A 57,343-nucleotide genomic window follows, 5' to 3' on the forward strand; every position below is an offset into this window, starting at 1 on the left:
CCACCGCCCGTACGTGGGAACTGCTGACCGTCCTGCAGAACCTCGACCTGGGAACCTGTCAGATCGACCTCGGCAAGATGGCCGCCGGGTTGGACGAGTCCAAGCGCGACGACGTCGAACAGTACCTCCGCGAGCAACTGGCCCCGGTGGTGGGCCAACAGGGGCAGAACACCCCGCAGACCCGCGACGTGGTGCTGTACGGATTCGGACGCATCGGGCGACTCCTGGCCCGGATCCTGGTCGAACGCTACGACGGGACGGGACTCAACCTGCGCGCCGTCGTCGTGCGCAAGAAGCCGGGCAACGACCTGGTCAAGCGGGCCTCCCTGCTGCGCAGGGACTCCATCCACGGCAAGTTCAACGGGTCGATCCTGGTGGACGAGGAACGCAACGTCATCTCCGCCAACGGCGTGGACATCCAGGTGATCTACGCGGATTCCCCGGAGTCCGTGGACTACCGCTCCCACGGGATCGACGACGCGATCCTGATCGACAACACCGGCGTCTGGCGCGATGTCGACGGTCTCTCCCGTCACCTGGAAGCCCCTGGCATTTCCAAGGTCCTGCTGACGGCGCCGGGCAAGGGCGAGATGAAGAACATCGTGTGCGGGGTCAACGACGCCGACATCGACCCGGCCGACCAGATCCTCTCCGCGGCCTCCTGCACCACCAATGCGATCACGCCCGTGGTCAAGGTGCTCAACGACAAGTACGGGATCCAGCAGGGTCACGTGGAGACGGTGCACGCCTTCACCAACGACCAGAACCTGACGGACAACTACCACAAGGGCTCCCGCCGTGGTCGGGCCGCGGGCCTGAACATGGTCATCACGGAGACCGGCGCGGCCAAGGCCGTGGCCAAGGCGTTGCCGGAGATGGAGGGCAAGCTGACCGGCAACGCGATCCGCGTGCCCGTGCCGGACGTCTCCATGGCGGTGCTGACGCTGCAACTGGACCAGGCCCCGGCCGACGCCGAGGAACTCAACCAATTCCTGCGCGGCATCTCCCTCGACTCGCCCTACAGCCGGCAGATCGACTTCACGGATTCACCCGAAACCGTCTCCTCCGACCTGGTGGGCTCCCGCTACGCCTGCGTGGTGGACGGCCTGGCCACCGTGGTCAACAACAACACCGTGGTGGTCTACGCCTGGTACGACAACGAGTTCGGCTATTCCAACCAGGTGGTCCGGGTGTGCGCCAAGATGGCGGACATCGCCCAGCCGAAGTTCCCGTCCAACTGGACGCACGCGGCCCAGCTGCCGTCCAACTGACCGCGTCGTCCACCCATCACGTGAAACCGGAGGCACTCATGAGCCCGAATCCCACCGGCCGCCGCCACACGCATGAAGGGGATGCCTTCCTGGTGGTGGCCAGGGCCTTCAACGCGCCGATCGAGGACGTGTGGGCCTCCGTCACGGACCCGGAGCGGACCGCCCGGTGGTTCGGCCCGTGGTCGGGGGATCCGGCGAGCGGTCGGATTGCCGTCACCATGCTGGTGGAGGAGGGCGCGCCGTCGATGGAGGCGAGGGTCCTCGAATGTGTGCCGCCGCGTCGTCTGGTCCTGGAGACCGGCGACGGGGCGGACGCGTGGCACCTGGAACTGGATCTGATCCAATGCGAACTGTCGCAGGTCACGGTCGAGCTGTCCCACCGTCTGGACGACCCAGAGTTGGCCGGTCAGGCCGGTCCGGGATGGGAGTTCTACCTGGACCGCCTGGTTGCTGCTGAGTCGGGTGGCGACCCGTCGGCGGTGGAGTTCGAGGCGTATTACCCGTCCCAGGCGGGGTACTACCGGGCGTTGTTCACCGCTTGATGCGCCGGTGGGTGCCGTCCTCACGGACGGTCCAGCCGCGTGCGTCCAGGTGTTCGAGCAGGGGGATGGCCACGCGTCGCGTGGTGCCCCAGGCCTGACGCGCCTGGCTGGTGGTGAAGGGCTGGTCGAGCCGGGCCAGTTCGCGCATGGCCAGCGCCGGGGTCCGGGGCCCCACGACGACGCCGTCGCCCAACCGCACCAGCCGCCCCACGCGTTCGGCGGCGGCAAGTTCCTTGGGTCCCAGGTGCAGATCATCAAGGTCGTAGGCCTCGGGTGCGTCGAACGGGTCGGTCACCCATCGCGCTTCGAGAGCCTGGACGCCGGCCTCCGCCGCGCCCAGCTGGGACACGTGCGTCGGGTCAGCCAGGACGCCGTCGCGGTGCACGAGCCCCGAGCCCTTGACCACCGCATCCATGAGTCCGGGATCGGCGATTCCCAAGCGTTCGGAAGCCGCGGGCACGGGGAGGCCGGGTGCCAGTGGGTTGGATCGGTGAGTCTGCCGGACCGCGTCCTGCAGCGCACTGATCCAGCCCTCCAGCGCCGGCCGGTGGACCCACCAGCCGGCCGTTTCCACCACATCCTGTTCGGCGGAAACGTGGTCCTCGGGGCTTACCAGGCCCAGCCCGGTCAAGTGCGCCCGGGGGACTGCCGAGAGGCGCCGGGTCAGGGCGATCGGATCGCCCCCGTCCGGCAGCGCGCTGAGCCACCGGGTGTGTTCGGCGCTGTCACCCCGTCGGTTCAAGGGCTGCGGGTCGACGTCCAGGACACGCGCCCCGCCCAGCACCACCTCACCCGTCGGGTACCGCACGATCAGAGGGTCGCCCGGCACCACGGGGACCGGACGGTCGATGCGCAGGCGGGCGTGGTCGCCGTCGAAGGGTCGCAGACGTGCGGGTATCGCTGCTGTCCCCACGTGCAGGACGATCTGGCTGGGAACCGCCGTGAACTCGGGCCCGGTGCTGCGGCGAACGTCGAACTCCGCGATGGTGGGCCAAGCCCCCGGCGTCACCAGCACCTGGCCGCGATGAATCTGGTCCGCGGGCACACCCCGCAGATTCAGTGCCACGCGTGCGGTGGGGACGATCGAATCGACGGCTGCGCCGTGGGCCTGCAGACCACGTACGGTGACCGTGGATTCCTGCTCGCCACACAGGGTGAGGGTGTCGCCGTGCCGGACGGTGCCGCCGCCCAGGGTGCCCGTGACCACGGTGCCGGCGCCCTTGATGGAGAAGGCCCTGTCCACCCACAGCCGGACCCGCGCGGTGGGATCGGGCGGCGGTGTGGCGGTGAGCGCAGTGTCCAGGGCGCCCCGAATGTCTTCCAGCCCCTTACCGGTGGTGGAGGACACCGGAATGATCGGGGCATCGGCCAGCCCCGTGGAGGCGAGTTCCGCCCGAACCTGCCCGGTCACCTCCGTGATGCGGCCAGGAGCCAGATCGGTCCTGGTCAGCGCCACGATGCCGTGTCGGATCCCCAGCGCGTTCACCGCGTCCCGGTGGTCGGAGGACTGTGCCTGCCAGCCTTCGTCCGCGGCCACCACGAAGCACACCACGGGTGCCGGTCCCAGTCCCGCGAGCATGTTGCCCAGGAACCGTTCGTGGCCCGGAACGTCCACGAAGGAGACGTCCTTGCCCGACGGCAAGGTGGTCCAGGCGAAGCCCAGGTCGATGGTCAGCCCCCGCCGCTTTTCCTCGGCCCAGCGGTCCGGTTCGATCCCCGTGAGAGCGCGGACCAGCGTGGACTTGCCGTGATCCACGTGCCCCGCGGTCGCGATCACGTAGCTCATGTGAGCCCTTCCTCCGCCGAGACCTGGATCCGGTCGTCCGCCAGGCCCGATGGGCGACCGGATCCACGCCTCTGGACGGATTGTGAGATCGCGGCGGCCAGTGGCTCGTCGTCGGCCTCCGGGATGCAGCGCAGGTCGATCAGGCAGGCGCCGTCGTGCACGCGGGCGACGACGGCGGGACTCCCCAAGCGCAGATCCCTCGCCACGGTTTCGGGCAGGCGCACGGCCCAACCGGGCAGCGGCACTTCCGGGGCACCGCCGCCTCCGACGCGGCCGTCGTGGGCAACCACGGGCGCGCCGACGGCGGCGGCCAACCGCTCGGTGCGTTCCTTGAGACGCGCCGGGTCCGCGTGCAGGTACGCCTTGACCGGCGGCTCCGGCCCCGTGAGGGTTGCCTCCAGTGCGGCCAGGGTGAGCTTGTCGCAGCGGACGGCGCGGGCCAACGGGTGGCGGGCCAGGCGCTGGACGTACTCCGATCGCCCCAGGATGAGCCCGGCCTGCGGGCCGCCCAGCAGTTTGTCGCCGCTGGCGATCACCAGGTCGGCGCCGGCCTCCAGCGCCTGGGTGATGCTCGGCTCGTCAGGAATGGCGGGGTCCGCGTGGAGCAGCCCACTGCCCACGTCCACGATCAACGGCACATCGTGTTCATCGGCCAGTGGGCGCAGCTCGGCCAGGGGGACGGCCGAGGTGAACCCGGAGACGTTGAAGTTGCTGGGATGAACCTTGAGGATGCAGCCCGTCCGATCGCAGACGGCCTCCGAGTAGTCGCGTAGGTGCGTCCGATTGGTGGTGCCGACCTCCCGCAGATGCGCTCCCGTGGAGGTCATGAGGTCCGAGAGGCGGAAACCCGCACCGATTTCCACGAACTCCCCCCGGCTGATCACCACCTCGCGCCTGAAGGCGAAAGCCGTGGTGGCCAGCACCAATGCACCTGCCCCGTTGTTGACCACCAGCGCGTCCTCCGCTGCCGGGCAGGCATCGAGCAGCGCTTGGCGTGCCCCGACCCCGCGCTTGGAACGGCGCCCGGTGCCCAGGTCCATCTCCACGTCCACGTACCCCGCCGCATCCGCAATGGCCTGGGCCGCGGACGTGGACAGCGGGGCCCTGCCGAGGTTGGTGTGCACCACGATGCCGGTGGCGTTCAGCACCGGGGTCAGGGACGAACCCGACGTGGCCGCCAACCGATCGAGCACCAGCGATTCGACCTCATCGGGTGCCACCGATCCGACCCGTGCGGCGTCCTGGGCCTCCCGGATGACCGCACGGATCGCCGATTCGGAGAGGCGCTGACCGGCTTCGATCACCCCCAGGTGGGCCAGCAAATGGTCGGTGCGGGGAATGCGTCGTCGTGGGTCCTCGCTGGTCACCGCGCACCTTCCGGGGGTAGAAGACTGGCGGAGGTGGACGGGAATCGAACCCGCCAAACCGAGCTACTCGGTTTCACCGGTTTTGAAGACCGGGGTGCCCACCAGGAACACAGACACCTCCGTCGGTCAACGTATCACCGGCCTTGCGCCGGGTCGTAGGCTGAAATCATGGACACGGACTCGACGCAGAGACTGACCGGTTACGCACACGGGGGCGGTTGCGCCTGCAAGATCCCGCCCGGTGAGCTCGAGGACGCCGTCCGTGCCTTGGAGGGCCAGAACCATCCCGACGTCCTGGTCGGCCTGGACGACGGCGACGACGCCGCGGCCGTCCGCATCCAGGACGACCTCGCCGTGCTCTCCACCGCAGACTTCTTCACCCCGGTGGTGGACAGCGCCTACGACTGGGGCCGGATCGCCGCCGCCAACGCCCTGTCCGACATCTATGCGATGGGCGGCACCCCGGTGGTGGCCATCAACCTGGTCGGCTGGCCGCGCGGGGTCCTGCCCATGGAACTCATGACCGAGGTCCTCCGCGGTGGCCTGGACGTGGGCCAGCAGGCCGGTTGCCCCGTGATCGGCGGGCATTCCATCGACGACCCCGAACCCAAGTACGGCATGGCCGTCACCGGCACGGCCCGGCCCGACCGGTTGCTGCGGAACGACGCCGCGGAGCCCGGGCTGCCGATCACCCTCACCAAACCCATCGGTGTGGGACTGCTCAACAACCGGCACAAGCAGACCGGCGAAGTCTTCGAATCCGCCATTGACGTCATGACCCAGCTCAACCGCGATGCCGCGCGGGCCGCCGTCGACGCCGGTCTCAAGGCCGCCACGGATGTCACGGGATTCGGGCTCCTGGGCCATCTGTTCAAGATGGTTCGCGCGTCCGGGATCAACGCCGTGCTCGATTCCTCCGCCGTGCCGTTGGTCGACGGCGCAGCGGAGGCACTGCGGGACGGCTTCGTCTCCGGCGGCACTCGGCGCAACCTGGACTGGGTCCGCCCGAACCTGGATGCCGACTCCGGAGTGACCGAGGACCACCTGCTGACCCTGGCTGACGCGCAGACCTCCGGCGGGCTGTTGGTGATTGGTGAACTCCCGGGCCACCCGGTGATCGGGGAAACCGTGGCGGCGCGCTCCCCGGAAGAGGCCGGGCGGATCCGCATCCGCTGAGTCTCTCCGCCCTTCGGCGGGTGGATCAGACCGCGGTGGTGATGGAATCGCCGGTCTGGCCCGCAGCGCGCCGGGCCTCGAGACGCCGCCGCTGCGGCTCGATCGTGTAGCGCGGATCCTTGGCGGAGTTGATCCCCGCCTGGAACACTCCGAATCGGGTCAGTGCAGAGGACGTGAGCAGGGCGGCACCGGAGGCGGCGGCCACCCACCGATTGCGCCCGCCCAGCAGAGTTCCCACGCCACCGGCGATTGCCAGCCGCTTGCTCCAGGTGAGCAGCTGACCGGGTGTTCCCCGGTGCAGAGGTTCCGCTGCCACGGGGTCCATCCGGCTGACCATGACGGGTTCGGCGACCAGGTCACCGGCGACGCCCAGGACGGCGAGAGCCTGAGCGGGACCGGTTTCTTCAACCGGCGTGGTGATCATGGCCAAGCCACTGGCAGCCAACGCGGCCGAACTCACGAACAGGAACGGCAGGTCCCCACGGGCGGCGTTCCACGTGGGCATGGCCGTGTCCGAGAGCAGGACGGCCGTGTACCCGGCAAGTGGGGAACCCAGCAGCCCCATCATGGCTCCTGCCGCGGGCTCGGCCCCGTGCAGGACGGCCCGGATCGGACCCAACGGGAGGCGTTCGCCCAACAGGCGGTCCACCTCCCCGGCGGCCGCAATCCCCGAGCTGGTGCCGAAGCCCGCCAGAACCCACGACCCCAGACTCATGGGAGAGGTCGGCTTGATCGTTCGGAGCATGTTCAGGAACCGCTCCGGGCGGCCGAGATCTGCCACCAGGGCCAAGCTGCCCACGCCCACCGTGGTCAGGGCGGAGAGACGGGCGTTGCGCCGCAGTACAGGTCGATCCGTCAGCTGGGCGCCGAAGGCCAGGAGCCCGGAACCACCGGCCACACCACCCAGGAACAGGTAGGTGGCGACCTCCTTCTTCCACGGTGGGGCCTTGACCACCGGGCGGCCGTAGTACGACGAATACGGCTCCACCTCGGCATCCGGCACCACGGGCATCTCGCGTGCACCCTCGGCACCGCGCCGCAGCCAACCCGAACCCGCGGCGCGTCGTCGTCCCTTGCCGGAGCCCCGACGACGACGGGGCGGCTCCGGAGGGCGGTAGCTGTCGAACTCGGAGGCCGTCATCGACGCCCACCCACCATGAAGGCCGTGGCGGTGGCCAACGCCATCCCCGCCATGGCCACACCGGCGCGCTTGAACGTGTGCGCCAGGTCGGCGGTCGGAACCCGCGGGTCAGGTGGCAGGCCGTAGACCTCGGGTTCGTCCAGCAGCAGGAAGATCGATCCCGTGCCGCCCACGCCGTCGTCCGGGTTCGCGCCGTAGAGCCGCGCTTCGGTCATGCCCTGCTCGTGCAACTGGGCCACGCGTTCGTGCGCGGCGGCCAGCATGTCCTCGCGCTCGCCGTACTTGATGGACGTGGTGGGGCAGGTCTTGGCGCAGGCCGGGGTTTCGTCGTCCTTCATGCGGTCGTAGCAGAGGGTGCATTTCTGGGCGACGCCGTTCTGCGGCTTCTTGACCGTGTCCGGCATCTCGCGGCCGGCGGGAGTGCTGACCAGGCCGTCCTCACGGCGTTCGATCACACCGAACGGGCACCCTGCCACACACGTGCCGCAGCCGTTGCAGATGTCCTCCTGGACCACCACCGTGCCGTATTCGGTGCGGAACAGCGCACCCGTGGGGCACACGTCCAGGCATCCCGCGTTGGTGCAGTGTTTGCACACGTCAGAGGACATGAGCCAGCGGAACTCCGGTGTGTCCGGCGTGTGCGTGGCGGACGACGACGCTGCGCCGTCCGCCACACCCCGTTCCTGCGGTGGGCCCACCTGCGGCATCCCCAAGTCCACGAGCTTCCGGCCCGACTCCCTGGCTTCTTCGATGCGCTCGCGGTCCTGCTCGATGAACGCGACGTGTCGCCAGGTGTCGGCGCCCAGAGCGCCCGTGTTGTCGTAGGACGAGCCCAGAATTTCGTAGTCACCGTCGGCGGGATTACGGTTCCACTCCTTGCACGCGACCTCACAGGCCTTGCAGCCGATGCAGATCGAGGTGTCAGTGAAGAACCCGCGCCGGGAGTGCGGGTGGTCGTAGTGCGCGTCCCCCGTGGGGTTCGGCCGCTGCTGAACCGGCTCGGAGGTCATGAGGGGTCTTCCTTCCGCAACTCGAGGTCGGGGTCCGTGACCCGCTCATTACCAGTCTCCACGGTGAGCCCGGCCCGCTGCTGGTACTCGGACACGAGCCGGGTGGCGGCTTCCCCGCGGGGCCTGCGGCCCGGCCGGATGTCACACATTCCCACCTTGGATTCCTGGATGTGGACGTTCGGATCCAGCGTGATGCCCATGAGGTCGTTGGCCGAGTCACCGGTCACGACGGCGTCCGAACCCACACCCCAGTGATAGGGCAGCCCGATCTGGTGGATCCGGCGCCCTGCGACGTCCAGGGAGACCACGCGGTCGGTGACCAAAACCTTGGCCTCGATCACGGCGCGTGGGGAGACCAGGGTGGCCCATCCGTAGGGTTCCAGGCCACGCTCCTCCGCGAGTTCTGCTGAGATCTCACAGAACATCTCCGGCTGCAGTTCGGCCAGGTAGGGGAGCCAACGGCTCATGCCACCGGCGGTGTGCTGCTCGGTCAACCGGTACGTGGTGAACATGTACGGGTAGACCTCGTTGCCGGCCTGCCCGTACCTGGGGGCGGTGAGGTTGTCCCCGCGTGGAAACAGCTCGCGGGTGGGGCTGGGCTGTTGCGGGTACAACGGGTTGACCACGGGCGACTCCTGCGCCTCGTAGTGCGCGGGCAGCGGCCCGTCGACCATCCCCTTGGGCGCGAACAACCAGCCCTTGCCGTCGGACTGCATGATGAACGGATCGTCACCGGCCAGGGCAGCGGGGCCCCCGGCGTCGGGGTCGGGGACGGTGCCGGGCGCACGATCCACGGGGAAGTCCGGAACGTCAGGACCGGTCCACCGGCCCGCGTCCTGGTCCCACCAGATGAGCTTCTTGCGCTCACTCCACGGCTTGCCCTCCGGGTCCGCCGACGCGCGGTTGTACAGGATCCGTCGATTGGCCGGCCAGGCCCAGCCCCACTTGGAGGCGATCTGGTCCTGTTCCTGGCCCGGCATGCGGTCCGCGGCGTGGTTGATCCCGTCCGCGTACACGCCGGTGTAGATCCAGCAGCCACCGGAGGTGGAGCCGTCCGGCTTCATCTGGTTGAACGTGGACAGCGGCTTACCGGCGTCCTCTCCCGTCAGGAAGCGACCGTTGATCTCGGCGAGCACCGCCTCGGAGCTGGGGTCGCCGTCGTCGTGCAGCGGGTAGTCCCAGGTGAGGTCGAGCAGCGGTCGATCCCTGGGATCCTCCGAATCTGCCAGCTTGGCGCGGATGCGTTGACCGAGGTCGTGGAAGAACTTGAGCTCGCTCTGGCAGTCGCCCGGCGGTGTGACGGCCTGGTGGCGCCACTGCAACAGGCGTTGGGTCTGGGTGAACGTGCCCGACTTCTCCACGTGCGTGGCGGCGGGGAAGAAGAAGACTTCCGTCTCGATGTCCTCCGTGCGCATCTCCCCGGATGCGATCTCCGGGCCGTCCTTCCACCAGGTGGCGGATTCGATCATGTTGAGGTCGCGCACCACCAGCCACTTGAGGTGGGACATGCCCATGCGCTGCATGCGGCCGTTCGCGGAGCCCACGGCGGGGTTCTGGCCCAGGATGAAGTACCCCTCGACCTCGTCGCGCATCATGGCTTCGAGCGTCTGGTAGGTGCCGTGCGGGCCGGTCAGGCGTGGGATGTAGTCGTAGGCCCAGTTGTTCTCGGGCTGCGATGCCTCTCCCCACCAGGCCTTGAGCAGGCTCACCGAATAGGCGTCGGCGTTGGCCCAGAAACCCTTCTGCTGCTTGGAGGCGATCGAGTCCAGGTAGTCCTGGAAGGTCTCCATGTCCACCGTGGGCATCGGGAGGTAGCCCGGGAGGATGTTGAACAGTGTGGGGATGTCCGTGGACCCCTGGATGCTGGCGTGGCCGCGCAACGCCATGATGCCGCCACCCGGACGACCCATGTTGCCCAGCAGCAGTTGCAGGATCGATGCCGTGCGAATGAACTGGGCACCCAGCGTGTGCTGCGTCCAACCCACCGCGTAGGCGAAGCACGTGGTGCGGTCACGTCCGGAGTTCTCGGTGATCGAACGCGCCAGGTACTCGAAGTCCTCCACGGAGACTCCACAGGTCTCCTGCACCATCTCCGGTGTGTAGCGGCTGTAGTGGCGCTTGAGGATCTGGAAGACCGTACGCGGGTCCTGCAGGGTGTCGTCCCGCATGGGACGTTTGGCCACGGGCGGGCCACCGCTGCCGTGCGATTCACCTTCGGCGCGGCCACTGGCGGAAGCGCCGTGCTCGGGCTCCGCACCGGCGTCGTCGTCGGTCTTGTACGCCCAGGACGAGCGGTCGTAGTGCCCGGTTTCGGGGTCGTACCCGGAGAACAGGCCGTCCAGGTCCTCGGTGTCCTTGAAGTCGTCGGAGATCAGGAAGGGCGCGTTGGTGTACGAGGTGACGTACTCCTTGAACCAGAGGTCGTTCTGGAGGACATGGTTGATCAGCGCACCCAGGAGCACGACGTCGGAACCTGCGCGGATGGGGACGTGCCGATCCGCGGAGGCTGAGGTACGCGTGAACCGGGGGTCCACGTGGATGACGCGGGCACCGCGAGCCTTGGCTTCAGCAACCCACTGGAATCCGACCGGATGGCACTCCGCCATGTTGGAACCCTGGATGACGATGCAGTCCGCATTCGCCATGTCTTGCAGCGATTGTGTGGCTCCGCCGCGGCCAAAAGAAGTTCCCAAACTGGGAACGGTGGCGGAGTGTCAAATACGCGCCTGGTTCTCGATCTGTATGGCTCCCGCGGCGGTGAAGAGTTTCTTGATCAGGTAGTTCTCTTCGTTGTCCAACGTGGCACCGCCCAGGGCGGCGATGCCCATGGTGCGGTTGAGTCTGCGGCCCTTGTCGTCCGCGTCCTGCCACTTGTTGCGGCGTGCCTCCAGGAAGCGGTCGGCCACCATCTCCACGGCCTGTTCCAGGTCCAGCTTCTGCCAGTCCTTGGCCCGCGGAGCCCGGTAGAGAACCTCGTACTGGCGGCCGGGGGCGTTGACCAGTTGCTCGCTGGCCGCGCCCTTGGGGCACAGACGGCCGCGGGAGATCGGAGAGTCCGGGTCACCTTCGATCTGGATGACCTTCTCGTCCTTGACGTACACCTTCTGCCCGCAGCCCACCGCGCAGTAGGGGCAGACGCTTTGCACCACGCGGTCGGCGGTGGCGTTGCGGGAGGTCAGTTCACGGGTGTGCTCGGACACCGTGGCGGAACTGCGCGCCGTGGAATCGGCGGTGCGCAGTTGCCGCACCACCGGCCACTCCAGGAAGCTGAACCGAGCCATGGACTCAATCTAAACCACGTGAAGCAGGTCGCACAGGCGACTTGGTATTTGTGGCCATTGGTGGCTGAGATGGTCTGGGCGGGCGGCCTAACGACTGCGTGGCGGCGGCGCCGGAGCTCCCGCGGGCGGCGGGATCTTGGCGTAGCTCCGAACCGGGGTCGGCCCGGACGGGGCGTCGTCGTCGCTCTGTGCACTTGCTGTCCGCGGTCGCCCGGGTGCCGGATCCCAACCACGGTTGACCACCTTGAGCTGGACCAGGATTGCTGCACCCAGGACCAGCAGTCCGATGGCAAGCACCAAGACCAAGCCGCCGACCGCGCCCAGCTTGGCGGCCGATCCGACCGCCAGGCCGAACCAGCCGAAGTCGGCGTCGCCGAAGGTCGTGTTCTCGCCCCCGAAAGCACCCAGGACGGAGAGCAGGAACGCGGGCAGGAAGGTGATGATCAGACCGTTGACGAACCCTCCCGCCACGGCACCTCGCCGACCACCCGTGGCGTTGCCGTAGACGCCGGCCGCGCCACCCGTGAAGAAGTGGGGGACCAGGCCGGGCAGGATCAACGCGATCCCGAAGGCCGGGTTCAACCACGCCGACAGGACGGCCAGCCCCACCAGGCCTCCGGCGAAGCTCGAGGTGAAGCCCAGCAGCACGGCGTTCTGGGCGTAGGGGAACACGATCGGGGCGTCCAGTGCGGGGATGGCGCCGGGGACGACCTTGGCGGCGATGCCCTGGAAGGCCGGGACCAGCTCACCCAGGATGGTCCGCACGCCGAACAGGATCACGGCGACCGCCACACCGAACTGCAGGCCGTAGGTCACCGAGGTCATGAGGTAGTTGCCCACGCCCGTGGCCCCGCCCTCGAATGCCTGGAAGGCGGCTTCCGTGCCTGCGCGAGCCATGAACAGCACGGCCAGGACCACGTACATCAGGGCCATGGACAGCGCGGTGGCCACCATGGAGTCGCGGAGGAACCGCAGCCCTTCGGGCAGTTTCAGGTCCTCCGAGGACGGGCTGTTGCGCCCCACCAACCGACCCGTGGCGCCCGCGGCGATGTACCCGGCGGTGCCGAAGTGGCCGATCGCGATGCTGTCGTCCCCCGTGATCCTGCGGGTCCAGGGATGTGCCAACGCGGGCAGGGAGACCATCAGGATTCCCAACAGGAGCGCTCCCACGATCACGACGACGGCGCCCCCGTATCCGGCGGTGGCCAGGATGATCGTGAGCATGGTGGCCATGAACAACACGTGGTGACCCGTGAGGAACACGTAACGCAACGGGGTGAACCTCGCCAGCAGCAGCGAGATCACGAAGCCCAGGATCATGAGCCACGCGACCTGTCCGCCGTACTCGGCCTGGGCGATTCCGGCGATGGCCTCATTGGTCGGGACCACGCCTTGCGCGCCGGTGGCTCCCTGGATCATCACCCCGAGGGGGTCCAGCGAAGCGACCACCAGCGTGGCGCCGGCGCCGATGAGCAGGAATCCCAACGTGGCCTTGATGGCCCCGCCGATGACCTGACCCGCGCTCTTGCGCAGGGCGATCAGGCCCACCGCGGTGATGATGCCGATCAGGAACGCGGGAACCGAAAGGATCTCGTTGACCAGGAACTGTGCAGCTGCGACCAGCCAGTTCATCGTTCTCCCCTGTCAAGTGGTGTTGAAGAAGGTGGTGGAGTCCTGTGGTGGGACTCAGACGTCGTAGGAATCCCGCAGCGCCGCGTCGATCTCCTCGGTGCTGGTGAAGTTCGAGATGACTTTCACGGGGATGCCCGGGTCCCCCAGGGTTCGCGCAATCTCCCCGGAGGTCATGATCAGGTCCGCGTCCTTGGCCTTGCCCTTGGCGGAGATGGTGTCCGTGGCCTCGACCGTCAGGTATGGCCCCCAGCCCCACTGGTCCAGGACCTTCTCCAGCGTGTTCTTGAGGAAGAGGCTGGTGCCCAGGCCGTTGCCGCACACCGTGAGGATGTGGTCCTTGGTCGCGTGGGTGGGGGCGGAGACGTCTTCGCCCGCCGCCCCTTGTGTGCTGGCGGCGGTAGCGCCGGTGGCTGCTGCCGCCGTCGTCGATCCCTGGGCTTTGGGGGTCACGGCAGCGAGGGCGTCGTGGAACTGGCCGGGGGTGGTCGCGGACTCGAGGGCCTCCCGTGTGTCAGCGTCCCCCAGAGCCTGGGCCAGTTGCTGCATGGCGGTCAGGTGAGCCGAGCTGTCGACGGCGGCCAGGGCGGCCACCAGGGTGACGGGATCGTTGGACTCGTGGCCGAACGCCACGGGCTCGTCGAGGCGGATCCAGGCCATGCCGGTTCGATGGACGTCGTCGTTCGCGCGGGCATGGGCGAAAGCGAACCCGGGGGAGACCACGATGTACGGGCCGTTGTCCTCGACATTGCGGACCATGGCGTCCGTGTAATGCCCAGAACTGACGCCGTCGGTCTCCAGGAGCCGGCCCGCGGTCGTGATGGCCGCGCGCCAGTCAGCGGCCTGAACGTCCAGCCGGATGGAGTTGGGGCGGGTCAATTCATGCAGCGTTGCCATGCACCCACCGTAGTTGCCGCTACATGAGTGCGGCGTGGAACTGCTCGGGAGTTGCTGCGGTTGCGAGGGCTGTGCGCTTTGTGGGATCGGCCATGAGCGTGGCCAGCTGCTGGGTGGCCGCGATGTGTGAGGAACTGTTCATGGCTGCCAGTGATGCAATCAGGGTGACGGGGTCGTTGGATTCATGGCCGAACTCCACTGGTTCGGCCAACCGGATCCAGGCCATCCCGGTGTGGTGGACGTCGTCGTTCGCCCGGGCGTGGGCAAAAGCGAATCCGGGGGAGACCACGATGTACGGCCCGTGCTCCTCGACGTTGTGGATCATCGATTCCGTGTAGGAGTCGTCACTGATGCCGGCTGACACCAGGACCTCACCGACGGTCCTCATGGCGTCGTGCCAGTCGGCGGCACGGACATCGAGGCGGATGGAATCGGGTGTCACCAGTTCATGCAGCGTGGCCATGGGTACAGCCTACGGAGTCATGCGCGGGATGGGCATGGTTCCTGTTGCCAGGGGCATTCACCGGCTGGAACGCATACATTGTTCCGGCGCTGGTGGTGATCATGTTCGGCATGGGTCTCACGCTGACGCTTCCCGACTTCGCCCTGGTGCTGAAACGACCCATGCCCGTGCTGCTCGGCGTGGCACTGCAATACCTCATCATGCCGCTGCTTGCTTGGACCATCGCGGCCGTGTTGCACCTGCCGCCTCAATTGGCGGCCGGTCTAATTCTGGTGGGCAGTGTGCCAGGGGGAACGGCGTCGAACGTGGTGACTTACCTGGCTCGTGGCGACGTCGCCCTGTCCGTGACCATGACGTCACTGTCAACCGCACTCTCCCCGTTACTCACGCCGGTGATCACGTTGTGGCTGGCCGGGCAGTTCCTCCCCGTGCCTGCCGGGGACATGGCGATGTCTCTGGTCCAAATCGTGCTGATCCCGATCGTGGGCGGGCTGCTCGTGCGGACGTTCTTCTCCGGGTTCGTGCGGCGCATTGAACCTGCCTTGCCCTGGATTTCGGTTCTGGCCATCACCTTCGTGGTGGTCGCCGTCGTGTCGGCATCTACTGCGGTGCTCATGACCGCCGGGCTCGGACTGTTGATCGGCGTGGTGCTGCACAACCTCCTGGGGTACGGGCTGGGTTATGCCGTTGCTGCTGCGCTCCGAGTCCCTCCGGCGGCTCGGCGTGCGGTGTCGGTCGAGGTGGGAATGCAGAACTCGGGGCTCGCCTCAGGACTGGCCACTCAGTACTTCACACCCGAGGCTGCTCTGCCCGGCGCGGTGTTCTCCGTATGGCACAACATTTCCGGTGGCCTGTTGGCCTCGATCTGGGGCAGACGGCCCGTGGGGTGACGGAGGACTCCGGAGAGTCCGGGTCATCGGGCTGCGCTCACCATTCGTTCAGTCGCTTGAGCACCGCCAAGAACTCGTCCACGTTCGATGCAGTCTCCAATTGCTGCCTGGTCTCCTGGTTCTCCACCACGGACATGAGCTGCCGCATGGCCCGGATGTGTTGGGTGCTGTCCGCTGAGGCCAGGGCTGCAACCAGGGTGACGGGGTCGTTGTCGGCGTTGCCGAACTTGACCGGCTTCTTGAGACGCGCCCAGGACATGGCCGTCCGACTCACGAGATCGGGGGCTTGCGCGTGGGCGAAGGCGAATCCCGGTGCGATCACGATGTATGGCCCGTGCTCCTCGACGTTCTTGATCATGGCCTTGGTGAACGCCGGTGATCCAGCGCCTGACTTGGCCAGAAGCTTTCCCGCCGCCCTGATTGCCGACCGCCAGTCATGCGCACGCGCGTCGAGACGAATCGATTCCGGGGTCACGAGTTCATGCAGCTGGGCCATACCTACACATTAGGTGAGACCGGCGGTTTTGGTAGCCGAAGTGACGGACTCATGGTCTGTGCGGCCGACGACGCTCCTACGATGGACGCACCATCCGGATCCGGCGCTCGGGTCCTGCGGCACCGCATAGTGGGGAGCGACAGATTGGCCGGAAGCTTCATCGACGTCGACGGCGCAGCTGCTCGCCTCCGCAGGATCGCCCACCGCACACCCGTGATGACCTCGACCCGATTGAACGAGTGGGCCGGAGCCGAGGTGTTCTTCAAGTGCGAGAACTTCCAGCGGGCCGGCGCCTTCAAGTTCAGAGGCGCGTACAACGCCGTGACCAGGGCGAAGGAAGCGGGGGCGCGCGGCGTCGTCGCATTTTCCTCCGGTAATCACGCCCAGGCGGTGGCGCTCGCGGGACGCCTGAACCACGTGCCCACCACGATCGTCATGCCCACGGACGCCCCAGCGGTCAAGCGCGCCGCCACGGAAGGGTACGGGGCGCGAGTGGTGGAGTACGACCGCTACACACAGAACCGCACGAGCGTGGCCGAGGACATCGCGCGTGAGCAGGACGCGGCCCTGATTCCGCCGTTCGATCATCCGGACGTGGTGGCAGGGCAGGCCACGGTGGGACGTGAGTTGTGTGAAGAGATTCCCGACCTGGACGTGATCGTCACCCCGCTAGGCGGAGGGGGCCTGACCTCCGGCGTCGCTCTGGCGGCCCACGCACACGACCCGAACATCCAGATCATCGGGGTGGAACCCGAGGCCGGAGACGACGCACGGCGCTCCTTGGAACAAGGGCGGATCGTTTCCATCGAGGTGCCACGCACCATTGCCGACGGCGCCCAGACCGTGGCGTTGGCACCGCTCACCTTCGGGATCCTGCAGCGGGAGAACGTTCAGGTCAGTACCGCCAGTGACGAGCAACTGGTCGAGGCGATGCGGGCGATGGCACAGTCCATGAAGGTGATCGTGGAACCCACGGCCGCGTTGGGGCTGGCTTGGGTCCTGAACTCTGAGGAATTGGCAGGTCGACGGGTTGGGGTGGTACTGAGCGGTGGGAACGTCGACCTGCGCCGGTTCGCCGAACTGATCGGTTGATTTGAACGGGAGGATCGGCGGCAGTCGACAAGGTGCCCTCGACGATTCCTGAGATCGTCGAGGGCACCTTTCATAGTTCGTGTCCGAGCGTGACGCAGGGCGGGCGGGTCACTTGTAGTGGCCGACGCCGCCCTTGCGCTTGTTGGTCGGAATGTAGGCGTACGGGCCCAAGCCGTTGTCCCCGAACGAGTAGTCCACGGCGGTGGTCTCGCCCGAGATGTTGACCTTCACCGTGGGAGACAGCGTGCCGCCGCGACGCCCGTCCACGTTGTCGATGAACGACTGGATGAGCCCGCCCGGCTGGATGTAATGCGAGTAGGCCTGGAATTGGCGGGGGTTCTGACCGACTGTGGGGGACTCCGGAGCATCGGCCGGCAGGTTCAGGTCCGTCGGTGATCCGAGGACCAGGCCCGAGTCGTTGAGCGGCTGGAAGTCCGAACGAATGCCATCGCCGACGAACCCGTAGACGCCATCCGGGCCCCGAAGACCATTCGCGTAGGTGAACTGATGCGAGATGGTGAACAGGTAGTACTTCCCGTCCTGCAGGATCATCTGCGGGCGTTCCGTCTGGTCGTTGACCCCGTAAGCCGTGAGGATCGGAGGCAGCATGGTCCACGAGGTCAGATCCTTGGAATCAGCCCAGGCCAGGACGATGTTGCCACGTTGGTAGTGGGCGCCCATGCCGTTGACCTCCTCGACGGTCTCAGCGAACGGGTCGCCGTCGACGTAGCCCAGGTCCTCCTCGGTCACGTGGGTCTCCTCCGAGCCGAGCACGCCTCCGCCCACGCCTTCGTCGCTCGCACTGATGCGGCCTTCCACGGTGGCCAACACCGCTGGTTTCCCGTCGGTGCCCGGCCGAGGAGTGCCGAACGTGGTGGCTGTGTAGAACACGCGCACCTTGTTGCCCTGCATCAAGCGGGTGGAGCCGGACCACTCGGTGTTGGACAGGGACGAGTCCTCTGGGAAGAGCAGCCCGCCGTAGGTCCAGGAGGAGTTCAGCTCTGCCGTGGACTTGCGGTAGAAGTAGCCGATCTTGGCGCTCCAGTGCCGGGAGTCGAAGGGGATGGAGCGGGGTGCCACCAGGCTGAAGATCACGTCCCAGCCCTTGTAGCTCATCTGATTCGAATGTTCATCGGTTAGGGACCAGGTGTCCCAGACCCAGACTTCGTCATTCATGACGGGGAAGTCCTTGGGGATTTCCGGCATGGTCACGGAATCCGGCATCGAGTTCTCGCCGCGTGGGACGGATTCGTCGTTCTGCTGCGTCATGATCTGGCGCGCATCGGCGCGGGTCCACTTGGCGGCGAAGTCCGAGGAGATCGGGTCGTAGGCCTGCTGGGTGTGCGGTGTTGGTTGCGGGCCCTCTGCGGCCCACGCCTTGTCCGTGCGGTAGCTGACCGAGGTCAAGGTCGCGGCCGCCGTGACGGCGGCCGCCAACCTTCCGAACGACCGTCGGCTGATCTGGCGGTCGGCGAGGTTCGAATCTTCGGGCATGACGTTCCCTTTCAGTCACGGGTGCGAGCGTGAACAGGGGAGGTGCTCGCGCCGTGATCAGGGCCGTTATCAGTTCGTTATCGAACGTGGGCTGATAAATCCGATGTGTGAGCCAATCCGTACTTAACGAATTTTCATGTAACTTGGCACGTATATGTCTCAACGGCTTGGGCTACGTGGAGCCGGGCCTTCCGTGGGCGGCGGCCAGTTGAATGTAATGATTGGTGATTGCTATTCCGTAACGGTTATATCGATTTTCGACCGGTGTGAACGGCTTCGTAGTAGTTTCCATGTTCAAGGCCGGGGCGCACCTCACGCTCTGACCACCAACGGACTCATCCACCGTGGAATCGAGCTTGAAATGGCCCGAAGGCTTTTCTCTGAGATTTCACCGTTGACCTACAAGATTTCGGTCAAACGGCAACAGCTGCAGCGCAATGCTATTGATGCAATGGTGCGATAGTCATTCGCGAAGCAGGGCACCGGCGAAAGTCTTGGCATCAAGGTGTATTCCCACAACTCACTCATTCGTCGTCGTTTGGGAAATACTCATCCCGAGCTTCAGGAGGGTAAGGCGCGGTCGCTGTCCCTGGCCGCGCCGCATGTTGATGGGGTGGTCATCGCGCCGGGTGAGACATTCTCCTTTTGGCGCTTGGTCGGTGAGCCTCCACAGCGAAAGGGATACTTGCCGGGTCTGATGATCGAGGGTGACCATGCGGCAGTCGGTGTGGGAGGTGGGCTGTGTCAGTTCACCAATCTCCTGCACTGGATGACGTTGCACTCTTCGTTGACCATCGTGGAGCACCACCACCACAGTGGGTTGGACCTTTTCCCGGACTTCCAGCGACAGATCCCATTCGGAACGGGCACATCGATTGTTTGGAACTTCCTGGACTATCGGGTCCGGAATGATACAGATCAGACATTTCAGTTCCGAGTCCGCGTGGACGATGAATACCTCCGCGGCGAGCTGTGTTCAGATCAAGCCCTGCCGATGAAGTATCACATTCGGGAGGAAGATGCCTATTTCTACCGGGCTGCCGATCCGCGGACGGCTGCATCCACCGTGCGACGGCACAACGTGGTCATGCGAGACACCCGCGACAAGCGCACGGGCAACATTGTGAAAACGGAGCGTCCGCTCGAGAACGATGCCTTGGCCTGCTACGACCCCGACATGATCCGGGACGAGATCCTGCCCGAGAAGCCCTCGGTGTGACTCAGCGCGTGACCTCGTCCCGGCTCAGGGGTCACGGCGTCGGCATGCCACCGTTCACGTTCAACGTCTCACCGATCACGTAGCTGGATTCGGCTGACGCCAGGAACACGTACGCGGGGGCCACTTCCGTGGGCTGACCCGCACGGCCCAGGCCGGTGTCCTGCCCGAAGTTCGGCAGTTTTTCCTTCGGCTGCCCGTCGCTGACCTGCAGCGGCGTCCAGAAGGGACCCGGGGCCACGGAGTTCACCCGGATTCCGCGGGGGGCCAGCTGTTCGGCGAGGCCCTTGGTGAAGTTGTTGATCGCGGCCTTGGTGGAGGCGTAGTCCAACAGGGTCGGGGACGGCTTGTACGCCTGGATGGACGTGGAGTTGATGATCGAGGACCCGGCAGGCATGTGCTTGAGCGCAGCGCGCGTCAACCGGAACATGCTCAAGACGTTGACGTTGAAGGTGTCCTCGACCTGCTCGTCGGTCAACGCCTCCAGCCCGTCCTCCACGGCGATTTGGCGGCCGGCGTTGTTCACCAAGATGTTCAGGCCACCCAGGGCGGTGACAGCCTGATCGACCAACTCAGCGGCCGCGTCTCGGTCCGCGAGGTCACCGGGGAGGAGTTCAACCTTGCGTCCCGTGTCGGCCACGGCGTCGCGGACCCATTCGGCGTCCTCTTGTTCCGCGGGCAGGTAATTGAGGGCGATGTCGGCTCCCTCGCGTGCGAAGGCAATGGCGACGGCGGCGCCCAGGCCCGAGTCGGCCCCCGTGATGAGGGCCTTGCGACCCTCCAGGCGCCCCGTGCCGCGGTAAGAGTGTTCGCCGCGGTCCGTCTTGGGCTCGAGTGTCTTGTCCAGGCCGGGCTCCGGCTGGTCCTGTTTGGGAGGTTCGATCGCCTCGTAACGGGTCACGGGGTTCTGGAAGACCAGCTGATCGGTGGTCTCGTTGTGTGCGTCCTGGTTCGAGCTCATGAAGGCCTCCTGGTCGATTGTGGTTGCCGTGGCTCCGAAGAGCGCTCGCCACCAGCCTATTCATCAGTAGCCTGATTAAAAACCCCTCCGTCGATTTAGGGGTTGTTCCGCCTATTCGCCCCAATAGGCGGAACAACCCCGAACTCAGCGCAGGTGGGAGGCGGAATGGGTGGGTAGCGTTGCCGAATGACCAGTGACGACCTCCGCCGCCAACTCGACGCCATCTTCAACGCGCGTGACCGCGCAAACATGGCTCCGACCATCGAAGCCTTCGAGGCTCTCCTGGCGAAGCATCCGGGCGACCCCGAAGTGCTCTTCAAGGTAGGCGGTGCTTATGACACCGCGGGTCAGGAGCAGCGAGCCCTGGAGTTCTACGAACGGGCCTTGGACGCGGGGCTGAGCGGGGACTCCCTTCGTGCGTTCTACCTGCCGTACGGAAGTACGCTCAAGAACGTCGGGCGGGTCGAAGAGTCCTTGGCGGTGTTCGAGAGGGCGCGGGAACAGTTTCCTGACGACGCCGCGCTCGTCGTCTTCCATGCGCTCACTCTCCATGAATCTGGACAGCATGGTGCGGCTCTGGGCGAAGTCCTCACCATGGTGGCGGACCGCCTGGACCGTCCGGAGATCGCCCGTTACGAACCTGCTATCCGCGGATATGCAGCAGCCCTGACGGAGCAGGCCTAAGCCCATTTCGGGGTTGTTCCGCCTATTCGCCCCAATAGGCGGAACAACCCCGAACTCGGCGTAGGGAGGTGGGGCGGGCAGGCGCCGTTAGGCTTGTAGATCGACGACCGACGGGGAGGATGAAGTGACGATTGGATTTTGGGGTGGCTTGGGGCTTCTGGTCCTGTCCTTCCTGCTGCTGACCCTGTGCGTCTTCGTCGGTATGTGGGTGATCGGCGGTGCCGGGCGCGGGGCGAACAAGCTGCGCGGAGGAAAGCGTCGGAAGTCGATCCTGTTCCCCCGGCGTCGATGACCCCGCCCGTCACCCCCACACCGCCGTCGCGGCTGGTCGGCGGCGCAGTCGCGATCCTGACTGCTGACATGTTGGAGCCATCCGGCCATGGACTGCGCGGGAAGGTCCTGACCAACCCCAACGTGGATCTGACGTTGGCTCTCTAAGACGACCTGGCGCCGGCTGGACCAGGGTTGGACCTCCCCACGGCCGGGGCAGCTGCATGGTGGACACCGGCCGGATCCGTGTTCAACCCCCTCGACATCGGGTTACCGGCGAGGGTCAACGCGATCCTGGCCGTTGGAGATCAGGATGCTCTACTGCGCGAAGCACGGGAGTTCTCCCACCGGAATCCCGGCCGCGTAAAACTCCATGAGATCCGCGTTGCGGGTCATGGGTTCTTTGGGGGAGGGGACCCCGCATCGCGTCACGGCACTTCGCTTGTCTTGGCAGATGCCCTCGCTTTGCTGGAAACCCGTACACTTCACCAAAGCTCGAGTCGCAGGGATTGCGGGGAGGCCAAACCGTGAGCTTGACCGACTTTCACCCGCCCTACACTGCGGTCATCTTCACGAGCACCCTGGCCGGGAACGCGCCGGGGTATGAGGAGATGGCCGCTCGGATGGAAATGCTGGTCGTCGACCAACCGGGCTACCTGGGTCACGAATCCGCGCGGACGCCCGGTGGCCTTGGCATCACGGTTTCCTATTGGCGTACGGCCCAAGACGCCCAGGCGTGGAAGGGCAACCACGAACACCTTCTGGCACAGTCGGCGGGTTCGCGGACGTGGTACTCGGACTACAGCGTCCGAATCGCCGTCGTCGAACGGCAGTACGACAGGTCGACGTCGCCGCACTGAAGGCTCCGCCCTTCGCCCCTGACCATGTCCACTTGAGTGACCTGATACCTGGAAGCCAGTGAAAAGAAGCTTTTTCGGTTGGCCTTTCGGAGATCAGGGGCTCACCCCTTGGCCAGTGATGTATTCCGTGCATTGACCGTCGTGTCAAGCGCGACTAATTTTCAGAACACCAGAGGAACTTCGGCCGGAGGAAATCTATCAACAACCCGTCGCAAGAGATATGGGGCGATGGGGTTGTGTGCGGCGGGTGAGGTCTTCAGATCTTCACTTCATTTCTTCACGAGGGAAAATTCCCGATGAAATTCGGGTCACCTCTCATGCATTGTCTCGGATTCATGTTCTGTGTTCCTGAAAGGTCGAATCGATCATGAAAACAGTCTCTTTGTCCCAGAAGCTGGCAACGGTCTCCACATGCGTGGTGATTTGCGCCAGTGGCCTGTACGCCGCCGTGACGCCTGCGAGTGCAGCGGATCCTTATCCGAACGCTCCCAACTGCGTGGTGGAATCAGACCATGTCAAGGTGAAGTCCGGCTCCACGGGTAACTCTGTCAAGGAAGCCCAGTGCTGGCTGAACAAGTACAACTACGGCCTGAGCGTGGACGGAAAGTTCGGTCCCGCGACGGACGCGGCCGTCCGTAGCTTCCAGAAGGCCCACGGTCTCACCGCCGACGGTGTCGTGGGGCCCAAGACCTGGAATGCGCTGATCTACGGGAGCAAGCCATCGCAGGACTCTCGAGCGGCGCGCGTGAACTCGGTGATCAGCTACGCGCGGTCCCAGGTGGGGGATCGATACGTGTGGGGTGCTGAGGGCCCCAATTCCTTTGACTGCTCAGGCCTGACCCTCCGTGCCTTTGAGAAGGCGGGCATCAAGCTCCCCCGGACCTCCGGTGCGCAGGCTGCTGCCTACCCGAAGGTTCCGGCGTCCCAACGTCAGCCGGGTGACCTCATGCACTACCCGGGCCACGTGGGGATTTACGTCGGCAACGGAAAGATGATCGACGCCTCGCGTTCGAAGGGAGAGGTCGTCGAACGCCCGGTGTGGGGTACCCCGACCTACCACCGGGTGATTCCCTGATCCGTCACAGCCAGCCAACCAGGCACCAATGAGCATCCGGTGTGATCGTCGTCAATGACGATCACACCGGATGCTCATGCGCGTCTTCCGTCAGCCTTTCCCGTCGAGTTCTCCGAACGTGTCCGCCACCCAGTCGGCGATGAACTCGGACACGTACGGGAAGTGGTCCAACCCGATGTGTTCGGCGCCGCCTTCCTCCCGGGTGAAGATCCGCAGCTCCCGTTTGGGGCTGTTGACGGCTTGGTCGAAGGAACGGTGCGCGTACTCGACCGGAATCTGCCGGTCGTTCTCCCCGTGGGCGATCAGGAACGGCACGCTGATCTTCTCGACCACTCCGTCCAGGTGCACGCCGTCGGCGAAGTCCAGGAAGTCCTCCAGGATCTCGCCCTCGTACCCCCAGACCCACTGCACGTGCTCCCAGTAGTGGGGGACGGGTCGCTCGCCTTCGCGTTCCTTACGACGGCGCTGGACCGCCCCCCAGTTGTGGTTGGCTCCCCAGGCGACAACCAGCGCCAGGCGCTTCTCGAAGGCCGCTGCCCGCGGGGCGTAGTACCCGCCCAGTGACCAGCCGAGCAGCCCGATGCGGTCGGCGCGGACGTCGTCGCGCGTGAGCAGGTAGTCCACGCAGGCCGCCGCCCATTCCTCGGAATCGATCTGCGAGGTCAACCCCTGGAGCCTCAGTGCTTCGCCGGTCCCCGGGGTGTCGACCATGAGGGTGGAGATGCCGCGTTCGGCCAGTTCCGCGGGGTGCCCGGAGACGAACATGTGCTCCTTGGTCGAGTCCAACCCGTTGAACATGATCATCACGGGTGCGGGACCCTCAGCGGTGGCCGGCGCCTTGCTGAAATATGCGGGCAACGTGGTGTCGCGGAACGGGACCTCCACCCTGGAGACGTTCGGGTGCGCCAGCCGGAAGGAGTTCTCGGCCAGTTCCAGACAACGGCGGTAGGTGGCCAACCGCTCGGTGGAACTGTTGGACTGCATACGCTCGGCGTGGATCAGGTAGTCCAGCGCCCGGAAGTACGTCCGGCCGGCGGATGTGGTGCGCCCGGCAGCTTCCTGCTCCTCGGCCTGGGTCACCAGCTGGTCCACCAGACCGGTCCACGCCTTGAGGAAGTCTTCCGTGCCCACGTCCTCGTTGGTCGTGGCCACGTCGCGCAAGGGGCGGCACGCGCGGTCGACCTCGTCGATCTGGCCTCCGGAGTTGAGCGTGGCCACCACACTCAGGTTCCAGACGTAGTTGCCCGGGAAGTACTCGAACACGGGGCGTCCTTTCGTTGACGTTCAGGTCGGTTGTCGTCAGGGGTGGGGGCGGCAGGCGAGGGGTCAGGGAAGCGGTGCCCCGCGCCGTCGTCGTCGCGGGTCACCGAACCTGCTCAGCCGCGACCCTGGACCGCGTAGGGGTTGAGCAGGGCTTCCTTCATCTCTTCCGACGCGCCTTCCTCCGTGGCCGTGAAACCTTCGGCCTGGGGGAAGGACTCGGTCATGGACTGCGGCATGGCGCCGTTGCGGTAGAAGTTGTTGGATCCTTGGGACGGCTTCCAGGTGTTGGCTTCCCAGTCCGGCACGTAGTTGCGGTAACCGCCGGAGTTCAGTTCCACGCGCAGTGCCGACGGCTCACGGAAGTACAGGAAGTTCTGCTCGCCGATGCCGTGGATGGAGGGTCCGTACTCCATGGGCGTCCCGTGCTCCATCAGGACATCGGCGGTGCGCAGCAGGTCCTCGTGGGTGTCCACCCAGAACGCGATGTGGTTGACGCGTCCGGCGCGCTCGGAGGTGTCCAGGACGACGCCGAGGTCGTGGGACTTCTCATTGGTCGTGAGCACCGAGAACACGGTGATGGGGGCTTCGTCCAGATCGGTGAAGGCCATGACGCGGAAGCCGAGGTTCTGCGAGTACCACTCGGCGAACCCGTGGACGTCCGAGGTGGCCACGGTGACGTGGTCCAGGAACCGCGGAGCGCACGAATGCTGACTGCGCTTCTCCGGGCGATCGGGGTAGATGGAGGCCAGCTCCTCGGGCGCCTGGTACTTCTCGACCTCCCAGACAAGGCGCATCGGGTGACCGTACGGGCCGGTGAACTCGTAGGCGCGGCCATAGCAGTAACCGCCCTCGGTCCATTCACCCGTGATCCCGGAGGCCTCGATGCGGGACGCCGCGGTTTCCAGCGCCTCCGGGGACGTGGTGCGCCACGCCATCCGGTGCAGTGAGGGTTCGTCCCCGGGCACCAGCACCAGGCTGTACGTGCTGTAGTCGCCCCAGCAGCGCAGGTACACGCGGTCATCGGCCCGGTGGACCTCCCGCATGCCGAACTTCTCGATGTAGAACGTGGCCGAGGCCTCGACGTCCGGGCAGGTGATCTCCAGGTGGCTCAGGTGAGCAAGCAGCTTCTCCACGGTGGTGGCCTTTCGACGATGTTCGGTCCACGGCGCTCCCTGCAATTCGCGGGGACTCGCGGGAGCGATGCGATGTGATTCCGAACACCATCGTGGGCGCCGCCGTCCGTCGGCGGAATCCCGTGATTCTCATATCAAGTATCGACGGCATGAATGCGTCGGGGTTGACCGGCTTCCTAGCATCGACTGCATGAATGAGATGGGTGAAGGTCGATTGCTTGACGACGTAGCGCCAAGGGTCCTCGCCGACCTCACGGGATGCGTGGTCGTGGTCACCGGGGCCAACGGTGGGCAGGGGCTGGCCGAAGCGGCCATGCTCGTCACGGCCGGGGCCCGGGTGATCGTCGGTGACCTCAAGCCCGAACCCTCCGACGAGTTGCGGCGGGTGCTCGACGACGCCGACCGCGCCACCGGTGGAGCCGACTACGTGTGCCTGGACGTGACCTCGCCCGAAGCCTGGTCCCGCGTTACCGAGGTGGCCGAAGGGAAGTACGGGCGGATCGACGGGTTGGTCAACAACGCCGGCATCACCCGGCGACCCCGTCTTCTCGAAGCCACGCCGGAGGACATGCGGGCCGTTGCGGACGTCAACGTCACGGGCGCGCTCCTGGGAATCCAGGCCTGCGCACCGCTCATGGGCCAAGGAGGATCGATCGTCAACGTCGGTTCGGTGGCAGCGCTGACGGGTCACTACCCGGTGGCGTACACCGCCAGCAAGTGGGGACTCCGCGGCCTGTCGGCGGCAGCAGCCACCGAACTCGGCCCCCGCGGGATCCGCGTGAACACGGTCCACCCGGGGTTCATCGAGACTCCCATGACGGCCTCTGCGCGGCCGGAGTTCCGCGCCGCCAACCTGGCCGAGACCCCGCTGGGTCGCACCGGGACTCCGGAGGAGGTGGCCGCCGTCGTCCTCTTCCTGCTCAGTCCCGCCGCCTCCTACGTCACGGGCGCGGAGATCCCCGTGGACGGCGGGCAGTCCGCCCACGGCGGTGCCAAGTCGATCTCCGACGCGCTGCGCTGACCGGGAGGGTGGGGGAGACCCCCGGCCCGGTCAGCAGGCGCAATCACGCACCACCGTGGATCACACCGCGGCCCAGCCCCCGTCCGAGGCGAGGACCGTTCCGTTGATGTTCGCAGCGTCCTCGGAGAGCAGGAACGTGATGGGCGCGGCCAACTGCTCCGCCGTGGCGATACCCGGCATGATCACGCGGGCAGCTTCCAGGCGCTTGGACCCGAACTCCGCGATCTTCGGCTGCATGGGGATGCCCGTGGCCACCCCGCCCGGCGCCACGGCGTTCGTACGAATGCCGTCCTGGGCATACATGAACGCCATGGACTTCGTGATGCCGATGACGGCGTGCTTGGAGGCGGTGTAGGCCACCCCCGACGCGGATCCGCGCAGCCCGGCCTCCGAGGTCACGTGCACAATCGACCCGCCGCCGGTGGACAGCATCCGCTCGGTCACGGCCCGGGTCAGACGCACCAGCCCGTCCACGTTCACCGCGAAGACCTTGGCCCACATCTAGTCCGAGACCTCGTGGATCGCGGAGAAGTCGTCGTTGATACCGGCCACGTTGGCCAGGGCATCCACGCGGTCCCCGGCAGCCTCCAGCACGGCCTGGACCGCAGCCGGGTCGGACAGATCTGCCGTCACGGTCACCAGCCAGTCCGTGGCAGCCGCCTCCGCGAACTGGGCGAGCCGGTCCGCGGACACGTCCGTGGCGATCACGCGTCCACCCTCGGCCAGGATCCGTTCCGCCGTCGCCCGGCCGATGCCACCGGCGGCGCCGGTGACGATCACCGTGCGCCCCTCGAACCGCTGTGACGACGGTGGAGTGGCCTCCGCTTCTTCGGGGATCTCACCGCCGTTGGCCGCGCGGACGAGTTCGTCCACCGCTTCCTGTGGCATTTGGCCCTGCGACAGTTGGACGAGCTGCTGCAACGGGAGGGACATGGCCGGTCCCAGCGAGTCCTCGGACGAGCCCGCCTGGGCCAGTAGTCCGCGCAGTGCCGGCCCGCCCGTGGGGTGATCGAGCCATTCCCGGATGGTGTTGCGGCCCGTGATGGCAGTGGTGTTCTGGTTCATGACAGCTCCTTCGCTGATGACGACTCGCGGGTGGATCCTTCACGTCCCATGGTGGCAACCCGATGGGCCTGCAGTCCCGGGGTGGACGGGGATTGTCCCGGGATCCGGGCGGAATCCGGGCCGCGGTCAGTGGGCGGCGATGGTCACCGGGTGGGCTGCGAGTCCCTCGCCCGACAGGTGGGTGGAGGCCCGTTGGATCACGGAACGCAACCACAGATTGGCGGGATCGGTGGACTGCAGGGGATGCCAGAACATGCCCTCCACCAGGGGGACCTCCAAGTCCGGATCAAACCCGACCGCCGTGATGGACAGGGTCTGCACGGGCCGGGTGGCCAACATGCGGGGCACTGCCGCCACCAGGTCGGTCCCTTCCACGATCGCGGGCAGCCCCTGCAACCCGGCCACTCTGGCGGCGACGACCGGGGCCTGCCCCATCTGCTCGAAGAACCGCATGGGCGGGGTCACGATCGATCCACCGAACTCACCGACGGCGTGCGGCGCGGAGGCGATGTCGGCGACAGTCAGCCGCTCCGAAGCCAACAACGGATTGCTGCTGTCCATGACGATCACGAACTCGTCCCGGAACAGCTGCCGTGAACTACCGTCCAGGTCAAAACCCATGGGGCCGATCACCACGTCCACGCTGGCGAAGGTCTCCAGACCCGGCTTTAACCGGGCCCGCGACGTCGGCACGAAGTCCACGGTCACTCCCGGAGCCTCAGCCCCGATGAGTGCCCGGAGGTGACGGATCAGGATGCCCGTGACGTAGTCGGAAGCGGCGATCACGAAGGTGCGGTCGCTCGATGCGGGATCGAATTCCGCGCGGAGCTGGAGAGCGTCCTGGATGTCGGTCAGCGCCTGGTCCACGCGCGGCACCAAGGCCCGCGCGAACGGGGTCAACTCGTAGCTGCGACCGGAGCGCACCAGCAGTTCGTCGTTGAAGTGTCGGCGCAACCGGGAGAGCGCGGCACTCATCGCCGGTTGACTCAGGTGCATCCGCTCGGCAGCGCGTGACACGTTGCGCAGTTCCAGCAGCGCCTGCAGCGGGGGCAACAGGTTGAGATCGACGTCCTTCATGTCTGAATTATGGGCATGCGCTGCTCATTGGTCGCCCACCGGCGGTGCGCTGCGGCCCCGTGTACGGGCCGGGGAAGCAGGTGGGAACGTGTCGCCTCGACGAGGCCCCACCGCGTTCTCGATCCGGCCGATGCCTTGCACCTCCAGGGCCACCACGTCCCCTTCCACCAGGGGCGGCGGTGTCAGGTCGCCCGCCCTTCCCCAGAGTTCGGCCAGGCAACCTCGACCGCAGGTTCCCGAGCCCAGGAGGTCACCGGGAACCACCACGGAATCCTGCGACGCGTAGGCCACCAGCTCGGCCAGAGGCCACCCCATGTTGGCCAGCGAGTCGGTTCCCAGGGCTTGGCCGTTGACGGAGGCGGTCATGGCCAGGTGCAGGAAGCCGTCGTCGTCGTGACGGTCCGTGAATTCGTCGGCGGTCACGATCCACGGCCCCAAAGTGGAGGCGAAGTCTTTGCCCTTGCAGGGCCCCAGACGAACCTTCATCTCCCGGGCTTGGACGTCGCGGGCGGACCAGTCGTTGAAGATCGTGTAGCCGAAGATCATGCGGTGGGCGTCCGTGGATTCCAGGTTCCGGCCGTCCAGACCCTCCGCGGCACCGACGACGACCGCCACCTCCGTCTCGAAGTCCATCCTCTGGCACCCGCTGGGCACCGGAATGACCTCACCGGTGGCGCGCACGGTGTGCGGGTTGGTGAAGTAGAACGTGGGTGCCTGGTACCACTCGGGCACCACCTCACTGGCGCCGTCGACGCTGGCGGTGACTCCCTCCACGTGCTCCTCGAAAGCCACGAAGTCGCGGATGGACCGGGGCTGTATGGGGGACAGCAGGGTGACCTGTTCCAGGGACGGCGCCTCCTGGGTGTCCGTGGCCAGAACCCGCTCCGCCACCTCGAGGGTGGCCTCCAGTCCCATGTCCACCAGGTCCTGGACGTCCAGCGCCTCCGGCAGGTCGATGCAACGGCCGTCCTGCACGAACCCCGCGTGATCAGTGCCTTCAAAGCTCCATCGAGCGATCTTGACCATCGATCACACCGGAACCCGGACGGTGGAATCCACCTCGTGCATGAGACCCGGCACGTCGCCGTCGCGTTTGCCGTCCAGCATCCACTGGCCCAGCTGTACGGAGTTCTCCACCACCACGCGGGCTCTCGGTACTCGCTGGTCCCTGAAGGAGCGGAAGCTCTCTTCGTCGAAGGCCTCCGCGGCAATGAGTTCGCGCGCTAGGACGGCGGCGTCCTCGATGGCCATGGCGGCCCCTTGCGCAATGGTGGGTGGGCAACTGTGGGCGGCGTCCCCGATCAGCACCACGCGTCCGCGGTGCCAGTCACCCTCGATCAGGTGTTGGGTGAAATGCGTGTAGTTCACCCGTGCGTCGTTCTTGATGTGCTCTCGGATCTCCACCCAGGGTCCGCCGTAGCCGGCGGCGAGCTCGGCCATGATCTCGGGACCCTCCGCGAGGTCACGTTCCTGGGCGGCCTCCACCAGGTAGGCGTACATCATGGAATCACCCGTGGGGCAGTACCCCGCGATGAATGCCGGGCCCCCGTAGTACAGATCCGTGCGGACCACTTCCTCGGGCCGGGGGACGAAGGTGCGCCAGATCCCCATCCCCGTGGGCTCGGGCCGTTCGGTGATGCCGATGGCTTCCCGCACGGTGGAGTTCAGGCCGTCGGCACCGATCACCACGTCATACGTGTACGTGGTGCCGTCCTCGGCCGTGACCTGGACCGATTCGGGGTCCTGCTCCACCGCGACGACCTTGGCCCTGTAGCGGAACGTCACGCCCGCCTCTTCGGCCCTGCGACGCACGATCTCGTTGAGTTCCGGACGGTAGATCCCGATGGTGGCCGGGAGGTCCTCCCCACCGACCCGCATGTCATCCATCACCACCAGGACCGTCGCGTCCGGCCCCGGTGCCCGCAGCGCGAGATCGTTGAACGCGTAGCCGTGTTCCAGCAGTTCGTCGAGCACATCGAGTTCGCGCAGCACGCGCACGGCATTGCCCCGGAGGGTCAACCCGGAACCGAGTGCGGAGGGCCCTGAGGCCTGTTCCAGAATGTCGACGGCGATCCCGGCCCTGGCCAACATGGTGGCCAGGGTCAGGCCGCCCATGCCGGTTCCGACGATGCCAATTCGCTGAGCTGCTGGCATGGTGATCTCCTTGAGAATGTGACGAGTGAGTGCGTGGTCAGAGGATGGCCACGGGGTTGACGGGGGATCCCACGGCGCCGGTCACGGGCAGGGGAGGGGCGCTGAGCAGGAAGTCGTAGCGGTTGAGTTCCGCGCAGCGCTGTCCGAGCGCCTCGAGGTTCCACATCTCTCCGATGTAGAGCCCCATGTTGGGAATGACGATCTGGTGCAGGGGCTGGAAGGCGTCGTCGAACTCGTTCGGGCGGACCTCGAAACCCCATGTGTCGGTGGCGACGGCGGCGATGTCGCGCTCGTGCAGCCACGGCGCGGTGGTGAAGGACAATCCGGGGGCGGGCCCGCCTGCGTAGTGCCCCCATCCGTCCCGGCGGGTGCGCCCGTACTGGCCGGTGCGCACCAGCAGAATGTCTCCGTCGCGGACCTCCACACCCTGGGCGGCAGCGACGGCGTCGAGGTGTTCGGGGGTGATGGCGAACCCGTCCGGCAACTCAGGGTGCTCCGCCCCGAGCTCGGGCTGGAAGTGACGGCCGACGTCGAGCAGGACCCCGCGGCCCACGATCTGGTCGGCAGCGGTCTCGATTCCCGTGACCTGGTCGCCCTCGCTGGTCACCACGGATCCGGCGCGCCGTCCGTTCCACGCGCGGCCGTGGTCGAAGATGTGCCCCAGCCCGTCCCACTGGGTCGAGCACTGCAAGGGCATGGCAATGACGTCGTCGGCGCCGCCGAACCCGTGCGGGAAGCCCTGGTCACCGAACTCCGCCTCCGTGCCCGTGTCCGTCATGGTGTGCACGGGATTGGTGCGGCGCCGCCACCCGTTCTGCGGGCCGTTGGTGTCGAAGGCCTGGGCCAGGGAGATCACCTCGCCGGTGCTCACCAGCCCGGCCGCCTGGACGCGGTGGCCGGCGGTGATGAGGTTCAGCGTGCCGAGCACGTCGTCCTCGCCCCATCGGCCCCAGTTGCTGCATCGTGCGGCCATGTCCTTGATGCTGCCCAGGGCATCCGTGCGATCCATGTGGCCTCCTTGGTCATGACTGTGACTGCAGTCACTCTTCCGCCGTCGGTGGGGAATCGGAAGCGATGGCTGCGAATGACAGCTATCGGTCCCGTGAATAGTCCCTACGGGGAGGGGTCTCCGGTGGCCCGCTCGTGGGGGCATCAGCCCGGGCTATGGGAGGTATTCGGTCTAGTTGTTTCCCAGGCTGCACCGATGGCCTTCACTGTGAACCACATCACTCCAGCGCGGGGCTGTCCTCAAGCCCGCGTACGGACCCGGACCATCCGAGGGGATCCCATGGTGAACGCAGCACCTCAGACCAGCAGTTCCAGACCAACCGACCCGTCGGCGGGAGAGGCCGACGCCGGAAAACTCCCTGTGGTTCTCCTTCTGGCTGGAAGTTGCATGCCCGTCATGGGATCGGTGCTCCTGGCCCCGGTCCTGCCCACCATGTCGAAGGCCTTTGCAAGCACACCGGGCTCCGAGATCCTGGTGCCGGTGGTGCTGACCGCTCCGGCCCTGGTCATTGCGCTGCTCGCCCCGCTTGCGGGCGAGATCGCCGACCGGGTGGGACGGAAGACGCTCCTGGTGGTGAGCATGGTCCTGTACTCGATCTTCGGGACCGCGCCGTTGTGGCTGGACTCCCTGCACGCCATCGTGGCGTCACGCGTGGGTGTGGGCATCGCGGAGGCGGCGATCATGACCGTGTGCACCACGCTGATCACCGACTACTACTCGGGGAAGAAACGGGATCAATACCTGGGGATGCAGGTCATGATGGCCACCTTTGCGGCCACTGCGTTCTTTGCCCTGGGCGGGGCGCTCGGTGCACAGAGTTGGCGAGCCCCGTTCTGGTTGTACGTTTCCGCGGTGATCATCGCGGTCCCCATGGCGTTCGTCCTGTGGGAGCCGCAGAAGAACACTGACAAGGCCAAGGCGGTGGCCGTCCCGTGGGCGCAGATTCTGGTCCCGGCTTCCGTCACGTTGTTCGCCGGCGTGGTGTTCTACGCCCTGATCGTGCAACTGCCGTACGTTCTCACGGGACTGGGAGTCACCAGCGTGGGCATCGTGGGAGCGGGCTCCGCTCTCGCATCGTTGGCGACGGCGGTCGGCGCGGTCTCCTTCCGGTTCACCGCACACCATGGTCCCGGCAAGCTCCTGCCCGTGGCGTTCGGGCTCTCAGGCGTGGGGTTGGTTCTGATCTGGTTCTCGTCCTCGATCGTGATGGCCATGGTGGGGGCCGTGATCACCAGTGCCGGTACCGGCCTGCTGCTTCCCACGTTGCTGACTTGGGCGGTCTCCGGTCTGAAGCTGGAGCAGCGCGGACGCGGCACCGGGATCTGGACGGGGTGCCTCTACGTGGGACAGTTCCTCTCGCCGATTCTGCTCACCATCGGTGCAGGCGTCCTCGGTGGTCTGCCGGTGGCCTTGGGGGTCCTGGGTTGCCTGTCCCTGGTGGCCGCGGGGTTCACAGCACTGACGCGCCCGGACAAGCACTCCCCGCTGCACTGACGGTTCAGACGCCTGGATAGGAGTCCAGGTGCCAGAGGTTCCCGTCGAAGTCGACCACGGCCACACTTCGGCCGCCGTGATCCGGGGTGCGGATCGGTCCGTCCTGGGTGGCTCCGGCCGCAAGGGCTCGGGCCAGAACGGCATCGACGTCGTCGTCGCTCGGAAGCACCAGGTTGGTGGTGGCGTGGCCGTGGCCGACCGAATCGTCGTCGGGTCGTACGGACCCGAACATGATCCCGCCGTTGTCGCGCCACTGGAACTGGGCATGGACCACGCCGTCGGGGTCCTGGTCGTCACGAACCAGCAGGCGTTCCTGGAACCCGATGGCCGAGAGGAACGCAATCGCGCGGTTCGCGTCGGTGAAGCGGAGGCATTGGAAGAGCTGTGGAGTAGTCATGACGCCAGCATGGTCACTGTCCGGGCAAAGGTTCTTGAACATTTGGGAACTCCGCCAGTGACACCTTGGGAGGGACATCGGCGAATCCGGACCATTCGCGGGTCAGATGGGCCTGATCGGCGTAGCCCGCGGTGTGGGCCACCGTGGCCAGTGGAAGGCCGGATTCAGCCAGCCGGCGGGCCTCCTGGAACCGCGCCAGGCGCCGGAGCTCGGAAGGGGTCAGGCCGTATTCGGACCGGAACCGATTGAGCAGATGGCGCCGCGACCAACCGGTCTCACGGGCTGCCTGGTCAACGGTGGCCGACGAACCGTGGGTGAGCAGGTGCCACGCCCGCTGTAGTTCCGGGCTAGCCGGGGCGTCAATTGTGTGGCTGAGGCGCCCCATGAAGTACTCGGTCAGGAACCTGAACCGGGAGGGCCAGTCCAGGTCTGACATCCGCTCGTGAGTTTCGCGGAGGCACTGCCCAGCCTGCGCACCGGACACAATCTCCCCGGAAAGCGCACCGATGGGCATCTCCAGGAAGGCCCGTGATCCTAGCGGCGTCAGGCTCACCTGGATGCCGTGCTGCGATCCGTGGGTGGGTATCAGGGCCGGGCGGGTGTGCAAACCGGCCACCAGCACCCACATCTGGGTGGTTGCCGCCAGATCCCACCCCGCATCCACCGGGTGGTCGAACTGGAAGATCAAGGTCATGTTCGTGGACGGCAGGCCGTGGTGAATCAGCTGGTCGGGAAGGGTGTAGTCGTATCCCTCCCAGCGGGAGATGTACTGCCGTAACGGCCCCGGGACCTGCGGTCGGTAGGAGGGCATGTGACGATCATCGCCGCGCAGGGGCGATCCGCCAAGGGCTCATGGTTGAGCCGTCGGAGCGTTGCGCAATAGTGAATCCATGGACCTCACCCCGGTACGCACCGTGTACGACGCCGCCGCCCCCACCTACGACGTACTTCTTCCCGATCTGCGCATCGAGCAGCCGGTGGACCGGACCATGATTCGAGCCTTCTGCGACGAGGTGTTGGACACCTCCGACCACACGGTCCTGGACGCGGGCTGCGGTGCGGGGCGGATGATTCCCGAGCTGAAGGATCGTGGCCTGCGGCCTCGGGGCGTGGACCTGTCGAGCGGAATGATCGAACGGGCACGTCGTCGGGAACCGGAGGTGGACTTCCGGGTGGCCGACCTCCGGGCGCTGCCGTACGCGGACGACTCCTTCGGCGGGGTGATCGCCTGGTACTCGCTGATCCACTTCGACTACCCGGCGCTCGCGGAGGCTCTGACCGAGCTGGCCCGGGTCACCAAGCCCGGCGGCGTACTGTTGACGGGCTTCCAGGTGGGGTCCGGACTCCGAGAGATCTCCAACGCCTACGGAACCCGGAGCGAGATGACCGCCTGGCTCTACTCGCCTGAGGAGATCGCCTCCGTGGCCACGGCCGCAGGGTGGACGACGACGGCGACCGCCCGCCGCGAACCTGTCATGGAACCCCACCCGCAGGGTTTCGTGCTGGCGCGCAAGGGTGAGTGACTCCCGCGTCACACCCGGAATAGGGACCCGACTGGTGGTCGTTGGTGCCAGTGAACGCCACCGACCGAGTGCTTTTCACCTGGAGGTTCTAACCTTGCCCACCCTGTTCGATCCCCTGACTGTCGGAGACCTGGAACTGCGCAACCGCGTGGCCATGGCGCCGTTGACCCGTTCCCGTGCGGAAGAGGACGGCGTGCCCACGGATCTGCACGTCGAGTACTACGCACAACGCGCGGGGGCCGGTCTGGTCGTGACCGAAGGAGTCTTCCCGGCCTTCACCAACCGTGCGTTCGTGGGTCAGCCGGGCATCGTGAGCGACGAGCAGCAAGCCGGTTGGAAGCGGGTCGCGGACGCAGTGCACCAGCACGGCGGAACCATCGTCATGCAGATCATGCACGCAGGCCACGTGACCCACCCGGGTCTGACCCGCGGTGCTCAGCCGGAAGCACCCGGTGCCACCAAGCCCCACAACGGGCAGATCCGCACCTACGACGGCAAGCAGGACGCCGTCGAGGCGCGAGCCCTGACCGGTGAGGACCTGGCCCGCGTCAAGGACGAGTTCGTCACCGCAGCCCGACGCGCCGTGGACGCCGGGATGGACGGCGTGGAACTGCACAACGCCAACGGGTACCTGCTGCACGAGTTCTTGAGCCCGGTCACCAATCAGCGCACCGACGAGTACGGAGGATCGCCTGAGGCCCGCGCGAAATTCGGCATCGAACTCGTGCGCGCGGTGGCCGCGGAAATCGGGGCCGGACGCACGGCCCTGCGGATCTCGCCCGAGCACAACATCCAGGGTGTCCCGGAGACTGATCGGGCTGACGTGCTGACCACCTACGGTGCGTTGATCGAGGGCATAAAGGACCTTGGCCTGGCGTACCTGTCCGTGCTCTACGCCGACATCGACGGCGACCTGGTCGCCGAGCTGCGTAACCGCTTCGGCGGCGCCTTCTTCCTCAACAGCGGGTTCGGCGTCACCACGGGACGTGCCGAGGCCGAGCACGTCGTGGAAGACGGGGTGGCCGACGCCGTCGTCGTGGGCCGTGCGCTGATTGCCAACCCGGACCTGGTCACGCGCTGGCGGGACGGTCTGCCGGAGAACGAACCCAACCCGAAGACCTTCTACACGCCCGGCCCCAGGGGCTACACGGACTACCCCTTTGCCACTGAGCCTGCGGAGGTGGCCTCCGTCTGAGGCACGGAGACCCCTACTTCTGCGCCTTCTGCAGGAACTCGAGGGCCAGCGGACCGCCCGTGACGGCCCCGAGCTCGCCCTCCTCCACGAAGACGGAGATCGCCAGGTCTTCGTGCGCTGCGATGATCCAGGCGTGGGTCTTGGGCGGGTCGTCGTTGCCGTACTCGGCGGTGCCGGTCTTGCCGATGGCCGTGTCCGGTTCCAAGGCCTGCAGGTTGTCCATGTAGCCGGTGGCCACCACCTCGCGCATGCCCGTGCGTAGTTCCTTCGCTTCCTCCTCGGTCAGTGGCTCCGACGGGGAGGCGGTCGAGGACGGGTCGTCGTCGGTCACCAGGATCGGGGCCACGGTGTGCCCGGCCACCACGGAGGCCATGATCGTGGCCAGGGACAAGGGGGAGACAAGGGTGCGGCCTTGGCCGAACAACGCGGCCGCGTGCGCCGCACCGGTTTCCTCGTCCGGGATGGAGCCGCTGAAGGCATCGATCCCCAGGTTGTACTCCTGACCCAGCCCCAGCGAGTGTGCGGCGGTGGCCAAAGCGCCCTGATCCACGCGGTCGTGCTGGGAGATGAACGCCGTGTTGCACGAATGGGCCAGTGCGTCCTTGATGGGGATGTCCCCTATGAAGTCGGTCGAATACCCCGGGGCGTTGCCGAACTGGGCACCGTCCACCGTGATCGTGGTGCTGCAGTTGACGTTGCTGTCCATCGTGTCGCCCAGGCGCACCATGGCAAGCGAGGTGACCACCTTGAACGTAGACCCGGGCGCGTACTGACCTTGGGCCGCGGTGGGGTAGCCCTGGGATCCGCTGCCGTCCGCCAACGCCAGGATGTGCCCGTCGGAGGGCCTGATGGCCACGATGGCCGACGGCGATTCCACGTCCTCCAGGATCTTCTCCGCGGCTTCCTGCAGGTCGGGGTCCAACGTGATGTGCAGGTCTTCGCCGTTGGTCGGGTCGGATTCGAACACGGTGCGTGCCGTGGCACCCTTCGGGGTGCCGTCCGTGTTGAGCGGGGTGATGTTGATGTTCAGGCCGTTGTGACCGGACATCTTGTCGTTGAAGGAAGCCTGCAGACCACCCTGGCCGATCTGGTCGCCCGCCGTGAGCTTCCCGTCCGACTTCTCGATGTCCTCCGCCGTGACATCCGCGACCCGGCCGAGCGTGCTGACGGCGAACGTGCTGGTGGGCGCCAACGCCATGGTGGCCGGGGCGGCCGTGAACCCCGGAATGGACTGCGTGGCGGAGGAGTCCAGCTCCCGGTAGGCGTCCTCCCGCAGCGTGATCGCCGGAACGGTCTGGTTCTCACCCGCACCGTTGACGGTGTCCACGTACGTGTCCACGTCGATGTCCACGACGGCGGCCAACTCCCGCGCCGCGGATTCCTTCTGGTCCTCGGGGATCTGGCTCAGATCCAGTCCCACCCGGTACACGGGGCGTTGAGCAACGATCACCTTGTCCTCGGCGCCGACAATGCTGCCGCGTTCCGCAGGGGTCCTGGTCAGGGCCAGGCCCTCGCCGTCTTCGAGCGACGGCTCGATGATCGTGGGGGACCAGACGGGCTGCCAGTTCTCGTCCCCGTCGGAGTGCATGGTCACCGTGGTGTCGTAGCTCCAGGTGTCTTCGACGTCGGGCAGCGTCCAGTTCCAGGTGAACGTGGCCTCGCGGTTGCCGTCGTCGGTTATCTCGCCCATCTCCCCGACCTCGACCGTCCACTTGGCATCGGGCACGTTGGCGACGATCCGATCGAAAGCCTCCTGCGCGTCCGATCCGGTGGCGCCGTCGAATTCGATCCCGGACACGTCCCGGTCGGTGAGTGCCTGGGCCAGCGCCTGAGCTTCGTCACTGCCGCGACCCCCGTTGACCAGGCCGCAACCGGCCGTCAGGAGCATGAAGGCTCCGGCCCCGACCCCACCCAGCAGCGTGCGACGGTTCAGGATTCCGAAGGTCACGGGACTCTGGGGGCGGGGGGAAGTCATCTGCGGCCTTCCTGTTCGACGGCGATGGGCGTTGACCGGCTGATGTGAATAGATGCTAGGTCAACCGGCTGGATTCACCCCGTGCCGTCCGCCGCCGTCGACTGTGAGTCACCCGCCCCTCACGGCCGGTGAGACAGGTACTCGCCCAGCACCGCCGATCCCAGGTCGTCGACCGCCGGTGCCACCACCCGTCCGTCTACGCGGCGGGCCATCGCGCCCAGGAACCGCTCCAGGCCCGGGTCATCGCCCAGCCGGAAGAACGTGGTCTGGGCGCCGAACCGGGCCACCTTGTCCAACTGCGCGACCGTCAGATTCAACGTGTGCTGACCCGTGGGCCAGTCGAAGTACGCGTCCCCGTCGGGCAGCAGGTGGGCGGTGGGCTCCCCGTCCGTCACAACCAACAGGACCGGTTGCATGGACGGGTGACGGCGGAAGAACTTGTCCGCCAGCAGTAGCCCGTGATGCAGGTTGGTGCCTTGCTCGTGGACCGGGGGCAGGGCGGTCAGTTCCTCGGCGTCCAGACTGTGCGCCCACCGCCCGAAGGAGATCAGCTCCAGCGCATCACCCCTGAACCGGGTGGACACCAGGTGGTGCAGCGCCAGGGCGGTCTGTTTCATGGGCAGCCAGCGGCCTTCGGCGGCCATCGAGAACGACGTGTCCACCAGCAGCGCCACGGCCGCCTGGGTGCGGGCCTCGGTCTCCTGGACCTCCACGTCGTCCACCCGCAACCTGAGGCCGTTGCCCGTGGAGCCCTCGTCGGCCACCGTCCGCTGGACGGCGTTGGTGATCGTGCGGGTGACGTCCCAGGGTTCGACGTCGCCGAACTCCCACTGCCGCGTGGCGCCCGTGGGCTCACCCGCGGCGCCCGCCATCCGGGTGTCTCGCGCCCCGGTGCGGCCGCTGAGTTGCCGTGCGGCGTCCTGCATCAGGGACTTCCCGAGCCGCCGAACTGCCTTGGGGGAGAGCTTGAGGGAACCGTCCGAGGCCCGCTGCAGCAGGCCCGAGTCCCGCAAGGCGCGTTCGAGTTCCGCGAGCGTTCGGGCATCCACCGCGGCGTCGTCACCGAGCTGGCGGGCCAGGGTCTCGACGTCGATGTCGTCCAGTCCCGCGCCCTGGTGGTTCTGGGCCAGCTGATCGGCCAATGCGTCCAGATCGGCGATGTCCTGCAGCAGGCCCGTGCCGTCGCCGAGCCCCATGCCCTCCTGCCCGCCGAACTCCTCCGAACCGGACCAGTCCTCACCCGGGCGCAACGCCTGAAGATTGGCGTCCAATTGGCCGAGCTGCGCCATGAGTTCGGGCGAGCCGAAGGCCTGGGCGGAGAGCTGCATCAGTTCCTGCCGCTGCTCCGCGGTCATGGAGTTCATCATGCGCTGGGCTGCCGCCGAGCGCTGTGCCATGGCGTCGATCAGCTCGTCCACGGACTGGGGATCCTCCGGGAAGAACTCCCCGTGCTTGTCCATGAAGTCCCGGAAGTCCTGGTCTGTGTCCTCACCCCGGGCGTGCTTGGCCAGCAGCTCGTTGAGGTCGGTGAGCATCTCCCCGATGCGCTCGCGGTCCTGGTCCGTGGCGTTCTCCAGGGCCTCTTTCATCCCGGCGAAGCGCTGGTCAAGGACCTCACGCCCCAGCAGGTCCTTGATCTGTTCGTAGGATTCCTTGGCGCTCTGGGAGGCCCAGTCGTAGTCGGCCAGTTCACTCACGGCCGCCGCCGTCGACGACGGCAACCCGTCCAACCGCATCTCCCGGAACTGCCGGTCCGTGGGATCCATCCGCGCGTCACGCAGGAACTGTTCGCGTTCCAGGCGCAGCGCGTTGTCCAGGAGCTTCTTGACCTCGTCCAACGTGCCGCCCAACTTGTGGCGGTTGAGCAGGTCCTGCCGACGTTGATTCACCCGCCGCGAGAGGTCGTCCAGCCCGCGCTGGTTCCGGCCCCCGCGGCGGAGGAACTCGCGCAGCGCCTCCCGCGGGGAGTAGCCCTCCATGACGTCGCGCCCGATCGCATCCAGCGCCTCCGTCAGGTCGACGGGTGGCGCCAACGGATCCGGGCCGCCCGTGTAGCGGCCGTACCGGCTGTAGTGGCGGTGCTTGGCCATGGCGGCCCTTCTTCCTGGCTGGTGTACCTGGTGCTCTCCCGCGGGACAGGGGCAGGTCAGCCGTAAATCGTGCCGTCCGTGTCGGCGTCCTTGGAGATCTTCTGGGACAGGAACAGGGCTTCCAGGGCGAGTTCGATTGCGTTGGCCCGTTCACCGACCGAGGTGGCGTTGACCGCCGCGGCCAGGTGGTCGTACAGGTCGCCGTCGTTACCTTCTTGCGTGCCGTCGTACTCGGGGTCTAGCGGCGGCAGCCCGTCCAGGAACTGTTGGGCGGGCACGTCCCCGCCGGTGCTGACCGCGATAGTGCCGTCCAGGGCTTCGATGAGGGGCCCCAGGTCGATTCCGCGGAAGCAGGACTGCACGGTTTCCATGGTGGCCCGGCGCAGGAGGTGTTCCAGGACGGCGATCTCGCGGCCTTCCTCCCCGGACTCGAACTCGATCTTGCCGGCCAGGACTTCCACGGCCGCCTCGACGTCGACCAGTCGGGCCACGGCCTGGTCCTCTCCGTGGACGGTGGCGCGGCGCAAGGCGGAGGCCGCCGTCGTTTCGGCACCGGCGATCGAAAAGCGTGCCGAAACCCCCGATCGCTGGTCAACGGCGGAGGACTCGCGCAGCAGGCGCGTGTACCGGGCCAGGATTTCCAGCAGCGTGTCCGGGACCTCGGCCACCAGGTCGGCTTCCTGGCGGATGACTGCGATTTCGTCGGCGAGTTCGATGGGGTAATGCGTTCGGATCTCGGCGCCGAAGCGGTCCTTGAGCGGGGTGATGATGCGGCCGCGGTTGGTGTAGTCCTCGGGGTTGGCGGAGGCGACCACCAGCACGTCCAGCGGCAGTCTCAGGACGTAGCCGCGGATCTGGACGTCGCGCTCCTCCATGACGTTGAGCATGGACACCTGGATGCGTTCGGCCAGGTCAGGCAGTTCGTTGATGGCCACCACGCCGCGATGCGCACGGGGGATCAGACCGTAGTGGATGGTCTCCGGGTCACCCAGGCGTCGGCCCTCGGCCACGCGGATGGGGTCGATGTCACCGATCAGGTCGGCCACGGATGTGTCCGGGGTGGCCAGCTTCTCGACGTAGCGCTCGTCCCTGTGGCGCCACGTGATCGGGAGGCTGTCACCCTCCGTCTCGATACGGGTGCGGGTGGCCTCCGTGATCGGGTCGTCGGGGTGTTCGTGGAGTTCCGAGCCCTCGACCTCCGGAGACCATTCGTCCAGCAGGCCCACGAGTGTGCGCAGCAGGCGAGTCTTGCCTTGGCCGCGTTCGCCCAGCAGGACGACGTCGTGCCCGGCGATCAGCGCCCGCTCCACTTGAGGCAGAACGGTGTCACTCAGGCCGTGCAGTCCGGGCCACGGGTCCCGGCCCTCGGCCAGCGCGGACAGGAGGTTCTCGCGGATTTCTTGGCGAAGAGGGCGGTGGTTGTACCCCGCCGCGCGTAGTCCGCCAAGGGTGTTGATCTCAGGGCGCTCAGTCACGGTTTCAACGCTAGACCTGCTGCCCACCCCCGACCAGCCAGGTCCCCTCTGAGCGAACCGCCGTCCCCTCTCCCGCCGAACCCTCCCGAAACTCGCCCATCAGGGCGTGATGGGCGAGTTTCGGGAGGGTTCAGCGGGAGGAGGGGCAGGCAGGTGCAGCGGGTCGCGAGTAGCGTGGGCGGCGTGAGTGACAACCAGACCGACCGCCCGACCGTCGTGATGCTGGTGCGGCACGGCGTCACGCCCACCACGGGGCAGGTGCTGCCGGGGCGTGCCCCCGGTTTGCATCTCTCCGACCCTGGACGCGAGCAGGCCCAGCACGTTGCCGACCGACTTCAGGGTGTGCCGATCAGGGCGATCTACACCTCGCCCATGGAACGCACCCGCGAAACGGCGGAACCCACGGAACGGCTCACCAGCCTGCAGGCTCACGTCGAACAAGACCTCATCGAGTGCGACTTCGGCGACTGGACCGGCCGCAACCTCGGGGACCTCATGAAGCTGCCGGAATGGTCCACCGTCCAGCGGGCGCCGTCGTCGTTCCGGTTCCCGAATGGCGAGAGCTTCAGCCACATGCAGGCGCGCACGGTCGACGCCGTGGATCGGCTCCGTGAGGCGCATCTCGGTGGGGTGGTGGTGTGTTTCTCCCACGCCGACCCCCTCAAGGCGGTGATGGCTCACGCACTCGGCACCCACCTGGACCTGTTCCAGCGCATCGTGATCGACCCGTGTTCCGTGTCCGTGATCGCCTACCACCCCGGCCAGGCGCCGCAGGTCCTGCGCACCAATTCCACGGACGGTCCCTTGGCCGGCTTGGTTCCGTCATGACGACGCACGACGACGAAGCGCTGCTTGCCACCGGGGAGATCGAGCTCATCGGGTTGATCGAATCCAGCAGCAATTCGGCACTGTTGGCCCAGGTCAGCACCGAGGGTGCCAGCAGCATGGCGATCTACAAGCCCGAGGAGGGGGAGCGTCCGCTGCGCGACTTCCCGCCGCGGATCTACCGGCGCGAACGTGCCGCGTACGTGCTCTCCGACGCTCTCGGCTGGGACATCGTGCCGCCCACGGTCCTGCGCGACGACGCGCCGTTCGGCCCGGGTTCCGTGCAGAAATTCGTCCCGCACGACCCCACCCAGCACTACTTCACCCTCTACGACAGCCACCCCGAGACCCACGAGCAACTGCTGCGGGTGGCGGTCTTCGACGTCGTCGCCAACAACACCGACCGCAAAGGCGGCCACGTCCTGCTGGACCCCGACGGTCACGTGTGGGGGATCGACCAGGGGCTGTGCTTCTCCGCGCCGTTCAAGCTGCGCACCGTGATCTGGGAGTTCGCGGGTGAAGAGATTCCCCCTGAACTGGTCAAAGACCTCGAACCGATGCTCGACGATCTTCCTTCGGAACTCGAGGACCTCCTGTTCCCGGTCGAACAACTGGCCATCCAGATGCGCATCACCGAACTCCTGGAGGCAGGGCGACTCCCGTTCGACGAAACGGGCGGTTACCGCATCCCCTGGCCACCCTTGTGATTTCCCGTCGAGTGTCCGAGTTCGGTCGTCTTGGATCCCTGGAATCGACCGAACTCGGACATTCGGCGGTGGAGGTGGCGGTGAAGGCGCGGCAACCGCGCGGCAACCTCTTGCTTTCCCTGTGATCCGCGTCTACAGTCGCTCGTGAGTTAATGCTCACAGGATTGTTACTTGGAGCCCCCCGCGGGACGTGAACCGAGGCAAGACCTGAGATTGCACATCCGTGCGTCTCAGGTCTTTTTTATTGCCCGGAATGATCCATCGAGCGTTCACACCAGGCCCCGACGACGACGCCGGGGCGGAACCGGAATGGGAGAACACCATGGCGAAGGTGGATTACCCGGCACTTGCCGATGACATCCTCGAGAGGGTCGGCGGGCCGACGAACGTGAAGGACGCCACGCACTGCATCACGCGGTTGCGGCTGCGCCTCAAGGATCTGGACAAGGTCGACAAGGACGGCATCGGCAAGCTGCCCGGCGTGATCACCACGGTCGAGGCCGGTGGCCAATACCAGGTGGTCATCGGGGATAACGTGGGCACGGTCTACAACGCCTTTGCCAAGCGCCTACCGGATCAGGCCGTCGGCGGAGACGAAGACCCGCAGGAGTCCGGGGAGAAGCAGAACATCATCAACCGCTTCATCCAGCTGGTTTCCGCGATCTTCCTGCCGATCATCTGGACTCTGGCCGGTGCCGGCCTGTTCAAGGCCTTCGTGGCACTGGCCGTGACACTGGGTTGGTTGGACGAATCGACCACCACATACGTGATCCTGAACGCTGCTTCCGACGCAGTGATCAACTTCCTGCCCATGTTGCTGGCCATCACCGTGGCCAAGCGCTTCGGAGCCAACCAGTTCGTCCTGGTGGGCATTGCGGGTGCGTTGGTCTACCCCTCGATCATCGGGCTGTACGAAGCCGGTGAACCCGTCTCGTTCTTCGGCATTCCCGTGGTCATGATGAGCTATGTCTCCTCCGTGATCCCGATCATCGTTGCCGGCTGGTTGTTGAGCCACATGGAACGTGGGATGGACAAGATCCTTCCCGCTGCGATCCGTAACTTCACCAAGCCGTTCCTGTCCCTGCTGATCATGGTGCCCCTGATCCTCATTGTGATCGGCCCCATCACCACCTACGCGGCACAGGGTCTGGCCGCAGGTGTGACGTTCCTGTTCAACTTGGCGCCCTGGCTGGGCGGTGCCCTGATGGGCGGCCTGTGGCAGGTGCTGGTGATCTTCGGCCTGCACTGGGGCCTGGTCCCGATCGCGCTCAACGACCTCACGACGGTCGGCTACAGCATCCTCTTCGGCCCAGTCCTGGCCGGTGTGTTGGCGCAGGGCGCGGCCACGCTTGCCGTGTTCATCCGCACCCGCAACCCCAAGCGTCGTCAGGTTGCCGGCCCCGCAGCGGTGTCCGGGATTCTGGCGGGCGTCACGGAACCTGCGATCTACGGTGTGAACCTGCCCATGAAGCGGCCCTTCTACTTCGGCGTAGCCGGCGGCGCAGTTGGCGGTGCCATCATCGCCATGGGCGGGGGCGCCATGGATTCATTCGTCGTGCCGTCTCTCTTGGCGATCCCGGGCTACATGAACGTGGGCAACTTTGCGATGACCATGATCGGTACCGGTGTGGGCATGCTGGTGGCCTTCGTTCTCACGTTGCTGTTCATGGACCGCGAGTCTGCGGAGGGTGCTGCCGACGACGCCGCGGCTCCCGCGCCCGCTGACGACGTCGCGCCCGCGCCCCAGGACCCGACCGCGCCCACGGGTGCCCAGACCGCGGTGGCCGCGGGTGCCGCCGGCGGGGCGGCAACCGCAACGGCAACCCGCAACTCGGTGGTCGACGTGGTTGCCCCGGTCTCCGGGCGCATGGTGGCCTTGGAAGAGGTCCCGGACAAGGTTTTCGCCTCCGGCGCCTTGGGCAAGGGCGTGGGCATCGTGCCGGACGAAAACGTCGTTCGCGCGCCGATCACCGGCAAGGTCATCTCGGTGGCCAACTCCGGGCACGCCTTCGGCCTCAAGTCCGACGACGGCGTGGAGCTGCTGGTCCACATCGGCATCGACACCGTGGAACTCAAGGGTCAGCACTTCGACGTCGCCGTTGCCAAGGGCGATCAGGTCCAGGCCGGTGACACCCTCGCCACCGTGGACATGAACGCGGTCGCCGAAGCCGGCTACGACACCACCATCATCGTGACCGTGACCAACACCGCCAAGCTGCAAGAGGTCACCCCGGCAACGGCCGGACCGGTCGAGGTGGGCGCGCCCGCCGTCGTCGTGATTCCGTGACCTGACAACCGAGAAAAGCCATCCCAGACACGCAGACAGACGAACGAAACGTGAGGAGACAACCATGACGACGACGTTCCCCGAAGGCTTCCTGTGGGGCGGTGCCACCGCGGCCAACCAGTTCGAAGGTGCCTACGACCAGGACGGCAAGGGCCTGTCCATCCAGGACATCATGCCCAAGGGCATCGTGGCCCCGCCGACCGAGGAGCCGACCGAGGACAACCTCAAGCTGGTGGGCATCGACTTCTACAACCGGTATGCCGAGGACATCGCCCTGTTCGCGGAGATGGGCTTCAAGACCTTCCGGTTCTCCATCGGGTGGAGCCGTATCTTCCCTAACGGCGACAACGAGACGCCCAACGAGGAAGGGCTGGCGTTCTACGACCGCGTCCTGGACGAGTTGGAGAAGCACGGGATCGAACCCCTGGTCACGATCTCGCACTACGAGACCCCGCTGAACCTGGCACGTGAGTACGACGGTTGGACCGATCGCCGCCTGATCGACTTCTACGAGCGCTACGCCAAAACGCTGTTCGAGCGCTACGGCAAGCGGGTCAAGTACTGGCTGACGTTCAACGAGATCAATGCGATCATGCACGCCCCGCTCATGGCCGGCGGCATCCTCACGCCCAAGGAGCAGCTCAGCAAGCAGGATCTTTACCAGGCGATCCACCACGAGCTGGTGGCCTCTGCGCGTGTGACCCGTTTGGCTCACGAGCTGAACCCGGACCTGAAGGTCGGCTGCATGCTCATCGCCATGCCGACCTACCCCCTGACCCCGGATCCGCAGGACGTCCTTGCGGCCAAGGAGGCGGAGCACGTGAACTACGCGTTCGGTGACGTCCACTGCCGCGGCTCCTACCCGGGGTACTTCCTGCGCACCCTGCGGGAGAACGGTGTGGAGCTCAACATCACGGATGAGGACCGCGAGGACCTGAAGAACACCGTGGACTTCGTGTCCTTCAGCTACTACGTGAGCGTCTGCGAGTCGGCGGCCCCGGACAAGGCCAAGGGCCAGGGGAACATCATGGGCGGCGTCCCCAACCCCACCCTGAAGGCCTCCGAATGGGGCTGGCAGATCGACCCCGTGGGTTTGCGCATCGTTCTCAACGACTACTGGGACCGGTGGCAGAAGCCGTTGTTCATCGTGGAGAACGGCCTGGGTGCCAAGGACGAGCTGGTCGAGGTCGACGGGGTGAAGACCGTGGTGGACGACTACCGCATCGACTACCTCAACCAGCACCTGTACCAGGTGGGAGAGGCCATCGCCGACGGTGTGGACCTGCTGGGCTACACCACGTGGGGCTGCATCGACCTGGTCTCGGCCTCCACGGCGCAGCTGTCCAAGCGCTACGGCTTCATCTACGTTGACCGCAACGACGACGGCACGGGCACGCTGGAGCGGTACAAGAAGAAGTCCTTCGACTGGTACAAGGACGTCATCGCGACCAACGGTGGTTCACTGACCGCCTGAGCCACCCAGGCCTACCCGCCGAGTGTCCGAGTTTGGTCGTTGTCTGACCGCAGACGCGACCGAACTCGGACACTCGGCAGGGGTGTGCCGAGGAAGGGGAGTGTTCGTGGAGATCCTGAGGGTCTTCAACAACAACGTCGTCCTGGCCAGATCCGCCCGGGGCGACGACGTCGTGCTGACCGGCCGCGGCCTGGGGTTCCAGGCCAAGCCTGGGCAGACGGTGGACGAGTCCAAGGTGGTCCGGACCTTTGCGCCGGTGGACGGGCGCGACGTCGATCACCTGGGCCAGCTGGTGGCGGCGGTCCCGCCTGAGCACGTCAAACTCGCCGTGGTGGCGTTGGAAGCGGCGGGGCTCTCGGAGGTCGTGGAGAACAGCCCGTCCCTGTTGGTCACGCTGTCAGATCACTTGAGCTTTGCCATCAAGCGCGTGCGCGAGAACATCCGCCTGGACTATCCCCTGGAGACCGAGGTGGGGCACCTGTTCCCCACCGAACTCCAACAGGCCCGCCAGGTGTTGGCTGCCGTCAACGCCGAAAGCGAGGTGCAACTGCCGGACGGTGAGGCCGTGGCCATCGCGTTGCACCTGGTCAACGTGGGGTTCACCACGGGGGACCTGTCCTACACGTACAAGCTCACGGGCATCCTCCAGCAGCTCCTGGACGTGGTGGGTGAGGCCTACGGCCGGCGGCTGGACAACACCTCCATCAGCGTGGCCCGGTTCATCACCCACCTGCGCTATCTGTTCGTGCGCATCCAGTCCGGCAAGCAGCTGGAGGGTGAGCCCTCCGCCGTCGGGACCGCGATCCGTGAGTCCCAACCGGAGGCCTACCGCACGGCCGAATTGGTCGCGACGTTGCTGGACCTGCGCCTGGACACCACGGTCACCCCGGACGAGACGGCCTACCTGGCCCTGCACATTGCCCGAGTCGTGTCCGACCCCAGGGTCTGACAAGCTTGACGGAGCATCCGGTCGATCCCGGAGGCGCCGATCCCTCAATCACGCGCGACCTTGCGACAGAGGGGTCAAAGCGGCACCAAAGCGACATCAACGCGATACCAAGGAGACCCGACAGCATGACCGACTACCGCCTGGTGGCCTTCGACATGGATGGCACGCTGTTGGACTCGACGCGGAACCTCCAACCGGGCACCCGCAAGGCGTTCCATGCCATGCACGCCGCCGGGACCAGGATCATGTTGGCCTCCGGCCGGCCCGTTCCCGGGCTGCACCTGTTGGCCAAGAAGCACGGGCTGGGGGAGAACCTGGTGTTCGCCGCGATGAACGGTTCCGTGGTGGTGGATCAGGCAACGGACGAGATCATCGCCAGCCACGCTCTGCCCAAGGACGTGGCCAACAATCTGATCCGCGCCGCCAAGGCCGCGGGGATCCTGGTGATGATCCCCCACGGTGCGGACCTGTACGTGGAGGACGATTCGAGCGAACGCGTCCACTACGAGGCAGAGGGCAACGACCTGACGCTGCGCGTGGTCGAGGACCTCACGACCATCGAGCCCGACCCCACCAAGATCGTGTTCGTGGCGGACCGGGAGCTCTCCCAGTCGCTGCACGACGAACTGCTGCGTGAGTACGCGGGGCGGATCGAACTGGCCTACTCGTCGCCGATCTACCTCGAGGCCACCGCCGCGGGCATCGACAAGGGCTCCGCCATCGAGGACTTCTGCACCGCCAACGGGCTCACGCTGGACCAGGTGATCGCCTTCGGGGACAACGGCAACGACATCGGAATGCTGCGCAAGGCCGGGCTGGGGGTGGCCATGGGCAACGGCATCCCGGAGGCCAAGGGCGCCGCCGACCTGGTCACCACCTCGAACGACGACGAAGGCATCGCCCGCGTCCTCGCCGAGCATTTCGAGTTCGACACCGACTTCTGAGAAGAGAGTTCTGAGGACGATTCCCTGTGACTTTCGGCGATAAGTGGCGGTGTTCTGCGGGCGCTTCGTGGCGGTCGTCTCAGTTGGTGGTGCCGATGACGAGGGTGCTCTGGGCGGCTTCGATGACGTCGTTGGTGATGGTGTCGAGTTCGTTGATCTTCATGACGCGCTCGATCTGAGGGAAGAGGCGTTCGAGCAGCCGGAAGTTGCCGCGGGTGATGCGGGTGATGCTGGCGATGGCCTGGGCGTCGGTGAAGTCCTCGGGATCGAGGGTCTTGCCGAGGGAGCGCCAGTGGCGCTGGAGGACGAAGAGCAACTCGTCGGTGCCCAGGGGACGGTATTGGTGGGCGAAGCCGACTCGGCTGTAGAACTGGGGGTAGTGGCTGAACTGCTTTTCCAGGCCTGGCATGCCGATCAGGATCAGGGCGATGTTGTCGCGGTCGTACAGGTCGCGCAGCAGTTCCAGAGAGGCGGGGCGGAGCCGTTCGGACTCATCGACGATGATCAACTGCACGTGGTTCCTGCCGCGCCGCCGTGCCCAGGTCGGCGTGGTGTCCTGTCCGACTGGTTCGAGGTGCTGCTCGATGCAGATGTTGGTGCGGGTGATGGCCTGGTCGAGTTCGTCCTTCAGCGCCCGGGGCGTGGTCAGCACGCTGGGGGTGTAGAGCACGGTGCGGCTGCGAGCGAGGGTGGCGTAGATTTTGGCGTCGCTGTCGTCGCGTGGTCCCCAGTAGGTCAGCAGGTCGTAGGCCTTCTCCCAGTGGGCGTAGCGGCGCGCGGAGAGCGTCTTGCCCACCCCGGCCGGGCCGAAGCAGAGGCCGATGGTGTGGCCCCGCCGGACGGCGTCGGCGAACTCGGTGAATCGGCGGTGCTCTTTGGTGACGATGAAGCGCTGGCTCACCTCAGGTCCTCCTTGTAGACCTTCAACTTCCGCCGCGGCGCCGGTGCCGGCTCCTCGGTCGCCGGTGGCGATTCGATGGTGTGTGCGGCGACGACGGCGATGCGTTCGTTGATGCCCTGCCGCAAGGCCCGGCGGCGGGCGTTGCGAGCGGCCTGGATTTCCTTGAGACCGATCTTCTGGTCGTGATGCTCCTGGTTGACGGCCTTGCAGAGGAACTCGTCGTGGTCGAACACGCGGATCTCGGTGATGTCGCGCGGGTCGTAGCGGACCACGACGGATCGTCCGACATAGCCAGCCAGCGTCGGAGAGACGTAGCGCAGCCCCTGGAAGCGGATGCCATCACGGCGCACCACCCGTGACTGGGCGACCGTCAGCAGTAGCCCGTCGAGGCCTTCCAGGCTCTCGGGCATGCGCGGCAGCCAACCCTCGGCGATCCACGCGCTGCGCGGCGAGACGCCGAGCTCGCTGTGGGTCCGGTCGTTGTAGGTGGCCACGAACCCCTCCAGTGCGCTGTCCAGCTCGGCCAGGGACAGCGTCGGTGTCGGGGCGGGGTGGCCCTCGGCGATGTATCCGGGCAGGCCGGCGAGAAGCTCGGTGTTGACGGTGCCGAAGAACCTCTCGATCTTGCCGCGGCCCTGGGGCCGGGCAACGATGGAGTGGATCAGCCGGATGTGCAGGTCGACGGCGGTGCCGGTGAGATGGTGGCTGATGAAGTCGCTGCCGTGGTCAACGTAGAGCACGTCGGGGATGCCGCACATCGGCCAGGCCGGGTCGGCCTTGTGCCAGATCGCCTGCCGCAGCGCCAGCGCGGTGTTCATCGCCGAAGGAGCACCGAGGAAGACCGTGTAGCCGCAGATCGCCCGGGAGCAGTCATCGATGATGGACGTCAGCCATGGCCGGGCGGGCTTCCCGTCGGTGCCCGCGACGAGGATGTCGAGCAGGGTGTGGTCGGCCTGCCACATCGCATTGGGCCGCTCGGCCTGCCGCCGCAGCACCAGTTCGTGCTTGTCCCGGTAGGACGCCGCACCCTCCAGGGCGAGGGTGACCATGCCCGGATCCATGCCGCCCACGATCGACCGGACCACCCCATAGGAGGGCACCGGCCAGCCCTCCTGAGCGCAGATCTCAGTCGCCTTGCGGTGGATCGTGGCGATCGCGGGTCCGGGCTTGCTCAGCGCCAAACCCTCGATCAGCCGGACGAGCTCGGCAGGCAGATGGCGGGTGCCCGCATCCGCACGCGGCCTCGCATCCAGGCCCGCGTACCCGTCGGCGCGGTAGCGGGCGTGCCAGCGCTCCAGGGTGCGCAGACCGATCCCAGTCTGACGGGCCAGGGTCGTCAGCGCGATGCCGTCCTCGACATGCAGCCGCAAGATGCGCCACCGCGCCGCCCCGTCCACCTCACACCTGCTCGGACACAGCGTCACGGGCACGGGCGGCCTGCTGGTGGCGATACAGCGTCGCACGCGACCACCCGACCAGACGGGCGGCATCTTCGGCGGTCCGGCCCTTGGCACGAGCATCCTGGGCGATGGTCAGCTTCTCCGCGATCACCGCCGGGTCAACCGGGGGCCGACCGAAACGGGTGCCGTTCGCCTTCGCCGCGGCGATCCCGGCATTGACACGTTCGGTGATCAGCTCGCGCTCGTACTCGGCCAGCATGCCCAGCATCATCCGGCCCGAGGTCGTCTCTGGGTCGATCCCGTCCGAGACCGATTGGATCTTCACCCCCTGGCCGCGTAGCAGGTTGACGGTGCTCAGGACATCGAGCAGGGAGCGGCCGAGCCGGTCGATGCGCCAGACCACGACGGTGTCACCGGCCTCGGCGTAGTCGAGCAGGCGCTTCATCCCCGGGCGCTCGATAGCGGTTCGGCTGCCCGAGGTCACATCGGAGAACACGTCCCGCTTCTGCACCCCGGCACCCACCAGCGCATCGACTTGCAGCTGCGCGTCCTGCGCAGCCGTACTCACCCGCGTGTACCCCAGATGCCTCTTACCCCAAGCATGATGCAGAAACCCCTGGAACGCACCCCCTTGAGGCACTTTCCGTCAAGACGACTTCGCAAGACACCTCCGAAAGCCTGTGCGCGCAGGGAGCGAGTCCGAGGCCGAGTGCCCGAGGTGTGTCTCATCAAACTGTCCATTAATAAGACACGCGGAGCGACGTTTGACCCACGGGAGGAGGGGATCAAGGATTTCCGTTCACTTGCACGGCGTCGCGCAGGTCAACTGCGGTGGACTTCCAGATCAGTTCAGTCATTGCTGTATAGTTCAGCGGGTGCTGACTATAGATTCTCGTTTGGATGTGATGAACCGGCTGGGGCGGGCGATGGCCGACCCGACCCGGTCGCGGATACTGCTGACCCTGCTTCAGCGCCCGGCCTACCCGGCCGAGCTGGCCCGAGACCTGGAGCTGACGCGGCCGAACGTGTCGAACCACCTGGCGTGCCTGCGGGACTGTGGGCTCGCGGTCGCCGTGCCCCAGGGCCGCCAGACCCGGTATGAGATCGCGGATCCGCATCTGAGCCGGGTGCTGACCGCCCTGGTCGACGTGACCCTCGCGGTCAACGAGAACGCACCGTGCCTGGACCCGGCCTGCTCGGCGCCGGGATGCCGCAGCACGGGGGTGGAGGCATGATCCTGTCCTCGATCTTGCAGGCAATTGGCCTGTTCATCGCCACGAATATCGACGACATCATCGTGCTCTCGCTGTTCTTCGCCCGCGGCGCGGGCCAGCGCGAGACCACCGCCCGCATCCTGGTCGGCCAGTATCTGGGCTTCGTGGGCATCCTGGGCGCGGCCGTGCCGGTCTCCCTGGGGGCCGGGGCGTTCCTGCCCCCGGAGGTCATCCCGTACTTCGGACTCATCCCCCTGGGCCTGGGCCTGTGGGCCGCCTGGCAGGCCTGGCGTGGGGACGGCGACGACGATGACGACGAGGCCAAGGTCGAAGGCAAGAAGGTCGAAGGCAAGAACGTGGCGGTGTGGACCGTGGCCGGGGTGACCTTCGCCAACGGCGGAGACAACATCGGGGTCTACGTCCCGGTCTTCCTCAGCGTGGGCCCGGGCGCCGTGGTGGCTTACTGCATCGTGTTCCTGGCGCTGGTGGCGGTGCTGGTCGCCCTGGCCAAGTTCGTCGCCACCCGCCGGCCGATCGCCGAGGTCCTGGAGCGCTGGGAACACATCCTGTTCCCCATCGTGCTGATCGGTCTGGGTGCCTTCATTCTGGTCAGCGGCGGGGCCTTCGGCTTCTAACTGCGTCACCGGCCCCGCACGCGGCGCCGGTGACGCAGATCGGCAGTCTCGACCACAAGGAGGTCTCCGACCATGGCCGATGCCGACGTCCTGGTGATCGGCACCGGCCCCAAGTTGCGGACAGCTTCACTTCTGAGCGGACGCCCTGTGCCGCCATTTATCTCATCAAGAATGCCGCCACATACCTGCAAAAGTCACAATTCCCGACAACCACGGCGCGGGGCGGTTCGCCCTCGCTACCGTGGTGGGATGACACGCGTGACCGGACCGCGGACGTGGTGGGACGGGCCCCTCGATGTGGAGGGACTGGCTCTCCAGGCGGTTGCTGCCGTCGTGGACGCGCTGGGTGCCCTCACCGGGAAACCGGATCGGTACGCCGTGTCCGCGCTGGCGACCTTCGCAGCCTTCAACTCGCTGGGGCACTTGCGGGTGGACGGCCGCTCGCCACGCGGCTTCGCGCCGCTCTCCGGGTTCTGGCTCACGCGCGATGGCTGGATCCGCACGCACGGCAATTACCCGCATCACCGCCAACGTCTACTGTCTGCGCTGCGGCTCGACCCGGGACTGAGCGACGACGACGCCGTCGGGCAGCTTTCCGCGGTGCTGCATGAGCTTCCCCGTGATGAGGCGGAACGGGCGATCCAGGCCGTCGGTGGAATCGCCGCACGTGTCCGGACACCCGACGAATGGGCGGGAACGGCCATGGCCCATGCTGTGGCCGACGAACCGTGGATCCGTGTCGAACCGTCTTCTGGCGCAGGCCGATCCTGGCAGACACGGTCATCTGCGTGGGCGCCTGCCGGGGACGTGTTGCGTCCGCTGACGGGTTGCGCGTCCTCGACTTCACCCGCGTGATTGCCGGGCCCGTGGCCACGCGGGTGCTCGGGGCACTGGGCACGGCGGTCCTCCGGATCGACCCGCCGTCCCTGCCGGAGTTGATGGACCACCACATTGACGCCGGGTTCGACAAGCGTTCGGCCCTCGCGGACCTTTCGGAGCCCGCGGTGCTGGCAAGGGTCCGGGAGCTGATGGCCGAGGCCGACGTCGTCGTCTCCGGGTACCGACCCGGAGCAATGGCGAGGTTCGGCCTGGACGCCGCCACCCTGGTGGCTGAGCATCCGCACCTGACCGTGGCCGAACTCGACGCCTGGGGGCCGGCCGGGCCGTGGGGCGGAATGCGCGGATTCGATTCGATCGTCCAGGCAGCCTCGGGCATCGCGACCATCTACGGATCGGGCGCGGGCGACCACTGGCGACCCGGAGCGTTGCCGTGTCAGGCCCTCGACCACGCGACCGGTTACGGGATCGCTGCCGGATTGATCCGGCTCCTGGCCGAGCGCCGGGAGTCCGGATGCGGTGGCCGCGTCCACATGTCGTTGGCCCGGACGGCAGTCGAACTCATGCGGTTACCGGTACCGGAAGTCACGGGCGGACCCGCGGCCAAGTCCGGGGCAACCTCGTCACCTGAACCCGCGTTGCGGAGCAAGACCAGCGACTTCGGCGTGCTGGAGTACGTGCCCCTCCCGCTGACGATCGACGGTGAGTTGCTCGATTACCGTCGGCCACCCATGCTGCCGGGATCCGCAGAGTTGGCCTGGCGCTGAGCGTGATGAAATGGCTGTGATCGCCAACCGCCGGAGCAGGCGGACGGTTCCGGTTCCGGGGTCTGGTGTGCCGCGATGATGATGGGAGTTGCCTGATGACTGTTGAATCCTTGGTCCTGGTCGCCAATGCCGGTGACGGGAGCATTTCCGTGTTCCGATGTGACGGGACCTCCCTGGAGCGACTATCCGTGACCGAAGGGCTCACCGGCTGTTCCAACTTCGCGGTGGATACCGAACGGAACCTGGTGCACGCCGCCGTGAAGGGTGATCCCGCGGGGATCGTGACCCTGAGCCTCGATCGTGAAACCGGGCAACTGGGCCAGCTGGGTCGGGTGGACCTTCCGCAAGGTGGGATGAACTACCTCTGGCTCACCCGGGGCGGAACGGTTCTGCTGGGCGCCTCCTACGGCGGGGGCTACGGCATCACCGCACCGGTCGACGGCACCACGGTGGGCGCCCCCGTCGCCACTGTCGAACACCCCAATCTGCACAGTGTGGCGGCCAGCTCCGACGGGCGTTTCGTCTACTTCGTGTCCCTGGGGGCGGACCTGGTGGCGCAGTACGCGCTCGACGACGACCTGGGGCTCACCCCGCTGGCAGCAGAATCGGCGGCGGCCCCGGAGGGTTCCGGCCCGCGCCACCTGATCTTCAACGACGCCGAAGACACCCTGTACGTGATGACCGAGTTCTCCGGTGAAGTGCTGCGTTTCAGCAGGGACAAGAGCACCGGTGAGTTGACCGCGGTCGACGCCACGAACACCGTCGACCCGGATGCACAGCTGCAGCAAGGTGTTCTGGGCGGGAGTCCGCTGGACGAGCACGCCATTTGGGGTGCCGACATCCACTGGGGCGCGGATGAACAGACCCTGTGGGTCTCCGAGCGGACGGAGAGCACCTTGGCCGCCGTGGAGGTGGCCGCGGACGGCTCGCTCACCCCGCCGGAGAACTACACGGTCACGGAGACCCAGCCGCGCGGTTTCGCCACCAGCCCGGACGGCCGCCTGCTCGTGGCGGCCGGTGAACGGTCCACGCAGGTCTCGCTGTACGCGGTCGACGGCACAGAGCTCAAGCTGCTGGACCAGGCCGAAACGGGCAAGGGCGCCAACTGGGTGCGTTTCGTCTGACCGGTCGCGGGGCGCCCGCCCTACAGCTCCGCCGCCAGGCGGGTACCCTGCCCGATGGCGCGTTTGGCGTCCAGCTCGGCGGCAACGTCGGCCCCACCGATCACGTGCACGGCCAACCCCCGCTCGCGCAGGGGCGCGGCCAGGTCGTTGCGGGAGACCTGCCCCGCGCACACCACCACGGTGTCCACGGGCAGCGTGATCTCGGCCCGTCCGGCGTCGGCGTCCTTCGGGTCGACGGGAACGGTGAGGTGCAGGCCGTCGTCGTCGATGCGTTCGTACGTGGCGGCCGGAATCATCCGCACGCCCTTGTGCTTGAGCGACGCGCGGTGCACCCACCCGGAGGTCAGCCCCAGGTCCTTGCCGATCGGCGTCGCCCGCCGTTGCACCAGGACCACCTCCCGCGGTGACGGCGCCGGGGAAGCCGGCCCCAGACCGCCCGGGGTGTCGCTACCGGCAACCCCCCACTCGGCGCGCCAGGCGGCCAGGTCCAACGACGGCGATTCGGGGTGTGTCAGGAATTCGGAGACGTCCACCCCGATGCCGCCCGCCCCGATGACCGCCACGCTCTGGCCGGCCACACGTCGGCCGCTCAGCAGCTCCGGGTAGGTCATCACCGACGAGTGGTCCAAACCGTCGATCGCGGGGACCCGCGGTGCGACGCCGGTGGCCAGGACGACCTCGTCGAAGTCCTGCTCGGCCAGGGAATTGGCATCCACGGTGGTCGACAGATGCACGCTGACCCCGGTCAACTCCAGCTGGCGGGTGAAGTACCGGATGGTCTCTGAGAACTCCTCCTTGCCGGGAATC

Annotated in this window: 52 protein-coding genes, 1 tRNA gene and 1 pseudogene (2 of these 54 cut by a window edge); 26 read left to right on the forward strand and 28 right to left on the reverse strand. The window is 66.7% G+C overall.

Annotated features, from left to right (window positions below):
- On the forward strand, positions 1-1,271 hold the 3' portion of the coding sequence (locus tag EDL96_RS03345) for a glyceraldehyde-3-phosphate dehydrogenase (protein WP_123824407.1). It extends 187 nt beyond the left edge of the window; 1,271 of the gene's 1,458 nt are visible here — the last part of the coding sequence; the start codon falls outside the window, past its left edge; its stop codon occupies positions 1,269-1,271.
- A 38-nt stretch (positions 1,272-1,309) separates the two neighbouring features.
- Positions 1,310-1,813, forward strand: a complete 504-nt coding sequence (locus EDL96_RS03350) for an SRPBCC family protein (protein WP_123824408.1) — start codon at positions 1,310-1,312, stop codon at positions 1,811-1,813.
- Here EDL96_RS03350 and selB read toward each other — a convergent pair.
- The 3 genes from selB to EDL96_RS03365 form a co-directional block, all read right to left on the reverse strand.
- Positions 1,803-3,599: a selenocysteine-specific translation elongation factor gene (gene selB, locus EDL96_RS03355; protein ID WP_123824409.1), complete on the reverse strand. Its 1,797-nt coding sequence runs from the start codon at positions 3,597-3,599 to the stop codon at positions 1,803-1,805. The two genes, EDL96_RS03350 and selB, sit on opposite strands and share 11 nt — an antisense overlap.
- Entirely contained in the window at positions 3,596-4,966 is a 1,371-nt protein-coding gene (gene selA / locus EDL96_RS03360) for an L-seryl-tRNA(Sec) selenium transferase (RefSeq protein WP_123824410.1), read from the reverse strand. Before selA ends, selB begins: the two co-directional genes overlap by 4 nt.
- Before the next feature lie 25 nt (positions 4,967-4,991).
- Positions 4,992-5,087 (reverse strand) — tRNA-Sec (locus tag EDL96_RS03365).
- Positions 5,088-5,134: 47 nt separating this feature from the next.
- Between EDL96_RS03365 and selD the strand changes: the two genes are divergently transcribed.
- On the forward strand, positions 5,135-6,142 hold the full coding sequence (selD, locus tag EDL96_RS03370; protein WP_123824411.1) for a selenide, water dikinase SelD: 1,008 nt from the start codon (positions 5,135-5,137) through the stop codon (positions 6,140-6,142).
- A gap of 25 nt (positions 6,143-6,167) precedes the next feature.
- Here the strand turns inward: selD and nrfD are convergent, their stop codons facing one another.
- The 6 genes from nrfD to EDL96_RS03405 all read right to left on the reverse strand — a co-directional run bounded on the left by nrfD (position 6,168) and on the right by EDL96_RS03405 (position 14,563).
- Positions 6,168-7,283 carry an NrfD/PsrC family molybdoenzyme membrane anchor subunit gene (gene nrfD / locus EDL96_RS03375; protein ID WP_123824412.1) on the reverse strand — a complete coding sequence of 372 codons (1,116 nt, stop codon included), beginning with the start codon at positions 7,281-7,283 and terminating at the stop codon, positions 6,168-6,170.
- Positions 7,280-8,293 (reverse strand): 4Fe-4S dicluster domain-containing protein, encoded by a 1,014-nt coding sequence (locus EDL96_RS03380; protein WP_123824413.1) that lies wholly within the window; start codon positions 8,291-8,293, stop codon positions 7,280-7,282. Before EDL96_RS03380 ends, nrfD begins: the two co-directional genes overlap by 4 nt.
- Positions 8,290-11,574 (reverse strand): formate dehydrogenase, encoded by a 3,285-nt coding sequence (fdh, locus tag EDL96_RS03385; RefSeq protein WP_233568650.1) that lies wholly within the window; start codon positions 11,572-11,574, stop codon positions 8,290-8,292. Before fdh ends, EDL96_RS03380 begins: the two co-directional genes overlap by 4 nt.
- An 87-nt stretch (positions 11,575-11,661) precedes the next feature.
- Positions 11,662-13,206 (reverse strand): PTS ascorbate transporter subunit IIC, encoded by a 1,545-nt coding sequence (locus tag EDL96_RS03395; RefSeq protein ID WP_123824416.1) that lies wholly within the window; start codon positions 13,204-13,206, stop codon positions 11,662-11,664.
- A gap of 54 nt (positions 13,207-13,260) precedes the next feature.
- The gene (locus EDL96_RS03400; RefSeq protein ID WP_123824417.1) at positions 13,261-14,100 is read right to left on the reverse strand and encodes a PTS sugar transporter subunit IIA; all 840 of its coding nucleotides are present in this window, start codon (positions 14,098-14,100) and stop codon (positions 13,261-13,263) included.
- Between the two features lie 19 nt (positions 14,101-14,119).
- On the reverse strand, positions 14,120-14,563 hold the full coding sequence (locus EDL96_RS03405; protein WP_123824418.1) for a PTS sugar transporter subunit IIA: 444 nt from the start codon (positions 14,561-14,563) through the stop codon (positions 14,120-14,122).
- A gap of 44 nt (positions 14,564-14,607) precedes the next feature.
- Between EDL96_RS03405 and EDL96_RS03410 the strand changes: the two genes are divergently transcribed.
- The gene (locus EDL96_RS03410; protein WP_233568651.1) at positions 14,608-15,453 is read left to right on the forward strand and encodes a bile acid:sodium symporter family protein; all 846 of its coding nucleotides are present in this window, start codon (positions 14,608-14,610) and stop codon (positions 15,451-15,453) included.
- A 37-nt stretch (positions 15,454-15,490) separates the two neighbouring features.
- Here the strand turns inward: EDL96_RS03410 and EDL96_RS03415 are convergent, their stop codons facing one another.
- Entirely contained in the window at positions 15,491-15,949 is a 459-nt protein-coding gene (locus EDL96_RS03415) for a PTS sugar transporter subunit IIA (protein ID WP_123824419.1), read from the reverse strand.
- Between the two features lie 144 nt (positions 15,950-16,093).
- On the opposite strand from EDL96_RS03415, the gene EDL96_RS03420 reads away from it, so the two are divergent.
- On the forward strand, positions 16,094-17,041 hold the full coding sequence (locus EDL96_RS03420) for a pyridoxal-phosphate dependent enzyme (protein WP_233568652.1): 948 nt from the start codon (positions 16,094-16,096) through the stop codon (positions 17,039-17,041).
- A gap of 108 nt (positions 17,042-17,149) precedes the next feature.
- Here EDL96_RS03420 and EDL96_RS03425 read toward each other — a convergent pair whose 3' ends face one another.
- Complete coding sequence (locus EDL96_RS03425; protein ID WP_123824421.1) at positions 17,150-18,535, reverse strand: glycoside hydrolase family 68 protein; 1,386 nt, start codon at positions 18,533-18,535, stop codon at positions 17,150-17,152.
- Between the two features lie 505 nt (positions 18,536-19,040).
- Here EDL96_RS03425 and EDL96_RS03430 point away from each other — a divergent pair.
- Complete coding sequence (locus EDL96_RS03430) at positions 19,041-19,754, forward strand: VanW family protein (protein WP_233568653.1); 714 nt, start codon at positions 19,041-19,043, stop codon at positions 19,752-19,754.
- Between the two features lie 31 nt (positions 19,755-19,785).
- Here the strand turns inward: EDL96_RS03430 and EDL96_RS03435 are convergent, their stop codons facing one another.
- Positions 19,786-20,712, reverse strand: coding sequence for an SDR family oxidoreductase (locus EDL96_RS03435; protein ID WP_123824422.1), 927 nt, complete (start codon positions 20,710-20,712; stop codon positions 19,786-19,788).
- A 186-nt stretch (positions 20,713-20,898) separates the two neighbouring features.
- Between EDL96_RS03435 and EDL96_RS03440 the strand changes: the two genes are divergently transcribed.
- The 5 genes from EDL96_RS03440 to EDL96_RS03450 all read left to right on the forward strand — a co-directional run bounded on the left by EDL96_RS03440 (position 20,899) and on the right by EDL96_RS03450 (position 23,601).
- Positions 20,899-21,396: a tetratricopeptide repeat protein gene (locus tag EDL96_RS03440; RefSeq protein WP_123824423.1), complete on the forward strand. Its 498-nt coding sequence runs from the start codon at positions 20,899-20,901 to the stop codon at positions 21,394-21,396.
- Positions 21,397-21,520: 124 nt separating this feature from the next.
- Complete coding sequence (locus tag EDL96_RS13335; protein WP_158609484.1) at positions 21,521-21,688, forward strand: hypothetical protein; 168 nt, start codon at positions 21,521-21,523, stop codon at positions 21,686-21,688.
- Positions 21,685-21,834 carry a hypothetical protein gene (locus tag EDL96_RS13340; RefSeq protein ID WP_158609486.1) on the forward strand — a complete coding sequence of 50 codons (150 nt, stop codon included), beginning with the start codon at positions 21,685-21,687 and terminating at the stop codon, positions 21,832-21,834. The genes EDL96_RS13335 and EDL96_RS13340 overlap by 4 nt, the downstream gene beginning before the upstream one ends.
- 359 nt (positions 21,835-22,193) lie before the next feature.
- On the forward strand, positions 22,194-22,526 hold the full coding sequence (locus EDL96_RS03445) for an antibiotic biosynthesis monooxygenase family protein (RefSeq protein ID WP_123824424.1): 333 nt from the start codon (positions 22,194-22,196) through the stop codon (positions 22,524-22,526).
- Positions 22,527-22,893: 367 nt separating this feature from the next.
- A complete protein-coding gene (locus tag EDL96_RS03450) occupies positions 22,894-23,601 on the forward strand; it encodes a C40 family peptidase (protein WP_123824425.1) in 708 nt (235 codons plus the stop codon).
- Positions 23,602-23,691: 90 nt separating this feature from the next.
- Here the strand turns inward: EDL96_RS03450 and EDL96_RS03455 are convergent, their stop codons facing one another.
- Both EDL96_RS03455 and EDL96_RS03460 read right to left on the reverse strand, forming a co-directional pair.
- A complete protein-coding gene (locus EDL96_RS03455) occupies positions 23,692-24,864 on the reverse strand; it encodes an alpha/beta hydrolase family protein (protein ID WP_123824426.1) in 1,173 nt (390 codons plus the stop codon).
- A gap of 113 nt (positions 24,865-24,977) precedes the next feature.
- Entirely contained in the window at positions 24,978-25,997 is a 1,020-nt protein-coding gene (locus EDL96_RS03460; protein WP_123824427.1) for a VOC family protein, read from the reverse strand.
- Positions 25,998-26,187: 190 nt separating this feature from the next.
- Here EDL96_RS03460 and EDL96_RS03465 point away from each other — a divergent pair, with 190 nt between their 5' ends.
- Positions 26,188-27,018 (forward strand): SDR family NAD(P)-dependent oxidoreductase, encoded by an 831-nt coding sequence (locus EDL96_RS03465; RefSeq protein ID WP_123824428.1) that lies wholly within the window; start codon positions 26,188-26,190, stop codon positions 27,016-27,018.
- A gap of 60 nt (positions 27,019-27,078) precedes the next feature.
- On the opposite strand, the pseudogene EDL96_RS03470 reads toward EDL96_RS03465, so the two are convergent.
- The 5 genes and pseudogenes from EDL96_RS03470 to EDL96_RS03490 form a co-directional block, all read right to left on the reverse strand.
- Positions 27,079-28,083 (reverse strand): annotated as a pseudogene (locus tag EDL96_RS03470) (SDR family NAD(P)-dependent oxidoreductase).
- A gap of 126 nt (positions 28,084-28,209) precedes the next feature.
- Positions 28,210-29,160: a LysR family transcriptional regulator gene (locus EDL96_RS03475; RefSeq protein ID WP_123824429.1), complete on the reverse strand. Its 951-nt coding sequence runs from the start codon at positions 29,158-29,160 to the stop codon at positions 28,210-28,212.
- Positions 29,161-29,184: 24 nt separating this feature from the next.
- Positions 29,185-30,186, reverse strand: coding sequence for a fumarylacetoacetate hydrolase family protein (locus tag EDL96_RS03480; RefSeq protein WP_123824430.1), 1,002 nt, complete (start codon positions 30,184-30,186; stop codon positions 29,185-29,187).
- A gap of 3 nt (positions 30,187-30,189) precedes the next feature.
- Complete coding sequence (locus EDL96_RS03485; protein WP_123824431.1) at positions 30,190-31,314, reverse strand: FAD-dependent monooxygenase; 1,125 nt, start codon at positions 31,312-31,314, stop codon at positions 30,190-30,192.
- Positions 31,315-31,351: 37 nt separating this feature from the next.
- Positions 31,352-32,323: a cyclase family protein gene (locus EDL96_RS03490; protein ID WP_123824432.1), complete on the reverse strand. Its 972-nt coding sequence runs from the start codon at positions 32,321-32,323 to the stop codon at positions 31,352-31,354.
- Positions 32,324-32,710: 387 nt separating this feature from the next.
- On the opposite strand from EDL96_RS03490, the gene EDL96_RS03495 reads away from it, so the two are divergent.
- Positions 32,711-33,817: an MFS transporter gene (locus tag EDL96_RS03495; RefSeq protein ID WP_233568654.1), complete on the forward strand. Its 1,107-nt coding sequence runs from the start codon at positions 32,711-32,713 to the stop codon at positions 33,815-33,817.
- A gap of 4 nt (positions 33,818-33,821) precedes the next feature.
- Here EDL96_RS03495 and EDL96_RS03500 read toward each other — a convergent pair whose 3' ends face one another.
- Together EDL96_RS03500 and EDL96_RS03505 are read right to left on the reverse strand one after the other, a co-directional pair.
- Positions 33,822-34,214: a VOC family protein gene (locus tag EDL96_RS03500; protein ID WP_123824434.1), complete on the reverse strand. Its 393-nt coding sequence runs from the start codon at positions 34,212-34,214 to the stop codon at positions 33,822-33,824.
- 13 nt (positions 34,215-34,227) lie between these two features.
- Positions 34,228-35,025 carry an AraC family transcriptional regulator gene (locus EDL96_RS03505; protein WP_123824435.1) on the reverse strand — a complete coding sequence of 266 codons (798 nt, stop codon included), beginning with the start codon at positions 35,023-35,025 and terminating at the stop codon, positions 34,228-34,230.
- Positions 35,026-35,104: 79 nt separating this feature from the next.
- Here EDL96_RS03505 and EDL96_RS03510 point away from each other — a divergent pair, with 79 nt between their 5' ends.
- Complete coding sequence (locus tag EDL96_RS03510) at positions 35,105-35,737, forward strand: class I SAM-dependent DNA methyltransferase (protein ID WP_123824436.1); 633 nt, start codon at positions 35,105-35,107, stop codon at positions 35,735-35,737.
- Between the two features lie 94 nt (positions 35,738-35,831).
- Positions 35,832-36,932 (forward strand): alkene reductase, encoded by a 1,101-nt coding sequence (locus EDL96_RS03515; RefSeq protein WP_123824437.1) that lies wholly within the window; start codon positions 35,832-35,834, stop codon positions 36,930-36,932.
- 13 nt (positions 36,933-36,945) lie between these two features.
- Here the strand turns inward: EDL96_RS03515 and EDL96_RS03520 are convergent, their stop codons facing one another.
- The 3 genes from EDL96_RS03520 to EDL96_RS03530 all read right to left on the reverse strand — a co-directional run bounded on the left by EDL96_RS03520 (position 36,946) and on the right by EDL96_RS03530 (position 42,472).
- A complete protein-coding gene (locus tag EDL96_RS03520; RefSeq protein ID WP_123824438.1) occupies positions 36,946-38,907 on the reverse strand; it encodes a penicillin-binding transpeptidase domain-containing protein in 1,962 nt (653 codons plus the stop codon).
- A gap of 119 nt (positions 38,908-39,026) precedes the next feature.
- A complete protein-coding gene (locus EDL96_RS03525) occupies positions 39,027-40,997 on the reverse strand; it encodes a VWA domain-containing protein (RefSeq protein WP_123824439.1) in 1,971 nt (656 codons plus the stop codon).
- A gap of 56 nt (positions 40,998-41,053) precedes the next feature.
- Positions 41,054-42,472 carry a sigma 54-interacting transcriptional regulator gene (locus EDL96_RS03530; protein WP_123824440.1) on the reverse strand — a complete coding sequence of 473 codons (1,419 nt, stop codon included), beginning with the start codon at positions 42,470-42,472 and terminating at the stop codon, positions 41,054-41,056.
- Between the two features lie 219 nt (positions 42,473-42,691).
- Between EDL96_RS03530 and EDL96_RS03535 the strand changes: the two genes are divergently transcribed.
- From EDL96_RS03535 to EDL96_RS03560, 6 genes are all read left to right on the forward strand, one after another.
- Positions 42,692-43,300: an MSMEG_4193 family putative phosphomutase gene (locus EDL96_RS03535; protein WP_123824504.1), complete on the forward strand. Its 609-nt coding sequence runs from the start codon at positions 42,692-42,694 to the stop codon at positions 43,298-43,300.
- On the forward strand, positions 43,297-44,004 hold the full coding sequence (locus EDL96_RS03540; protein ID WP_123824441.1) for an SCO1664 family protein: 708 nt from the start codon (positions 43,297-43,299) through the stop codon (positions 44,002-44,004). Before EDL96_RS03535 ends, EDL96_RS03540 begins: the two co-directional genes overlap by 4 nt.
- 253 nt (positions 44,005-44,257) lie before the next feature.
- Complete coding sequence (locus tag EDL96_RS03545; RefSeq protein ID WP_233568655.1) at positions 44,258-46,291, forward strand: beta-glucoside-specific PTS transporter subunit IIABC; 2,034 nt, start codon at positions 44,258-44,260, stop codon at positions 46,289-46,291.
- Between the two features lie 64 nt (positions 46,292-46,355).
- Positions 46,356-47,765: a glycoside hydrolase family 1 protein gene (locus tag EDL96_RS03550; protein ID WP_123824442.1), complete on the forward strand. Its 1,410-nt coding sequence runs from the start codon at positions 46,356-46,358 to the stop codon at positions 47,763-47,765.
- A gap of 100 nt (positions 47,766-47,865) precedes the next feature.
- Complete coding sequence (locus EDL96_RS03555; protein ID WP_233568656.1) at positions 47,866-48,714, forward strand: PRD domain-containing protein; 849 nt, start codon at positions 47,866-47,868, stop codon at positions 48,712-48,714.
- 125 nt (positions 48,715-48,839) lie between these two features.
- Complete coding sequence (locus EDL96_RS03560; protein WP_123824443.1) at positions 48,840-49,658, forward strand: HAD family hydrolase; 819 nt, start codon at positions 48,840-48,842, stop codon at positions 49,656-49,658.
- A 79-nt stretch (positions 49,659-49,737) separates the two neighbouring features.
- Here the strand turns inward: EDL96_RS03560 and EDL96_RS03565 are convergent, their stop codons facing one another.
- Genes EDL96_RS03565 through EDL96_RS03575 form a run of 3 tightly spaced genes read right to left on the reverse strand, consistent with a single transcriptional unit; the run spans position 49,738 to position 52,542 of the window.
- The gene (locus tag EDL96_RS03565; protein WP_123824444.1) at positions 49,738-50,559 is read right to left on the reverse strand and encodes an AAA family ATPase; all 822 of its coding nucleotides are present in this window, start codon (positions 50,557-50,559) and stop codon (positions 49,738-49,740) included.
- Positions 50,556-51,956: a Mu transposase C-terminal domain-containing protein gene (locus EDL96_RS03570; RefSeq protein ID WP_123824445.1), complete on the reverse strand. Its 1,401-nt coding sequence runs from the start codon at positions 51,954-51,956 to the stop codon at positions 50,556-50,558. Before EDL96_RS03570 ends, EDL96_RS03565 begins: the two co-directional genes overlap by 4 nt.
- 1 nt (position 51,957) lies before the next feature.
- Positions 51,958-52,542, reverse strand: a complete 585-nt coding sequence (locus EDL96_RS03575; RefSeq protein WP_123824507.1) for a recombinase family protein — start codon at positions 52,540-52,542, stop codon at positions 51,958-51,960.
- Between the two features lie 292 nt (positions 52,543-52,834).
- Between EDL96_RS03575 and cmtR the strand changes: the two genes are divergently transcribed.
- The 5 genes from cmtR to EDL96_RS03595 all read left to right on the forward strand — a co-directional run bounded on the left by cmtR (position 52,835) and on the right by EDL96_RS03595 (position 56,536).
- Positions 52,835-53,194: a Cd(II)/Pb(II)-sensing metalloregulatory transcriptional regulator CmtR gene (gene cmtR, locus EDL96_RS03580; RefSeq protein WP_123824446.1), complete on the forward strand. Its 360-nt coding sequence runs from the start codon at positions 52,835-52,837 to the stop codon at positions 53,192-53,194.
- Positions 53,191-53,808, forward strand: coding sequence for a cadmium resistance transporter (locus tag EDL96_RS03585; RefSeq protein ID WP_123824508.1), 618 nt, complete (start codon positions 53,191-53,193; stop codon positions 53,806-53,808). The genes cmtR and EDL96_RS03585 overlap by 4 nt, the downstream gene beginning before the upstream one ends.
- A 249-nt stretch (positions 53,809-54,057) precedes the next feature.
- On the forward strand, positions 54,058-54,663 hold the full coding sequence (locus tag EDL96_RS13615; RefSeq protein ID WP_233568658.1) for a CoA-transferase family III protein: 606 nt from the start codon (positions 54,058-54,060) through the stop codon (positions 54,661-54,663).
- A complete protein-coding gene (locus EDL96_RS13620) occupies positions 54,636-55,412 on the forward strand; it encodes a CoA transferase (protein WP_233568659.1) in 777 nt (258 codons plus the stop codon). Before EDL96_RS13615 ends, EDL96_RS13620 begins: the two co-directional genes overlap by 28 nt.
- A gap of 95 nt (positions 55,413-55,507) precedes the next feature.
- Complete coding sequence (locus tag EDL96_RS03595) at positions 55,508-56,536, forward strand: lactonase family protein (RefSeq protein ID WP_123824447.1); 1,029 nt, start codon at positions 55,508-55,510, stop codon at positions 56,534-56,536.
- Between the two features lie 20 nt (positions 56,537-56,556).
- On the opposite strand, the gene EDL96_RS03600 is transcribed toward EDL96_RS03595, so the two are convergent.
- A protein-coding gene (locus EDL96_RS03600) for an NADPH-dependent 2,4-dienoyl-CoA reductase (RefSeq protein WP_123824448.1) crosses the window boundary here: on the reverse strand, positions 56,557-57,343 show its 3' portion. Its footprint extends 1,256 nt past the window's final position; 787 of the gene's 2,043 nt are visible here — the last part of the coding sequence; the start codon falls outside the window, past its right edge; the stop codon is at positions 56,557-56,559.

The organism is Kocuria soli, assembly GCF_003797835.1.
GTDB classification, from domain to species: Bacteria; Actinomycetota; Actinomycetes; order Actinomycetales; family Micrococcaceae; genus Kocuria; species Kocuria soli.

Excerpts from the sequence above, each read along its gene's own strand:
- EDL96_RS03350 (WP_123824408.1), top strand. The coding sequence starts at position 1,310 with ATGAGCCCGAATCCCACCGGCCGCCGCCACACGCATGAAGGGGATGCC.
- selB (WP_123824409.1), bottom strand. The coding sequence starts at position 3,599 with ATGAGCTACGTGATCGCGACCGCGGGGCACGTGGATCACGGCAAGTCC.
- selD (WP_123824411.1), top strand. The coding sequence starts at position 5,135 with ATGGACACGGACTCGACGCAGAGACTGACCGGTTACGCACACGGGGGC.
- nrfD (WP_123824412.1), bottom strand. The coding sequence starts at position 7,283 with ATGACGGCCTCCGAGTTCGACAGCTACCGCCCTCCGGAGCCGCCCCGT.
- EDL96_RS03380 (WP_123824413.1), bottom strand. The coding sequence starts at position 8,293 with ATGACCTCCGAGCCGGTTCAGCAGCGGCCGAACCCCACGGGGGACGCG.
- EDL96_RS03395 (WP_123824416.1), bottom strand. The coding sequence starts at position 13,206 with ATGAACTGGCTGGTCGCAGCTGCACAGTTCCTGGTCAACGAGATCCTT.
- EDL96_RS03400 (WP_123824417.1), bottom strand. The coding sequence starts at position 14,100 with ATGGCAACGCTGCATGAATTGACCCGCCCCAACTCCATCCGGCTGGAC.
- EDL96_RS03405 (WP_123824418.1), bottom strand. The coding sequence starts at position 14,563 with ATGGCCACGCTGCATGAACTGGTGACACCCGATTCCATCCGCCTCGAT.
- EDL96_RS03415 (WP_123824419.1), bottom strand. The coding sequence starts at position 15,949 with ATGGCCCAGCTGCATGAACTCGTGACCCCGGAATCGATTCGTCTCGAC.
- EDL96_RS03425 (WP_123824421.1), bottom strand. The coding sequence starts at position 18,535 with ATGCCCGAAGATTCGAACCTCGCCGACCGCCAGATCAGCCGACGGTCG.
- EDL96_RS03435 (WP_123824422.1), bottom strand. The coding sequence starts at position 20,712 with ATGAGCTCGAACCAGGACGCACACAACGAGACCACCGATCAGCTGGTC.
- EDL96_RS03440 (WP_123824423.1), top strand. The coding sequence starts at position 20,899 with ATGACCAGTGACGACCTCCGCCGCCAACTCGACGCCATCTTCAACGCG.
- EDL96_RS13340 (WP_158609486.1), top strand. The coding sequence starts at position 21,685 with ATGACCCCGCCCGTCACCCCCACACCGCCGTCGCGGCTGGTCGGCGGC.
- EDL96_RS03450 (WP_123824425.1), top strand. The coding sequence starts at position 22,894 with ATGAAAACAGTCTCTTTGTCCCAGAAGCTGGCAACGGTCTCCACATGC.
- EDL96_RS03465 (WP_123824428.1), top strand. The coding sequence starts at position 26,188 with ATGAATGAGATGGGTGAAGGTCGATTGCTTGACGACGTAGCGCCAAGG.
- EDL96_RS03475 (WP_123824429.1), bottom strand. The coding sequence starts at position 29,160 with ATGAAGGACGTCGATCTCAACCTGTTGCCCCCGCTGCAGGCGCTGCTG.
- EDL96_RS03480 (WP_123824430.1), bottom strand. The coding sequence starts at position 30,186 with ATGGTCAAGATCGCTCGATGGAGCTTTGAAGGCACTGATCACGCGGGG.
- EDL96_RS03485 (WP_123824431.1), bottom strand. The coding sequence starts at position 31,314 with ATGCCAGCAGCTCAGCGAATTGGCATCGTCGGAACCGGCATGGGCGGC.
- EDL96_RS03490 (WP_123824432.1), bottom strand. The coding sequence starts at position 32,323 with ATGGATCGCACGGATGCCCTGGGCAGCATCAAGGACATGGCCGCACGA.
- EDL96_RS03495 (WP_233568654.1), top strand. The coding sequence starts at position 32,711 with ATGCCCGTCATGGGATCGGTGCTCCTGGCCCCGGTCCTGCCCACCATG.
- EDL96_RS03500 (WP_123824434.1), bottom strand. The coding sequence starts at position 34,214 with ATGACTACTCCACAGCTCTTCCAATGCCTCCGCTTCACCGACGCGAAC.
- EDL96_RS03505 (WP_123824435.1), bottom strand. The coding sequence starts at position 35,025 with ATGCCCTCCTACCGACCGCAGGTCCCGGGGCCGTTACGGCAGTACATC.
- EDL96_RS03510 (WP_123824436.1), top strand. The coding sequence starts at position 35,105 with ATGGACCTCACCCCGGTACGCACCGTGTACGACGCCGCCGCCCCCACC.
- EDL96_RS03520 (WP_123824438.1), bottom strand. The coding sequence starts at position 38,907 with ATGACTTCCCCCCGCCCCCAGAGTCCCGTGACCTTCGGAATCCTGAAC.
- EDL96_RS03525 (WP_123824439.1), bottom strand. The coding sequence starts at position 40,997 with ATGGCCAAGCACCGCCACTACAGCCGGTACGGCCGCTACACGGGCGGC.
- EDL96_RS03535 (WP_123824504.1), top strand. The coding sequence starts at position 42,692 with ATGCTGGTGCGGCACGGCGTCACGCCCACCACGGGGCAGGTGCTGCCG.
- EDL96_RS03540 (WP_123824441.1), top strand. The coding sequence starts at position 43,297 with ATGACGACGCACGACGACGAAGCGCTGCTTGCCACCGGGGAGATCGAG.
- EDL96_RS03545 (WP_233568655.1), top strand. The coding sequence starts at position 44,258 with ATGATCCATCGAGCGTTCACACCAGGCCCCGACGACGACGCCGGGGCG.
- EDL96_RS03550 (WP_123824442.1), top strand. The coding sequence starts at position 46,356 with ATGACGACGACGTTCCCCGAAGGCTTCCTGTGGGGCGGTGCCACCGCG.
- EDL96_RS03560 (WP_123824443.1), top strand. The coding sequence starts at position 48,840 with ATGACCGACTACCGCCTGGTGGCCTTCGACATGGATGGCACGCTGTTG.
- EDL96_RS03585 (WP_123824508.1), top strand. The coding sequence starts at position 53,191 with ATGATCCTGTCCTCGATCTTGCAGGCAATTGGCCTGTTCATCGCCACG.
- EDL96_RS13615 (WP_233568658.1), top strand. The coding sequence starts at position 54,058 with ATGACACGCGTGACCGGACCGCGGACGTGGTGGGACGGGCCCCTCGAT.
- EDL96_RS03595 (WP_123824447.1), top strand. The coding sequence starts at position 55,508 with ATGACTGTTGAATCCTTGGTCCTGGTCGCCAATGCCGGTGACGGGAGC.